Below are 57,671 nucleotides of genomic sequence, written 5' to 3' on the forward strand. Positions count from 1 at the left end.
CGCAAAGCGGCTTCTCAGGCAGTGATTCTTTTACGTATCAAGTGCAAGACAATGAAGGGAGTCTTTCCAATACTGCAACCGTCACCATTACGGTTGAACGGCTCAATCAGCCACCGGTTGCGGTGAATGACAGCGCCTCTGTCGAAGTCGCCCAGTCTGTCACTATCACAGTGTTGGACAATGACAGTGATGCCGACGGCACACTGCAAACCGGCACCGTCGAGATAGTACAAAGTGCGCAAATGGGCACCACAGAAGTAAGCAGCAGCGGGGCTATCACCTATACCCATACTGGCACCTCGGAGGGAGAGGACAGCTTCACCTATCGAGTGCAAGACAACCAGGGAGCAGTCTCCAACACTGCCACAGTGACCATTACTATCACAGCGCCGAATACAACCCCGGTGGCAGTCGATGACAGTGTACAAGTCGATAAAAATGAGGGTGTAGGCATCGCCATCCTGAACAATGATCAGGCCAAAGGGCGTGATCTACTGGTCAATAGCGTAATGGTTGTGATTGGACCCTCCCACGGCAGTGTCTCAATAGATTCAGCCAATGGCACAGCCCTTTACGTTCCCCAGTTTAACTTCGTCGGCAGTGATAGTTTTGGTTACGTGGTGAGCAACGACCTGGCCGAAATTTCCAACGTCGCGACGGTCACCATCACCGTGAACGACAAAAACTACGCACCCACTGTAGAGCCCGGTTCGGCAGAAATAGAGACGGATATCAGCAATGGAACGCAGGTGCTGCAGATCAGTGCCTCCGACCCAGATGGCGACTCCCTCACCTATCAGCTATCAGGCAACAACGCGACAATTTTCTCGGTCGATGCGGATGGTAAGGTCACCGTTGCAGACGCCGAACAGCTGGCCAGCAATGGAGAGCAAACCTATACCCTGACCGTCACAGTCTGTGACTCTGGTACACCTCAGCTATGTGCACAAAGCGAGATCACCATCTCCGTTACACAAGCTGCGCCGAGCTATGTTGCCACTAAGCGAAGTACATTTGGTAATGACGGCAACTTAACGGTGGCGCTCAATGCCAGCCTGGAATTCCACAACCCCGGCGAAACCATTCTGCTTAGCGATGGCAAACTGATCAGCGTTGGCGCTGTTGGTCATTTCAATGACGCCGCCAGCCGCAATATTCACCGTGCTTACGTCAGCAAGCAACTCAGTGATGGCCGCCCTGATAATAGCTTTGCGGAGGCAGGCAACTTCCAAAGTAGCTTCGGCATCGAGATTGAGAGCATTCCACAGGATGTCTGGGCAAAAGTAGCGGCTGTTGATGAACAGGGGCGTATTTATGTGGCAGGTTACGTCAATTTCTTAAGCTCACAACAACTACTCTTATTCCGTCTGCTCGGCGATGGATCATTGGATACCAGCTATGCCAACAACAATGGCTATATGATCTTACCTTTAGGCAGCAACGTGTTTGTTACCCCCGTTGCTATTGCGCTGGAAGACAATGAAACCCTCACCGTTGTGAGTAATATCAGAGCCACCAGCACCGCAACAACAGGTACAGTGACGCTGTCCAGGATCACAGCTCAGGGCGAGGTCACCACAACCCAATCGCTGGCAGAAACGCCCACCAAGAATGCACGAGGTATGGTCACTTTGCCTTCTGGAGACTATCTGGTGTACGGCGAAATTACGTCAACCGAAACGGGTGAGGATGTGATGTTAATGCGCCTCACACAAAGCACGCTGGCTCCGGATAGCAGCTTCCAGAACAACGGTCTGCTACAAATCAATATCACCACAGTGCCCGAAGGCGCAGACGGCACCAAGTTCAATGACACTGCCCGTCATGTGCAGATTAAAGACAGTAATACCCTATTGGTTACCGGGCTGACAACACTGGACGAATTTGGCGAAGAACGCTCTGCGTACTTACTGCAATTGAGCATGGATGGCGTGCTGGACACGGCCTTTGCTGGCACAGGTAAACGCGTCTATCTGCTCAGTGAACTCCCCACAGACTCAGACAATGATATCTCTGGTTATGCTGCAACCGGCATAGGGATCGCAGCGGATAGCGATACTTACTATCTGGCCATTCAGCGCAGTTTCTTTAGTAGTGATCAGGCAGTTCAGGTAATCAAGGTTGGCCTCAATGGTGATGTAGATACCAACTGGCTCCCTGGCAGCAATGGCTACAGCCTGTATCATGGTACCGGGCTCAAGATATTCGATTTCCTGGAAACCCAGGGTGGGTTGTTGTTCAGTGGTCAGAAATTCAATCATCTGGGTAACAACTACCTATCAGAGCTCTGGCTTGGTGAAATAACCACAGCAGCCGAATTGAACCCGAACTTTGGCTCTTTTGGTCAACGCACTGTCAGTGTCGGCCGTCGAGACGAGTCCTTTGTCGCCGGACAAGTATCGACCTTTAGCGCCTCCTTAGGACATCTATTACTCGGAGGCCAGGCAGCAACCTGGCAAACGACACCACAAACCGTGCCGTACGTACTAAAACTCGATAGTGTGGGCCAACGGACGAATACCTTTGCCAATCTGGGCTTGGTATCCACTGTGCCCGCTACAACTTTAGGACCGATGTCCAGCGCCACCGTGGGTGCCATTAAGGAAAACAGCACAGGCGACGTTTTACTTAGTGCCTCTGGCAACGTATCGGTATCAGCGGGGGATGAGCAAGCCATGGCAACACTGAATAAGTTCAGTAACTTAGGAGCTCTGGATAGCGGCTTTGCCAACAACGGTGTGCTGAGCTTGCTCGCCAGCGAGTATCAAGCAGAGTCTACCGCATTAGAGCTAACTCAGTTAACAACGCTGCCAAGTGGGAATATTCTGGCCCTGGGTCAGGCAACAGCCAGTTGTTATGTGCACAGTATAGCCTTTGTCATCCCCAGCTCTGGAAGCTTACCTGCTCACTTTGATTACCCCATTCCGAGTGGTTACAGTTGCAGCCCCAATGCACATAAAGTATCTATGATCCATACTGTAGGAAGTAGCCTGGTCGGCGTTGGCCAAAGTCAACCGGGGCCGACGGCACCTCAACTGCTGCTGGCCAAAGCCAATGAAGCAGGCGTCCCCGATACCAGCTTCGGCACAGACGGCCTGGCGTTACTCGATATCGGCCTGAGTGTGGGTGACGACATCACCATGAAGGGCTCAGTGGTGGATGCCAGCCAGGGCTTTATTGTCTTTGGCCATGCAGGCACTAAGAACTTTATCGTTCGGGTGACCAGTTCAGGCGCACTGGATACCAGCTTTGCGGATGGAGGGGTGCTGATGTTTGAACAAATATCCGGTGAAGCTGTGCTGATCAACCAGGCCTGGATCGAAAGCAACGGTAAATTATTGTTGTTCGCCCAGGCAAGCAGCTCTAAATCCCTGTATGTCGGTCAGCTATTACTGAGTGAATCACCGGGAAGTTGGGATACCAGTTTTGATGAAGATGGCACACAGCTATTCAGTAGCGCAGTCAGCGGTGAGCTGAAAACCGTCATACAGCATAACAGCAGTACGGAGTTTACCTTTGTCCTGCAACAGTCTTCTCCCGCGAGGGTGAGTTTACAAGCCGGCCAGGTCGTTCAACAGTGACGAATTAAGTAATCAGTCACCAAAGGGTTAGGTATGAAAATAAAGTTTTATGGTGTGCGGGGGTCCACCCCCACACCGGGGCCAACAACCGTCCACTACGGCGGTAACACAGTGTGTGTAACCCTTGAAAGCGATGCTGGTAAGCGTATGATCCTGGATGCGGGGACCGGGCTTAGAATACTAGGCCAGGAGGTGATGCATACCCGCCAACCTTTTTACATCTTACTGAGCCACAACCACTGGGACCATATTCAGGGTTTTCCGTTTTTCATTCCCGCGTACATTGCAAAACGCCAGATCACCATTGTACCGGGTGTCACAGAAGAGCATGCTCCTGACGCCATTTTAAAGCAAATGCAGGGGAGCTATTTTCCCGTGCCACATAACACCTTAGCTGCCGATATTCAGGTAACGCCACAAGTGAAGGACCACTGGCAGTATGAAGACTTTGACATTCGCCGCTGCGCAATGAACCACCCGGGTGGTGGCAGTGCCTACCGAATTGCCGCAGACGGTATCGAGGTGGTCTACGCCACTGACAATGAGCTGAACCCGCCTGGTCTGCCTGTCACCTCATTTCAACAGTGGGTTGATTTTGTTAAAGACGCAGACTACCTGATCCACGATGGCCAGTTTGTACCGGATGATTATCCACTCAAGCACGGCTGGGGCCACTCACTGATCAAAGATGCGCTGCTCCTGGCCGAACAAGGGGCTGTGAAGCACCTTGTGCTGATCAGCCATGATCCGGACCGCAGCGATGCAGCGCTGGATCAGATAGCCGCAGACATTCAGCGCCAGAACCGGCCTTTCAAAACCATTCTGGCTCGCGAGGGACTAACACTGCCATGAGCCTCCCGCGATTATGGCGTAAATACTATCAGCAATGGCTCTGTGGCCTCTGCCTTATCATCCTGTTTATCGCCTTACAATTGCTCACACTATCCCCGGCCTCGCCCTATGGCGACGCCTTAAAGCGCCTTGAAGGGCTAGGCTACGACCTGCGTTTGAAATCGACCCTGTCTTTGCACTCGCGCTCTTTCTTACCTATTGTGATTGTCGATATCGATGAACCAAGTCTCAAACAAGTCGGTCGCTTCCCGTGGAGCCGCCATGTGATGGCACGATTACAATCTCAGCTGGCTGATGCGGGCGTAGCCGTCATTGCCTACGACATCTTATTTTCAGAACCGGAACTGAACCCGGCACGGCAAGTGCTCAGCCACCTTGATACGCAAACCTCTGCCAATGTCTCTCATACGTTACACGCTCTGGCCCCAACCATAGATGCCGACAAAGCCTTTGCCAGCCGCTTACAGGAAACTGACACTGTACTTGGCCTGTTGTTCGAGCATCAGCCTGACATTCTCGTTGGCACGTTACCAGAGACCATTTTTTTCAGCGCCATTCCTGCTGCTGCGTTGCCCGTTCCCAATTTTGCCGGGCATGTTGCCAATGTCTCCGAATTACAACAAAACAGCCCGGGAAGTGGCTTTATTAACAGTGCCCCAGACAGCGATGGCTTTATTCGTAACTCGATGCTGCTGGCCAAGCATCAGGGTCAGCTCTATCCTGCATTAGCACTGGAAGCCGCGCGACTCTACACCATGGCCGAGCAAGTCGAGGTAGTCACTAAACCCTTTGGTACCGGGCACAGCGTTGAGGGAATACGCCTGGGTACAGCACTTATTCCAACAGACGACTATGGCCGGGTCAATGTCCCTTACCGAGGCCCCGCCTTCAGCTTTCCGTATGTCTCCGCCGCCGATGTCCTGAACGGCCAGATAGACCCCGGGCTGTTCGATCAGGCCATTATCTTTGTCGGTACGTCCGCGGTTGGTCATGCCGATCTAAGAACGACGCCTGTGGGTGTTCAGTATCCCGGAGTGGAAGTCCACGCTAACGTATTAGAGGGCTTGGTTTTTCCAGAGCTATTACCGAGCAGACCCAACTGGATGGATGGGGCGGTGATCATGCTATTGCTGTTACTGGGCCTCCTGTGCGTCTTTCTTTTACCCCGCCTCGAAGTATTGGGCATTGCAGTCTTTACCCTCTGTGTGAGCGGATTATTTATCACACTGAGTGCTTATTTATGGGTCAAGCTCCGACTGGATTTACCTCAAGTGGCAGTGCTGGCTATGTTGATTAGCCAGGCCATGATCCTGGGCAGCCTGGGGTTTGTCAGGGAGCACAAAGAGCGACTTCAGATAAAATCAATTTTCGATCAATATGTCCCGCCGGCCCATATTCAGGCGATGTTAGACAACCCAGACAGTGTGTCTATGGAAGGGGAAAAACGTGATATCACCGTGTTGTTTGCTGATATTCGCTCCTTTACCACTATCTCTGAATCCCTGGATGCAGGTCGGCTCAAGTCTTATCTCAATCAGTATTTCTCGCCCATTACACGGATCATCTTCGAGCACCAGGGCACCATAGACAAATATGTGGGCGACATGGTGATGGCGTTTTGGAATGCTCCCTTGCCTGTTGAGGCGCACCCTGAACTGGCGGTGCGCTGTGCCATGGCGATGCAAGATCAGGTTGATGCGCTGCAAGAACCTATGCGCCAACAATCGTTGCCCCCGTTTAAAATTGGTATTGGGCTCAATACCGGCGATATGAATGTGGGAGATATGGGGTCCGAATATCGTCGCGCCTACACGGTACTTGGCGATGCCGTGAATTTGGGCTCCCGGCTTGAAGGTCTGACGAAATACTATGGTGTGGGCATTCTCATCAATGAAACGACGTATGCACAATGCTCAGGCCTGGTATGCCGCCCAATTGACAAAGTGAAAGTCAAAGGCAAAAACCAGGCCGTCACGGTATATGAACCGATTTGCAGTCATGAGGCGTTAACCCCAGCCATACGCGAAGAGCTGGACGCCCATGAACAAGCCTGGTCACTTTATTTATCACAACAATGGCAGCAGGCTCAGGCAGCATTTACTAAACTTAAAGAACGCTCACCAGAGCGAAAAATCTATACGCTACTTAGTGAGCGGATCTTGGTCTTACAGGCTAACCCGCCCGGTGAGCAGTGGGATGGCAGCTACACCCATACATCGAAATAGCAGGTGAGTTATGGAACAGCATATTCGAAACATTGCAAATAAGTTTGAGCAGGCAGGCTCACAGGTCGCGCTGCAACATCTACTCAAATTGGCCATTGAGCTGGCATCGGAGCACGATACAAGTCGACTCCTGGAAAACATCCTGCTTTCGGCGATGGAACTCAGTGCAACTGATGGCGGTACCATATATTCCGTCACGGAAGACATGCAGCTGCAATTTGCCACACTGATCAATGGGCCTTTGGATCTGCACATGGGCGGTACCTCCAATCAGCCAATCCCCTTTCCTCCGATCCCTATCTATCTGGACAATGGACAATGTAACGAAAGTGCCTTAGTCGCGCTGGCTGCGGCAAAGCGGGAAATGATCAAAATAGACGACGTATACGAATGCCAGGAATACGATCTGTCCGCAGCACGAGCGATGGATGCTAAAACGGGTTATCACACGCAATCCGTGCTCACCATCCCATTACTTAATCATGAGCAAGAGCTTAACGGAGTGCTGCAACTGATCAACCCGCACAGCAAGGGTGAGATAGTCCCTTTTTCTAAACAGCAAACCGACATGATTTGTTCCATTGGGGCGCTAGCCGCTGTGGCATTGACCAACCGTCAGCTTATCGATGGCATGGAAACCTTGTTTCAGGCATTTACCCGCCTGATTGCAAAAGCCATAGACGAAAAATCGCCTTACACCGGCGGCCACTGTCGACGCGTGCCAGAACTCACCATGATGATTGCCGAAGCAGTACATGACGCCACATCAGGCCCCATGGCCGATTTCTCCATGACGGAAGCCGATCGGGCCGAGCTGTCATTAGCAGGCTGGCTGCATGATTGTGGGAAAATCGCCATTCCTGAATATGTCATGGATAAAGCCACCAAACTTGAATCGGTAAACGACAGAATCGCGCTGGTAGATACCAAAATTGAACTGGCAAAGCGCGATCTTGAACTCGACTATACAAAACGTATTTTCCGTTTTGAGCGGGATGGTGACCAAGCTCAGGTCAATCACCTTAGAGTGGAGTTAGAGGAAAAACTCACCCAATTGGAGCAAGATCGCCAATTTTTACGACATGCCAATATCGGTGGAGAATTCATGCGCGACGAAGATCAGCAACGCGTAAAAGACATCGCCGAACAAGCGTCAGTGCGGATAGGCTCAGAAATACAGCCCCTATTAACTGAGAACGAAGTCTATAATCTGAGCATTGCACGCGGCACGTTAACTGCCGAGGAACGTAGGATCATCAATCGCCATATGGACATCACACTGGAAATGCTTGAAGCGCTCCCCTTCCCAAAACACTTGCGCCGTGTGCCTGAATTTGCCGGCGGTCATCATGAAAAGATGGACGGCACTGGATACCCTAGAGGGTTAACACGTGAGCAAATGTCGATCCCCGCCAGGATCATGGCCATTGCCGATATTTTTGAAGCGCTCACGGCGGCAGATCGCCCCTATAAAGATGCGAAAAAGCTCAGTGAATGTTTGTTCATCATGGGGAAAATGAAACTAGGCGACCACATTGACCCAGACTTATTTGACGTCTTTGTTGATTCGAAAGTCTATTTGAAATATGCGCATCAGTTCCTAAAGCCTGACCAAATTGATGAAGTGACGCACGAGCAGATCCCCGGCTATGGGAAAAAACAGGGCTGAAAAACAAAAACCAATATTGGTGGGTATTGGCAACTAGCTGTGACGACATGTTGTTTAACAGCCCCATATTTAATGGTGACATTGTTATCGTTGTTATTATTTAATTTGGAATACGATCTTCCTTTTACAGCAAGCAACACCTGTTAATGCTATTGATGAATCTAACCAGCAATACAACGGCAGTAGGACCGCTGCATCACTGGCAATCACTCCTTGATCTTCATCAGTCAATCCTTGTAACAATCCAGAGCACTGACAATGCGAGTGGTAGGTAGTCACTCTGTGCTTCCAACACTATTCCTGTTGCTCTCCCTGTGTTGGTCCGGATTTCTATATTATTGTTATTATTTCACCTACATGTTGCATAAGGTGCAACATATGTACCCTAAAAGACAACAAGACAATTTAGCGATACATCCTAAGCTAACGCCAAACACTGCAGTTTAAATACAACAGAGTTTGATACTTACTTCTTCCAATCCTTGGAAAAAAGCATTGTCGGCATCTCACTTTCAATCCTTGATAGTGCTAACAAACTACACAGATTGCCGACTAAGTTACAACCTTTCATCAGTCCCTGTCCGGTTGTCGTTAACTCGGAACCAACTATAGAAATTTATCGCAATTTTCTAAACAACTGTTACATCTATTTTTTATAACTAAAAAAATAAGCCATTATATCAATGGCTTATTTTTAGAATTTTAAAGACGTTGCTGGACTAATTGAATATTGAGTTAGCGCAAAAATTTTTCATGTGGCTTATCACAGTCTAGAATTCCACAAACCCAGATAGGGTTTTGTGGACCTTTTTCGTCTGCATACGTAGAAAATGACCCAACAACGGAGAAAAGAGAGATAATGGCTATACAGATTGTTTTTTTCACACTAATGATCCTTTTGTTTTTTATTAAGTAGAGTGAACAAGGAGAATAGAGCGAGGGTGCGTAACCCAAACACTCGGCCCCTTTTCAGGTATCATCTTAGTGATCTATTTTAATTGTTGCAATAGAGGTATCATTTAATTGCACTGACAGTGACAGGACTTTATCTCCACTTATATCTGCCGCTATGGTGGGGTAAAGAGCGAAAAAGCGCTCTTCATAAACGAGATGCGAATCCGTCTGCCAGTTAAGTTTGTGCAGATAAGTATTACGTTCATCAAATGCCGTCCAGATAATATGCTCACCCCGGACGTACCAACGGCTAATATATCTAAAGTCAATTGGATGATTCAATGCCCTAGCCGGGCCAGTAAGGGTAGGTAGATAGAAAAGCTGTGCATCAATGGGCTCAGCGACGATATAGCCAGTCCCTGCAGGGCGGATAGAGCGATAACCGGATAACAGCAGGCTACTGATTTTAGAGCCTATATCATAGCTTTGTATTTCCCACTCACCCGCTACATTGACCCCGTAATAAATAGCACTGCCGTCTGCACTGAACGCAGCATCGCTGCTGGTCTCCATAGATGAGGTAATATAACTAACCTGACGGTGTTCAAACGAGTAAAATGCCAGCTTGGGACCTTCCTTAAACAAAATCCCACCAGCCTGATACGATACATCCAGTAATTCGACATTTTCATCAGAGCTGTAATAAGAATCCATCTCTCTGTTGCTCATTGTCATCCTGCCAATGGTTGTGATCCCGTCTTTTAAGTGCATCACCCATCGATGTTCATCTGACAGTTCATCATACAGCATAGCGACAACCTGAGGCGCGGTATTGATGATCTGCTGGACTTCTAATTGTGGAACCAATTGATGTTCTATATACAGGCGCTTCGCCCGGCTAAACTCTTTTTGTAGCAATACAACATCTGCCCCATCATGGGTATCAAAACTGCGCAACACAACATCGCCGTCTTCGATCAACCTGATTTGCTCTCCGGTCAGGGTGTCAACCTGGAAAAACGCACCTGCGGCCATAACCAGCAAAGACGTATTGTTTTTCCACTCAACGCCGTACAACTTATGCTTAGTGCTGTAGATCAGGGTTTCTTCTTTTGTTGCTAAATCAAATAACAAGATGTGGAACTGGCCTTTGATCTTTTTTATCAAAGCCAGCTTCTGTTTATCTGGTGACAAGCTTACATCATACAATATTTCACTTGCATCACTGGGGGCCAGCATACGCAAGTACTCTCGTGTATGCAGGTCAAGCGCGTATAGGGTCATTTCACTTTCCAGATCCACTAACATTGGCAATAGCAGCTCTGATGCATGACGGCCACGGGAAGGGTCCCCTACCGCAACCACCCCTTCTATCAGGGTGACCCTCCCTGACTCAGGTTCAGACAAGGTCAACGGTAACAACTGAACAGACGTTTTCCCACCACTTAGGTCACTGTATATTATAACTTTATCATTCTGAGCAAACTGCACGCGCGCAGCATTATTGGCATGATATGTGAGCTGTCTGATCTTGTTATTTTGTCGGTCAAGCAAATATACCTGCCGGTCTTCCTCGATAGAAGTGCGACCAGAAAAAGCAACATATCGACCATCTAGAGACACCGATAAGTCATGTTTTTCGCCATTAAACCCCGTTAGCGGATCAAGATCGCTGACGTTTGCCAACTGGCTGTCCAGCACATACTTAGTGATGACATCATATTTCGTCCACCCGATTATCGCAGACAGAAATATAACCAAAAACATCAACAGCTTATAAGCAAGACCTGATGATTTCTCTAATCTGGGTGGTTGCTTGTCTGTCGTATTGATAAGCGCTTCCGACACGTCGTTTGACGCACCAACTGTGCCACTATCAAGGCCCTCAGCAGGCAGTGTTGCAACGTTGGCTTCTTTTGTGGGGTGGGCTGCGGCCTCAAGCGCATCGACTGGCTCAATTTCGCAGATTAACTTGTAGCCGCGCTTTGATACTGACTTTACATAGCGGGCGTTCGCAATATCAGTATCACCCAGAATCAATCTGAGCTTTTTAACAGCACTACGTACTGCCGTATCCGATACCACGCGATCAGACCATACTTGCTGGTGCAACTCTTCAATGCTTACGTATCTGTCTTTGTTTTCATACAAATACAGCAAAAGCGCCATGACCTTAGGTTCAATAGCAACCTCGCTGGCATCGCGATATAAAACCTGATCGCTCAGATCCAGAACAAACGCTCCGAGTTTTGTCAGTTTAATATCCATTAACGAAGACATGGCATCCCATCAAAGTGGTCAAAATTTCCAGTTATTGATGGACGATTAGACGGCCAAACCCAGCGCACAGGAGAGACGCTCAGGCCCTACTAGGACACCTCAGGCAAGGCATTATTCCAATAAATAAGAGTATTCTAAAATTTCAAATCGTCACAACGTATTAGACTAACAGGGAAAAGAAATGAAGTTCAACTAAAACCTGACAAACTCATAGCAACTCAGGTAAAAACTCATTACAAATATGACTAATAATTTCTATTTTCGCAATTCAATACACGAAAGGCCAGTTACTCGCATAAATGATCCACATTTGTGCCTCTTCCATGATCTGACCATTTTGCTTTTAATAGCCCCGCGTGCATTAACTCAAATGTGCTTTTCGAACGCAGTTTATTAGCTCATTGGCCACAGACATTTGTATAAATTTGGATCGCGTCACTCTTGGCAAAACTGATAGCAACCTTATCCTGGGAGATAAACGCCGCAGAGGTGGGAGCCTGTCCACCGCCAATATCGAGTTGTGACACATGCAGCCAATGGGTATCACCGTGGCGTTTAAAAATATAAACCTGATCCGCAGACTCCGACATAGCCAACATACATTGCCCCGCAGGATCAAAAGCCAAACGTGATACAGCGCTCAGCTTTTGGTTATCTGACACCTTCAGCTCTGTAGAGGATGTATAATTGCCCTGTAGATCCGGATAATAGGCAAATACACTTTGCTTATCCGCCACTAACAAACGCTCGGTCCCTGGTACAAAAGTCACAAATACCGGCTCGATTAACGCTCTTTGGTGCCCGATAGATAAGGTTTGCTGCAACTTAAGCGGCTGTGAGTCTGATGCCTCAAACAGCGCAATTTGATTTGCCTGCATGCCCGCCACGGCGACTTTCTGGCCGCTATCAGATTGCGCGACCGACACTGCGCCACCCAGTGCATTGACGTCATTGGCCCGAATTGTCTGACGTGTGCTCAACTGTCCCTGTGCGGAACTCAGTTGCACCAATGCCTGCGACACATTAGCCGCCACATAACTGATACCAGCGGCATCACCAACAATGGCATATGGCCCTAACAGAGCCAGTCTATCCTCTTGTGTTGAAATGGGCTTACCCTGTCTGAACACGCGCTGGATATCAATTCGGTCAGATAAACCTGACTGCAAAGTCAATGTATCATTATGGCCCAACCGAAACTGTGCAACGGCACCACTGTAAAAGCTAACAACCTGAATATCCCTGTCAGCTCCCACAAACGTCATATCCGATGCACCGATGAGCATACCTCCTGCGCGTTCACCTGACATCATATCCAGCATAGTCAAAGAGTGATCATCGCCGACACGATATGCAGTCAATGCATCATCATCCGCGCTGACTGCATACAACACCTTGTCAGTGTCATCAAATAACAGCCGTCGAACATTATCCAGCCCATCGATGCCATTTTGGTTATCTACATAACGATGCAGCAAAGCAGAGCCTTCAACTGGCTCGTCAGACGTTGCACATCCCGCGCTCAAACCGCTCATAACAACTGCGACACACAGCCCTTTAAGACAGCGCTTTCGTTTTCTATTTGCCATAACATAGTACTCCTTTGGGATAGATATTTAAGTGGCTGTATTAAATTAAAAAACGTCAGGCTATGCGCTGGGCATGACCTGACGCATATACTAACACTCTTTAAACCGCTCCCTGTCTTTGACTATTTGCTTAACCATTTTGCCAAACGATTTTTCTTTGGCACGCCTTTGCGCCATGGTGGAAGTATTAAAGGCATTTTCTCGGTTCAACTTAAGGTAGTTATTCAACCGCCTTTGACTCAACTCGCCGGATTCAATCGCGCGATGCACTGCACACCCGGGCTCCTGATCGTGCTGACAATCATTAAACCGGCATTGCTCACTAAGCAGTTCTATATCAGCAAATGCCGAGCTGATCCCCGTATCGCAACCACCCAGTTGCAACTCCCGCATCCCCGGCGTATCGAGCAACAAAGCACCTGATGGCAAGGTAACCAACTCCCGGTGCGTCGTTGTATGCCGTCCTTTTCCGTCGTCCTCACGGATCCTGCCAGTTTGTTGATGGTGTACCTTCATCAGCGTATTTGTGAGCGTTGACTTGCCGACGCCCGATGACCCCAGCAATACGACCGTCTGGCCTTTGGTGAGCCAGGGAGACAAACGTTCAGCACAGTCGGACGCTTGCGTATTCAGTGCCAGCACATCCAGGCTGGCATCAAGCTCGCGCACCATAATGAGTGCCTTATCCGTATGGTCAACCTGATCGGCCTTAGTCAGCAGAATGACGGCTTGTACGTCCGAACTGTGCACCAGTGCCAGGTAGCGTTCCAGTCGGTTCAGATTAAAATCTTCATTCAGTGAGCACAAAATAAAGGCTGTATCGACATTTGCCGAGATTAACTGCCACTCTCTGTGTGCCCCTGGCGCCTTGCGTCTGAAACAACTTTGTCGCTCCAGCAAGCGGATATATCGCTGCTGATTATCCACCAGTATCCAGTCACCAACGGCAAGAGTATCCATGGCAGGTGTTACCGACAGAGAATAGCTCTCGGTGTCGCTTTGCACTGAAATACGGGTTCGGTGTACCGAGACTACCCGCACAGGACAGGCATTACTCCACTCTTCAAGTGTAAGTTGTTGTTGAAAAAAGGGTGTCCAGCCTAAGCTGGCGAGTATCTGAAAATTGGTCATGACGACCCCTTAACAATGATGTTAATAATTGACAAAGGGGCTGAGTGCCCCGGTAGATACCGGGCGAAAAGAAGTGCTGGCTAGACTAAATTAATTGAGGCCAGTCTGCCCGGTCGGTTTGGTTACTATCATCATTGTCCTCCTGGGTGTTTTTCCGTCAATTCCGACCACATCATATCGGATCGACGCACAGAGTCAATGTATCCTTAAGGGAAGGTGAAAGGGTATCACACCCCAACAATCAACATCTTACCTTGTGCCATGCCCTCTCGCTCACAGCTTAAATCAATTCGACTGTCGAGTGGATACTGATATAGGCGTTCCAGTTTAGGGTGAGTTTTAGTTAGGAAAGAGCAGCTTCTGACAAACAAACTCATTTTGCTTTGTTTGTCGACGAATGCATACGCCGTTTTAGCCAGCGCCTCTTTGCACGCCGCCATAATTTCCGGATTCACCTGATTTAAATGAATGGCTTTGTGCGCTTCTTCTTGTGGGATCACTTGCAGACTGCTGGCTAACACACACGCCGCATAAATATCTAACACTCCAATCACCCGGGGTTTCTGACTGCCCCGTTCAGCATACACCACCATCATACATGGTACTTTGCTTTCATCCAGTTGCTGCGCTTTGATGGGTTTCAACACCAGTGAGCCACTGATATTTTTCTGCATCAGCCGTTCAAGTAAATCAGTTTTCGGCAAAGCCAGCTCTTCTCTGAGCGGCACAGCTTCATCCTCAGCAATCACTTCGTTGGCTTCCTGCTCCAGCACCAGAGGCATAATGGCGCTACGCAGCGCATCATCACTGAAAGGTTTTGACAGGAAAAAAGCACAGCCCAAGGACGTTGCATAGTCAATTTGCGCCGTATCATCGACGGTGGAGATCATCGCCACAGGGAGATCAGGGTGGCTGACACGCACCAACTCCAGCAACTCTATGCCGGTTTTATCCGGCATGTGCCAGTCGGTCAAAATGATTTGGGGCTGCCAGCTAGTTATCTGTGCCAATGCATCATCGACGCGACTGGCACACTGCAAAAGCAGCTTGCGGTACTCAAACTGTTGCAAGGCCCGGCGGATGATCTCACAGGTCGCATGGCTGTCGTCAACGATCAGGACTTTCACTCTTTACCCTAACGCAATTATTCTTCTTCAGTATAGGCAGAATTTTGAACGAAAACTAAACTTATCTTATTGATAAACAAAAGCGGCGTATCTCAGCTCATGGTTCCTCTCGAAGTTTACCAGTACGTAGCACTGAATGTGGGGCTTTTGATCCTGGCGGCCTGGTTCTATATTTTGTTGTTGATTTTAAGAGAGTTTCGTCATTTTGCCGGGACTTTTTTGAGCCACAAACAGGGGGCACCCGCCAACGACGAACTACTTGCACAGTGCCGTGAGGCCGTGGCCCGTGCCAGCCAGTTTTCTCAGCAACATAGCCAGACCATTTCTGAACTTTTGCAGGTGCAAATGACGCTGGAAAATCAATTGTCACAGATCCGGGCCTCCACCGCTGATCACATCACCAAAGAAGAACAAGGCTCCATCAATGAGTTAAATAAAAAGCTGATCCGCTCTCATAAACTCATTAAACGCCTCAAAGGCGAGCTAGACAACAGTGACAAAAAGCTCCAGCACGTCAGCTCCAAACTGGAGCATCAGTTCCAGTCTACTGATACCTTGCGCCAGGCCAATACGCAATTACAAGAAGAGCTGGAGCAACTGAAGCAAACCAAAGCCAGTACCTCCGCCAATACCATGAGCGATCAGCAAACTCAGACATTGCTCAACCAATACAAACGTCAGATCGAGGAGCAGAATCAGTTGATAGATCAACTCTCCGTAGAACACGAAGGGGACGGCAGCAGTGCAGAAGTGGCCGCCCTGAAAACCGAGCTTGAACAAACCCGGCAAAAACTGAAGCACCTGAGTAAAGAGAAAAGTTTTGTGGAAAGTCGTTACCTTGAAGCCATTAAGCAGACTAAACCAGAATAACCACTCTCCAGTCATGGCAGGTCATCTATACTGGTTATGGATGTATTGGTATCACCTCAACGCACTGATACCGGAGGGTTGGCAGTGACAACATTAAGGCGTGTATGGCGTGCAATTCTGATTACTTTATTGTCATGTACTTACCTGATTTCCAGTCAGAGTTGGGCCGCCGCTCCAGTCTCTCAGACGAACATAGCCCAGACGCAAACAACCAGGGTAAACACACCGTTTTTCGACACCGGTGAACTGATTTTTCAGACCATAGGTGACAATGAGCAAATCCCCAATGGGGTGGTCACCGCGCTGGCTCAGGACCGGGATGGATTTATCTGGGTCGGGACTCAATTTGGCCTGATCCGTCACGATGGCTACCGGTTTGTGACTTTTAAACATGATCCGCAAAACCAGACGAGCCTGTCGGGCAATTTTGTACGTACGTTATGGACAGCGCGGGACGGTCGGATCTGGGTCGGTACCTTCTCTGATGGCGTGTCTGTCTACGACCCCAAACGTGGCCAATTCAGTCGCTTCGCACATCACCGCTCCGCGCCAGATAGCCTGCCTAACAACACAGTGCGCTCACTGACAGGTGATGATCAGGGTAATCTGTATGTTGCCACAGACAATGGGCTGGCGCATATCCAGACACAAACAGGCCAGGTAACACGGCTACGTGTTGAGGGCTGTGATATACCACTGCAACAACCCAGGCTCCGCTCAGTCTTGCTAACAGACACAGATACCTTGTGGCTGGGCAGCAAAAGCGGTTTATGCCGTATCACCTTGCCTGCTTTACGGGCAACTCAGAATGTGGACTGGCAGCAACCACTGGCTGGCACAACCCTGTCAGCCTTTAATCATCAAAATGTATTTCGGTTGTTTCAGGCGACTGATCGATCCATCTGGATTGGTACCACAGATCATGGCGCGGCGTTTTTCGTACCCGGCGCTGACGAGGTCAAGCGGATCACGCATCGCCCGGATGATCCTTCCAGCCTCAGTTATCACTGGGTCAACGGCATTGCACAGCCTAATGATCAGGAGATCTGGTTAAGCACGTCCGGCGGCGGTATCACCGTGGTGGATGCCACAACTGGCGCGGTAAAGCGCCATATTCGTCATGATCCCCTGAATCCCTACAGTATTAACCTTGACTCTATGGGTGCCCTGCTCGTTGACGCGTCCGGACTTATCTGGGCAGGCACCTGGGGCAATGGACTCAATCGCCACAACCCGCACAATGGCGCGTTCAGAACCTTTGTCCGACGGCTCACCTACCCTCATTCGCTAAGTCATGTCGATGTGCGCAGTTTTGCCGAACTCAGTAACGGCTTGATATGGGTTGGCAACGCTCAAACGGGGATCGACATCATAGATCCGCAGATCGGCGTGGTAGCCGGCCACCGTCCCGATCCATCGGATCCAACCAAACTGGACGATGGCTACGCCCGAACGATCCGCCAAACCTTTGATGGTCATATCTGGGTCGGCTCGGCAAACACCGGGTTGTACCATTTTGATCCTGATACTCAGCATTTCACACGCTTCAGTAAAGCTGATGGCCTGCCCGGCTATCAGGTTGTCACCTTGCAGGAAACCCCAGGTGGCCAACTCTGGGTCGGTACTGGCGAAGGGCTGGCTCTCATGGATATTAATACGCGCCAGATCCAAACCTTAAATCACTTCAGTGATTACACCATTTTGTCAGGAAAATCAGTGCTGAGCATGACCTACGCGGCCCCAAATTATCTGTGGGTAGGGACCCGCAATGGCCTGTTTGTACTCGATTTAGCCGCGCACAGTGTCACGGAGATCAGTGCCCAGACCGGTACTACAGAGACCTTGTCAGACAACTATATCAATAGTCTGCTGATTGATAGTCAAGGGCACCTGCTGGTTGCCACGCCCCACGGGCTCGACAAACTGGTCCACTTTGACGGTCAGCACGCCCAGTTCGAATCTTTGGATCAATTAGTTGGCAGACCAACCGGTACAGCGGGCAATCTGCTGGAAGATGATCAGGGGCGTCTGTGGAACGGTTATGGCTGGATAGATCCCGTAAATCGCAGTTATGCAGACTTAAGCGCCGCCGATGACTGGGATACCGGAACCATGTGGACCGGCTCTTATACTAAGCTGCGTAATGGTACTTTGCTGTTCGGCGGTACGAAAGGGATCCTCTTATTACGCCCTGAACTTTGGACTTCCTGGGAGTATCATCCCCCCCTGGTGATCAGTGAACTGGCGGTCAATAATCACCCCGTAACCAACACCAACCAACTGACCCTGCAACCCAATACCCGCAGCTTTTCCGTCGAGTTTGCGGCACTGGACTATACGGCACCACACAGCAATCGCTATGCCTATCAGCTCATAGGTTATGACGACAACTGGATCCAGGTGGACGCCAGCAAACGCCATATCACCTATTCACAGTTACCACCTGGCGACTACCAGCTCAGGATTAAGGGGAGCAACCGCAAAGGTCAATGGAGTCAGCATCAAATAAGCCTGGCCATTACTCAGTTACCGACCTGGTATGAGACCTGGTGGTTTCGCCTGGGGCTACTGCTGCTGATCACCTCTTTGTTATACCGGGCGTATTTATGGCGAATAAAAGAACTCAAACAGCAACAAGTTGTGTTGGATAATCTGGTTCAGTCCCGCACTGAAAATATCACCATGCTGGGCACCATAGGCAAAGACATCACCTCTACTTTAGATCTTTCCTCGGTACTAGAACGTGTCTATAAACACGTTAATGAGTTGATGGGCGCAGACGTCTTTGTGGTCGGGATCCTGGACACCGAGAATCAGCGCATATCCTGTCGACTGGCGATTGAAAAAGGGCAAAAGCTACCTGAATTTGAATATGCTTTGTCCGACACCCAGCGCCCTGCTGTGTGGTGCGTCACCCACCAAAAAGAGCTCAGGGTCAATCAGATCAGTGAGCTGACGCAGTTTGTTAACCACATTGCAGCGCCGGTTAGCGGCGCCGAAAGTGAGTCGCTGGTTTACCTGCCTCTGATTATTGATACCCGGACCATTGGCTGTCTGACCGTGCAGAGCTTTCAGCCATGTGCTTTTAGCGACAATGATGTGCAAATGCTGCGTACGATCGCCAATTACACCGCTATTGCCCTGGCAAACGCCGACGCAGTGGCCCAGCTTGAGAGTACCTTCAACCAGCTGCAAACGGCCCACGAAGAGCTCAAAGTCACGCAGCAACAACTGGTACAGCAGGAAAAAATGGCGGGACTGGGCCGTCTGGTTTCCGGCGTTGCCCATGAAATTAATACGCCGCTTGGGATTGGCATTACGGCTGGCTCTTATGCCAGCAAAGCGCTGGCAGAATGCGAGCAAAAACTGGCTGACGCACGACTCAGCAAAGACAACCTGGAGCAGTTTCTTGCCACACTAAAAGAAAGCCTGCAGTTGCTGGAATCAAACCTAAATCGTGCAGCACAGCTAGTGAAAAACTTTAAACAGGTGGCTGTTGACCAATCCATAGAAGAGCTCAGCATCATCAACCTACCGGATTATCTCAACGATGTGCTGACCAGTTTGCACCCAAAGTGGAAGCACACCCAGGTCACAGTGAAAACCGACTTTCCGGCAGAGGCCCGCTTGTCTACTTACCCGGGTGCCATTGCCCAGATCCTCACAAACCTGGTCGACAACGCCATTAAACATGGATTCGATGATGGAAAACAGCCTGGTACTATCTGTATTACAGTGAACGACCAACCGCAACAGCTCACCTGGACGGTATCTGATGATGGCGCAGGCATGAGCGAAGAAACGCGGGATAAAGTCTTTGAACCGTTTTACACCACCCGACGCAGCAGCGGCGGCACCGGGCTGGGTATGCACATCGTCTTTAATATCGTGACGCAAAAGCTCAAGGGCACCATAGAATGTAGCAGTGAGGCCGGACAAGGCTGTTGCTACACCCTAGTGCTTCCCAAATCAGTCGGTTGACACCCATTTGGATTAAAATCAGACACGCGTTTGCAATTAACACCGCTTTTCAGGTGTACTCTGTCAGCCCCTTTGCTCAAGTGATGTCGGCAAGTGCAATTCGATATTGGCAATCACCTGGTTACATATTGACGATTGAATGATTGCCCGAAGGTTCTGCTCAAGGTACATTCGTACGTTAAAAGAACAAATACTATCAGCCTTCGAAAGGTGTCAGGCCGTTCATTTGAGGCCGTCATCTACGTCGGTTGCCAACCCACTCACAGGTTAAATAAATACAATGAACACGGCGCAAACACCATCAGTCAGATCCATTAAACTGGCCGCATTTTTTGACATTCTTCCCCTATCTATTGCCGTGATCCCTTGGGGAGTTTTATGCGGCTCAATGGCCATTCAGGTTGGCCTGAGCCCGTTACAGTCCCAGTTGATGTCCTTGCTGGTCTTTGCTGGTGCAGCGCAACTTTCTGCCCTGACTCTGGTGGGTGTCGGTGGCGGGATCGCCGCCACTTTGGGGAGTACCGCGGTGATCAGCTCACGCCATTTGCTGTACTCGGCCACCTTTCGCCATGACGCGCTAGGTTTGCCGCTACATCATAAAATTCTGATGGCCTTTTTGCTCACTGATGAAATGTTCGCGGTCACTGAAAATAAGCATAACGAGCTAGGTCATTTCCCGTTGGATTATGCGCTGATCTCTGGTGCCACTTTCTATGTTATCTGGAACCTGTCCACACTGGCTGGCATTGTGGCTGGCACCAGTATTCCTGACCTCGACAGCCTAGGACTCGAATTTGCCATTGCAGCTACCTTTATTGCCATGGTAGTGCCTAACATTAAATCATCGCCGGTGCTCATCGCAGTACTGGTATCGGCCTGTAGCGCCGTGCTGCTTCACAAATTCGATGTGCCTAACGGCCTGCTGCTGTCTGCACTATTCGGCATGGTGGTGGGCTACCGTTTAGACAAAGAAACCAGCTAGGGGCAAACCATGAGCTACGATCTGATATTTTTAATGGCACTGATCACCTTCTTTATGCGTTATGCCTTTTTTATGGAAAAGCTACCCGTCAAACTCGATCTGAGAGTCCAACGGTTTTTAAGTTATACCGCCCCCTGTATTTTGACCGCGATGGCGGCACCCATTGTATTTGGCGAAGTGACATTCAATACGCATGATCTTGCTAATCCTTTTTTGCTGGGGGGAATGCTGACCATCATGTTAAGCCTGCTGGTGAAAAACACCCTGCTCGTTGTATTGGCGAGTATGGGCATCTTCTTCGCACTAAAAGCCCTGTTATGACTACATACAATGGCTGACCTAACTATAGAGAATAAGGAATTTGGCGATTATTGAAAATAATCGATAGAGCATCACCTAAAAACAAAGTAGCAACATATTTACATCAAGTGTTGAATTTAATTAGTGCATGCAGAATAATATTGTTTTTATAAAAGGACCAAATAAATCATGAAGCTCATTTCCATTCTCACATTATCTTTATTGCTACCGCTCGCGCCAGCAGCTTTCGCAGCAAAAGGCGTCGGTCAAGTTGAACGTATCTATCCAAGTGGCGGTAAAGTATTCTTCCGTCTCAAAGGCGATGAGTGTAAGCAAAGTGCCAATGCCGGTAATACCTACTGGTATTTTGAACTCGCAGATGCCACTGCAGGGGTGAACGTATCTATGCTACTGGCTGCCGCAAACACATCCAAAACGATAAAGATCGGCTACCCTTCCTGTGACCCGACAAAAAACCAGAAAATAAATTACCTCTATCAAGATTTTTGATTCACCAAGGCATAGCACCCTATAAAAAATAAGAAACAGATGGTTTATCCCATTGCCTTTTATTGTGCTATGCCTTTCATGCCAATTGATCCCCATCAAGAGCCTTTATTACAAGTAGTTGGCTCATCTCGGTCGATCGAACTATAAAAATAAGACACGCATATGAAAGTTTTAACACGCTTACTCTTGTGGCTTACACTCGCTACCAGTTTTCAATCGCTTGCTATCAGCAGCCCAAGCTTTAGCCTCAGTACATACAGTATGTACCGGGGGAACACAGTAACACTGTCCTGGAGTCGTCCCAGCGGCACACAGTATTTTAATCTATGGGTACTCAAGCCTGGCGATACCTGGCTGAAATTCAGGGGGGGTTACACCAGCACCTCCTTTAACCGTTATATCAATAAAAACGGCACCCATACTTTTTACGTCGAGGCGTGTGATGCCAGTGGATGCAGCGCATCAGGGTCGGCATCCGTCACGGTCAGTGAACCGCCTCCGCCTGGGCCGAGTGCAGTGCGGGGGTTCTCTTTATCCACCTCACAAATATACACTGGCGGCAGTGTGATGCTGCAATGGCAACCGCCGAGCAGCTATTCAGGTTCACTTTATTATCGCTTACGCACTAAAAAGCCAGGCGGAAACTGGTTTGTATTTCGAGACGTTTCGACCCCCAATTTCCTCCGCTCAGGGATCAATCTGGCAGGGACTCATTATTTCCAGATCCAAGCCTGTGATTCTTGGAACCAGTGCAGCTACTCCTCTGTACACAGCCTCTCAGTGCTATCACCGCCCCCGGTACCAGATGCGGTTACCGGGCTGTCTGCCAGCAAGACGCAACTAAATTATGGTGATTCCGTTAAGGTCAGTTGGCGTAAACCCGGCAACATCAGTGATACGACTTACTACGATGTCTATATCACTAAGCCAGGCGCACAACCCGGGCTGCCAGATGAGCATTTTCTTTGGCATGATAATTTCAGAGCGACTGAATTGACACGTAATGAGATTTACCGTCGGGGTGCAACCAAAGTGGGTATAGTGCCGTGCAACGTGCTCAATCAATGTGGCCCATTACGTGAAGTCAGTTTCACGGTAGGCGGCACGCTACCACAACCCACATTTACCCGAAATAAGTCTGTCATTCGTCAGGGAGAACAAGTCACTTTCAACTGGTCGCTCCACCCCTATTACAAAGACACGGTCAGTTATACGCTCTACCAACATTCGCAAGGAACGACGCGTAAAATAGCAGGCCCACTGGCGGCGACCGTACAAAGCTTTACTCATACACTCAATGAAGTGGGAAGCAGTACTTTTTACCTTGAAATGTGTAACACCTATGGTGAATGTAACAATAAATCACTCACTGCGTTGACTGTGCGGGCGACGCCTGTGATCACCCAAGCCGCGGTCGCGCAGTTGGCCGTCAATAAATCTGATATCACTTACGGTGAGCATGTCGCACTATCGTGGCAACGCCCGGCAGGCTACGATGAAAACAGTGGGCTGGTATTTGATGTCTATGTGACTAAGCCCAGTCCGAACCCAGGTGAAGCAGATATCCGCTTCCTATGGCGTGATAACCACCCGTCTCTTACATTAACAAGGGGCCCCAATTATCGTCGTGGCACCATTAAAGTAGAAGTCGTGCCATGCCTGGCAGAACAATGCGGTTTGAGCCGTTCCGTGTCTTATACCCTCAGCGGTAACACGCTGCCTGCAGCGACACAGTTTACCGTTAAACAAAATACCGTGTTTGCCGGAAAGGGGTTTGACTTTAACTGGCAGTTCCCTGAGTTTTTTCAAGAAGCCGTGACCACTCAATTATGGGTCAGAGCACCAGAACACACTGCGCTGCAAGAATACCAAGCCAATGCACCTTTGCATGCCCCGGGCCAGTATACTTTTTATCTTCAGTACTGTGATCAGAAGGCACCCACAATATGTAATGACTATCTCAGTCACCCTGTCACAGCAACGGTCAAACCGATCAAAGTTGCGAACCTCAGGGTTGATAAAGCCAACATCAACTACGGTGATTCTGTCACTATCTCCTGGGACAAGCCCAATGGCTATACAGAAGCCCTTACCTATGATGTATATATTACCAAGCCCAGCTCGGAGCCTGGCCAACCAGATCAGCGGTTTTTGTGGCAGCGTGCCCTCACTGATACTCAGGTAGTACGAGGTCCGAATTACCGCCGTGGTCAGATTGGTGTGGAAGTACATCCTTGCCTGCCAGATGGCAACTGTGGTGAAGTCACGACAACACAGTACACACTTGATGGCACCACCCTGCCTGACGCAATACAATTTACCAGTGAAAAGCCCGAGTATTATCTGAACGAGTCGGTGTCTTTCAACTGGCAAATGCCAGAGTTTTTTAAAGAGCCCATCACTGCCAAACTGTGGATGACTTCTCCCGGCAGCCAATCCATCAGTCTGTACACCCCGGGCACCGGTCTGACGCAAAAAGGCACCTATACCTTTTATCTGCAAACCTGCCTGACCAACTACAGCACCGTGTGCAGTAAACAGCGCAGCACTGCCACCTCAGTCGTGGTCAGTGACAATGCCGCCTTGCTCACAGTAGAGGATCTAACGGTGTCCGCCAGCGACATCGTTTATGGAGAATCGGTCACCCTATCGTGGAAAAAGCCATCCGTTTACCAGCAAGATATGGTCTATGATGTTTACATTACCAAACCCAGTCAGTATGCCGGGGAGCCCGAACAGCGTTTCCTGTGGCAGGATAATTATACCGGCACGTCACTCGAACGGGGACCTAACTTTCGACGCGGTACCATCAAAGTCGAAGTGCAGCCTTGTACCTTATCAGGGCAATGTGGCCAATTGTCTGAAGTCGCTTTTCAGCTCACAGACAGCCACCTGCCCATGGTCACCTTTGAACCACTGCCGGAACGCGTCTTTACACACCAAACGGTCACACTGCAATGGCAGATCCATGAGTTTTTCCAGGAACATGTCAGTTACACGCTGTATGTCAAACCACCAGGTCAGCAACAGCTAACCATGCTGGGGGAATTCGACTCACGCACCCAACAATCGCGTTTCCAGTATCAGTTCACCGACGCTGGCGAGTACATTTTCTCTGTTCAGGCCTGCGATAAGAAAACCAATGGGGCTATCTGTAGCATCCTGGAAAGTTCAGAACTGGTGGCAAACGCGGAGCCTCTGAGGCTCACATTGAGTGTGGAAAATGGCAATCTGCAATGGACAGACGTTGCACAGATCAGCCACTACTTGCTGGAAGTCGCTGACTGCACGCAAGGCTGCACCAATGGCGAGGTACTGAACTGGCAAAATATTCCTCTGTCAGGCGCACAGACTCACTATGACGCAAGCAAGATGACCGGGCTGAGCGCATACAGGGTTAAAGCATGTTTTAGCGATACCATTTGTAGTGGCTGGAGCAATCAAGTACTGCACGACCCGGATGCAAGACTCCTGACGGGCAAAATCGCAGAGCTCAATACCATCTCTTCCCTGGTTCGGATACGCATTAAAGGCGATACCTGTAAACGCACAGAAAACGGTCAGTTCTGGACACTGGACCTCCTGACACCGGCTGGGAGCGTGACGTACAACCTACTCAGAACCGCTCATCTCCAAGACCGCGCTTTGGTCTTCTCTCTGCCAACCTGCCAGGCAGATAGAGATCAGCCAATTATCGAGCTATATCAGGATTACTGATAGGCCGATGCAAAACGACCCATAGTTAAAAAACGGGCCCATCAAAAGGGCCCGTTTTTTTCAAGGCTAACCAGCCCTAGCTAGTTTGCCTGTAGTTGGGCAAGTTCCTCACGTGCACGGCGAGTGTCCTTGTGACAGCGGTTGATGTGGGCTTGTACTATATCTCGTTTACCTTCAAGGCCCGGAATATCAAGCCAGCTGGTAAAGGTACGTGTCACCAGCGCACTGTCTTGCTCTGAGCACCCGGTGATAAAATTGTAAGGAAACCACTGTAACTGATCATCCACAATACGCGCCTGAATGCGTGCTTTGTGTCGCTGTATATAGTCAGCAGCTACCGCTCTAAGTGCTGGCTGAAAGAGCGGAAACTGAAAGCGATAGTCAATCACAAAACTGCGCGTTTTATCACTGAGTAGAAAATCATAAAACAGAGTAACCTGATTTGCACCTGCCACATATCCGAGTGCATTAAGCAAGTCTTCCTGCACTGCCCGGGATTCAGTGTCAAACAACCTCAACAAGCCCCGGTACTCCTTATCTGTGCTGTTTGCAGCCACAACACGCAATACACTCACACGGTGCTTAAGTTCAGCAAGTGGTGTGCGCTGCATGTATTGCCGGGCAAAATGAATCGCTTCGGGCGATTTAAGATACACCCCATAGAGCAACAGCCAGTCACCCCCGCTGTCCTGCTCAAGTCGTGCCTGCCATGTGGTGTGCGAAGGCAAATGCTGCTGTAAAAAGTCCGTAAACTGCGACTGTAAACTGGCTGGGATCTGCGCCACAAAAGCATCACTGATTACCTCCAGCGCTTTGCTGGCCTCCAGGCTATCAGCAGGTTGTGTGCGCAGCAACTGAGTCAGCCCGTGGATGTACTGGACATAGCTCAGCAAGCCCGCTTTGGTCAACGCCTCGCGGTTATCCATATCCGCCAGCCGGTTGGCCATGGTGCGCTGAATCAGCGGGAACAGCGCATTACCAGACTGATCATGACTACGAAAATACCCAACGCCCGCAGGGTCAACCAGGATCGCCGCAGCCGGATTAATCCCCTTTAAAGACATAGATGGCTCAGACAGGACCAACTTGTGCTGCGAGACTTTATCGCCGTCCCAGCTGTGTACTTCGATTGGAATAGTCCAGTGTTTTCCCGCCTCTCCCTGAAAACTCCGCTGCGACAGGACTAACTGTTCCGCATGTTTATTGACGCTCAACAATGGGTAACCTGACTGAGTCAGATAGCTCTGAACAATCTCGTCTACGCGCAATGAATTAGGAAACAGACGCGTGAAATCTTCGGTTGTTGCATGCCCGCCCTGATACGTACGCACATACTTACGCATTGCCTGTTTCATTCGTGCCTCACCGGCATGATTTTGTACCATGTTCAGCAGCGCACGCCCCTTGGTATAATAAAGCGCGCCTGTTCCTTCGTTGTCAGCGCGGGTTTGTACCAGACGCTTCAGCGCCGGGGCACTTTGATTGTCATCACCAAACGCCCTGACCTGAGGCGTATACGTACAGGCTGAATTATCGGGGTAATGATGATTCACGACTTTGGCAGCAAAAAACTCACTGAACGACTCATTAAGCCAATAATCGTCGTACCACTGCATCGTCACAGTGTGACCGAACCAGGTATGGGCTACCTCATGGGCGATCAACTTGCGAAAGCGACATAAGTCTCCCTGGCTGGCATCCGGCGCAGGCAGCTGATTGCTATTCAGCGCGATCAGACTGACATTTTCCATCCCGGCCAGTGTGCCAATCGGCGCGATAAAGAAATCGAGCCTGTCATAGGGAAACGGAGAATCCAGATAGTCGGACAAATATCGAATGGTCTGATTGATCAGTGTGCCCAGCTCTGCCGGAACATGCTGGCGTTCACTTTGTGGCATATACACCGTCGTTTCAACCCCGGCATCGCGCAGGGGGATTGCCTCAAATACGCCGACCGCCAGGGCCAATACATCGGTATTTATTTTCGGCGTCGGTGCAAACCGGATCAGCTGCCTGTCGCCGTGGCGCTGTGTATTAACCGGGCGTGTATTGTGTAAGGCCTGCATATCGGCCGGGATATCTAAGCTCAGAGTGAACACGGTTTTGATACCCGGATCATCTACCCCCGGAAACACCCGACGTGCTTCCATCTCCTGAAACTGCGTAAACAAGATTGGTTGTCCATCATCGCCACCCACCTGATACAGTCCCTGCACACTATCTACACCGCCAACCAAACCGGAGAATCGTATCGTCAGCTCTGCGTTGCTTTCTAGCTTAAAAGGCAATGTATGACGCACGATATCAAAGCGATCCGGTGCCACCACAGGTAACGCAATCCGTTTGTCGCGATACCGCAGCTCAATCTGACTCAGTGTCAAGCCAAGAGAATGATAAGCAATATAATCAGTAGGTTGAGAGAAGTTATAAACAAGTGTGGTTTCACCGCTAAAGGTGCGTTCACCCGGCGAGATCGTCAGCTTGATGTGCTGCTGCCCAACCGATATCCCTTTTGCAATTCGGTAATCCGTTGCCAGCACTGGCTGTGAAAAAAAGGTCATTAGAAATAAAAGAGCGACCGCGCCTAATCTATAAGTCATTGTTATTATTACTTCCTGTAGATCCGATCCCTTCATACTACGCCAAACCAGGTGCCCAGAAAAGCACCACAGCATGAGTGAGTTTTCGAATTATTCATCATTTTTACGTATTTGTGTAATTTGCATTAACAATGGGTTGCAAATTGAAACATCAAGGGGTAGTTTGATCCTCAATGAGGTACAAAATAGACAATAATCCAGACCTCATTGCATTAGATGCAGCAAACATAACAAGCAACAACAACAAAAATCAGTAGGAAGCAACATGAACAAGACATTTAGACTTACCTCGTTAGCCATTGCCTTATCTGCACTATCATCAACCGCCGTCAACGCACAGGAAACCAAGCAATATATTCTTAAGCAAAGTGACTTAGCGATTTTTGCACCGCAAACCAGTCGCTTTGCCCGTGCCGCCATTGCCCACGACTTCGCAGCTGAGCCAGCTGCAGAAGTACTGTCAGATGATGAGCAAGGCACAGTCGTTACCATGGAGCTGACTGCAGAGCAGGTCGCACAACTTAAAGCGTCTGGCCAGTACGCCTATATTGAAGAAGATTATGAATATGTGCCTTTCTCATCGACCACCAGCGCAGAAGTCTCACCGTATGGCCTGGCCGAAGTACAGGCACCTTTGTTACAAGACACCAACGCCGACTTGTTTAAAGTCTGTGTGATTGACTCTGGTTACGATCTGGGCCACCCGGATCTGCCCCAAAACGCCACAGGTTTTACCGACTTGCCTGGCGGCCTGACCTGGGATCAGGATGGCTCAGGTCACGGTACACACGTTGCCGGTACCATAGTCGCACTGAAAAATGGTCAGGGCGTCGTCGGCGTGCTACCGAATGATAAAATTGGCGTACACAACGTGCGCGTTTTCGATAACGATGGTAAGCAAGGTTTAACCTCTCGGATTGCCCGAGCAGTTGATAACTGTGTCGAAAATGGCGCAAAAGTCATCAATATGAGTTTAGGTGGTGGCAGCCCCAGCCAGTACTTCCAGGACCGTTTGCAAGCTGCGTATGACAAAGGCGTGCTTATCATTGCCGCAGCCGGTAACAAGGGGGACAGCACAGTCAGTTACCCTGCCAGTTACGAAACCGTGATGTCAGTGGCGAATATTGACGAAAACCGCGTGAAAAACGCTACATCACAGTATAACGCTTATGTAGAAATTGCAGCGCCAGGTACCAACATCCTGTCAACGGTGCCACGTGGTACCGGTGTGGCGGCTGGTGTAACAGCCAACGGAGTATTTGTTAAAGCCGGCGGCATGACCAACTCTGCAGAAGGTAACGTCAGTGCTGAACTCGTCGACTGTGGCCAGGGCCTGAATGCCTGTGCCGCGACGCGCAGCATCTGTTTAATTGAACGTGGCGGTGCCTCTTTCAAAGACAAAGCGGCCAACTGTGAAGCCGGCGGCGGTGTTGCAGCCATCATCTACAACAATGCAGCAGGCTCGTTCAGCGGAACATTGGGAGACGGCGTGCATGGGGTAACCATTCCGGTCATTTCTTTGTCTCAGGAAGACGGTACGGCACTGAAATCCTCTGTGGGTGCCACAGTGCAAGTTCAGCTCGAAGCCATTCTGGATTACGATGAAAAATCGGGTACCTCTATGGCAAGCCCACACGTGGCCGGTGTTGCTGCCCTGGTCTGGAGCCAGCACCCAAGCTGTACCAACGTAGATATCCGTAACGCCCTGAATGCCACGGCAATCGATTTAGGCTCGGTGGGTCGTGACAATGAATATGGTCACGGTTTAGTACAGGCCAAAGCCGCGTCTGACTATATTGCTACTAACGGTTGTAGCGGCACACAAGAAAACCAACTGCCAGTTGCCAGCTTCACAGCAAGCTGTACCGACCTGGGTTGTAGCTTTGATGCCAGCGCCAGCCGCGACCCGGATGGTCAAGTCCTGGCCTATGACTGGAATATCGACGGATTTGCTACAAGTGGTGTCAACGTCACGTACGCATTTGCCAATGCCGGCAGCTATCAGGTATCACTGACAGTGACAGATGATGCGGGTGCTACGCACACTGTCTCTCAGTCAGTCGCAGTCACTGATGGCAACAACAATACTGGCTGTAGCGGCCTGGAAACCTGGTCTGCCAGCAAGATTTACCGTTCAGGTAATGAAGTTGCCTACAACGGTCGCAAATACCACAGCAACTGGTGGCACCGTGGCAAAAACCCAGCGCAAAACTCTAACGTGGGTAATGCCTGGAAAGTCTGGACTGATTTAGGCGTCTGTAACTAAGCGCCCACGATTTATTTTTGAGAGCTAGCAGTCAGGCGACACTTAGGTGTCGCCTTTTTTATGGACCACATGCTGTTGTCGCTGACCCCATTCACACAGCATATCCAGGATCGGTCTGAGCTCATCCGACAATCCGGTACTGGTGTATTCCACCCTGGGCGGCACTTCTGCATACACCTCGCGAGAGACCAGCCCGTCGGCTTCAAGCTCCCGTAATTGCTGAGTCAGCATCTTTTGCGTGATTTTAGGAATGCGCTTTTTCAGCTCACCAAAACGCAGCGTGTTGTCACGCAGGTGAAACAGAATGATCACCTTCCACTTATCCGATCACAAACACCAATTTACTGATGCAAAATAAACTGATGCGCACACAGAAATAGTACATTGAGTAAAAAAAGACTCACACAAAGCTATTCAAAACACTCGATGAATGTTTAAATTAAACAAGCAGTTAACATTTTTATTGGATTTAAAGGAACTATCATGAAGAACTATCTTAGCCGTACGCTATCACTTTGCCTGCTCTGTACCACCTCACTGTCCCTCGCACAAACTCAGTCTATCGAATACTACATGGCTGGCCTACATAACCAGCAGAATACACACAACAACGACCCGCTCGCCAGCACAACTGTCCCAGACTTTGGCATTCAGGCCATTGGCCCGGAGCTGGATGAGACAGATGTCAGGTATGGTTATGCAGTAGGGTTAACGTTTAAGGTGGGAACGCGTTTTTTGAGCCGCTGCTCTGGTACTTTACTCACTCAGGACTGGGTATTAACAGCCGGGCACTGCGTGGATCAGCACACGCTGCATACTCTTTTTAAGCTGAAAGACGACGACGTGCTAACACACAAAATTATGTTGATCGGGAATACAGATATCCGCGATGATGAAGGTAATCAGACGCATTTTATTGATATTAAAGGTCAGGCCGATGCGCAGCCACAGCTGCATGTTCACGCCGAATATGCTTTTCCGTCGTTACAAAATGCCGAAAAGCGCATCGCTTTTGCCCAGGATGATTTTGCCGTGTTCCAGCTCAACTCGGCGGCGCCTGCGGATTATGTCCCTGCGTTCCTGCCATCCAGATATAGCTTTACCAGACATCAGGTAGAGGGCAAAAAACTCACCGTGGTAGGTGCCAGCCCTGTGTATGGCGATTCCGATCAGACAGATGGTACGCTGGACATCACCTTCAGAAAAGCACGTCCAACCGTTGGCGCGGGTGATGGTGCTGAACGCGATGCGTTTCGCGAAGACGAATACAGACACAATATCCTCTATACAAATCGCCTGTTATGCGGCGGAGATAGCGGCTCCTCAATCACCACTCGGCAGCGTCCAGCCACTGTGTTAGGCGTCACCTCGCAGGGCAGCAATGCGCAAAAAGGGCAATGTGGTGGCGGTGATAACTCGCAAGAAAACTTTAATCTGTTTGGCGCAGTTAACCTGGAGAACAACCCGGCCCTGGTCGATATTCTGGCCCACGCCGGCATCGATTATTTACAAAACACCGTGTATATCTCGGACACACATTATACCGGTGTATTTATTGATAACCCGATTGAGGCCCAGGGCAGAGACGCTCGGGCGGTGATTGACCTGAAAGCCATCAGCGCCCTGTCACGCTCAGTGAAAGCAACCGTGATTGGGATCAGAGCTGACGGCTCCTTTACCAAGCTAGGCAATCGACGTTTAAAGTCCCACCGCTATCAGGGTACTGCTGAGCTCAGACTCAACCAGTTAGATCAGTTTGCAAGCTTGCTTGTCGCCTTTAAACCGTCCAGAGTCGATCACGGTGCTGAAGTGTCCGTCAATGTGATCCGACAGCCATAAGTCAGTCTTTAAACACCCACGTAGCAGCCGGGGCAGATAAACCTGAACCGGCTTCTGCCGATCACACAGTGAAGTGCGGTTAAAGGCCATTGAGGATGTGAAGCCCACTTTTTGCACCTCATCAGGGTCATTTTACCTATGCAGGGCCTTAATCCAGATTTAAAAAAGGTCTGGGTTGCCAGCCTAACTCGCGCATAGCCTTATCACTTGAGAACACCTGTTGCAGTGCATAGCCTTCTGTCCAGCTACCATACTGCTTTGCCCACTGCGCCGCCTGCCCACATTCAATCGGTTGCTCAGACAGTTGCCGTAATAAACGCGCCAGCGGGGCACGATGTTCCGCAGAGCCAATGTATTCTTCTCCCGATCTTCCTCGTTCGAGTACCAGCCGATATAACTCTGCCAAATTCTGACGCTCAACCAGCGACCAGGTTTGTGCTTCGTCCACCGGTAACACAGGGTGGCCACAGCGCTCTATTTCCCAGCTCAGGATGGGCGGTAAATAGTGCTCTTCCTCGCACACCACATTGACCGGGCTGACAACGCGTAAGTCGATGTTTTCTTTGTCCGATAACCAGGCGATGTTATCCAGCATCCACTGAAAATCGGCCACTGAGTGCTTTGGCGTGGTTTCGGTGATCACCGTATCATGGCTACCATAGGCCCAACACCCCGCGGTATAGACCAGTATGAGTGGCGTAGTGCGTGTTAAGGCATACTCAGCCACAGCCTGCATAAGCGTCGCATCGACCTCACCCATCTTGTCATCAAAGGTACAGGCGGTATGGATAAACGCATCACAGTTGGTAAGCTCACTGAGCCAGGGTTGCGGCCCAGTCAGTGACCCCGTCACTGCGATTGCCCCAAGTTGCTCGGCTTTATCGGCGCTTGTTGCATTTCTGCATAACACCTTGACCTGATAACCGTGCGCTATCAACTCCTGCACTATGGCACTGCCGATATTACCTGTTCCGCCAGTCACAAATACCGATTTGTGTATGCTCATCTGTTTCTCCTTTCAGATTTAAAAACATACAACCACAGTAGCGCAATATGTACCCAAATATCTACACTGTCGTATTGGTTAAAGCACCCGCGGCGTCTATTCACGCCACCTGAGATCCGGCCACCGTATCAGAGCGGATCACCCGGCTGGCCCACACAAACGCCAGCGCAAGTAACCCATTGGTGTAAAAGTCCAGCGCTAACCCCACTTCAGCCCCATACAACATGCCCACCAGTAACATCAGGCTCCAGCATACAACGGGGACTGACAAAGCCATGCCCAGCGTGCGCGATGCAGGGTCCCGCAGGCAGACAAGCGCATTGCAAATAAAGGCACCCACCATCGCAACCATAAACAAACCTATCAGCGCCTGCATGCCAACACCTCTGGTGGCATCGCCCAGCACTGCACTGGCAATGACCCAGCAGGCCCCAATACTCAGTGCCAGCAAAGCCGCCAGTGCAAACCCCGCACCCCACTTTGTCAGTTTCGGCGCTCGCGACACAATTCGAGGGTGCAGTTTATACAACCCCAGGACACTGGATGCGAGCCCGATAATCGCCGGGATCGCGGGCCACAAAATGGACAGCTGATATCCGGAAAAATGACGCGCCCATAAACACAGGGTGTTGATTAACATGAAACCACCGGCAATCAGAAAAAATCGGGCATCCCAGGATGTAGGTGTGTGCTGAACGTTTTGCATTGTCTTCCTCGCATTGAATGTTGTTAACCGTGAACAGGTGAGGTCATACAATGCAAAGAAACGGTCGGAAAGTCGTTTGAATGGGCCCGTTCGAACTTTTTCTTTCAAATAATTTCAGTAAGTTAGAAAACAGTCTTGGCGACATAAGCGCTTAAAACCTGGATACCCCTACTACTTTTTCAGTTTATCGAGGGGCTATCCTCCCCCAAATAATTCACGCGCAATCCGAACAAACACGCAAAACATCAGTAACGTGGCTCTCTGTTGCTATGTCTGTGAAGGTGCCGGCACCTAAATTGTGAGGGTGCAGTGTCTAAACATACGAACCTGATATCCGTAACAAGCAAAGCTTTACCAGAAAAGAGCGAATATCATTGGCCCACACTTTAAGCAAAATCACTAAACACTCACACAAGCAGCCCAACTGTGACACCCCGTATGACGATGCCATCTAATGAACACGTTGTGCGCTAGCCCAAAGCCACTCCGCCCGCCAAGTTTCAGGACACGGGTTACCAAAAAGTGCCCTGGTAAGCAATTTGTGCCTTCTTGCAAAGGCGGTTACTATTAATTACCATAGTTACCAGATGAGACTTAAACCCTGAATTACAACTGAGGAGCACCCCATGTTGAAAACCCTGAGCGCAGCATTACTTTTACTGGTCAGCACCGTCACTTTGGCCGCTGGCAAAGACGCCCCTACAATCCAGTTTGATCAGTTAAAAAAACCAAACTGGAGCGAGCAGGAATTAAGCAATGCCCGCCTGGTCGCCGACTTTGTACAAAACCTGATGAACGACCACAATTTTGACTATGTACTGGCACACTACAACGACAGTGCCTACGTGCAACACAACCGCAACTTGCCGGATAAAATCCCCGGTCTGGTCGGCTTCTTACAGGAGTTTGTTGAGAGCTACCCGGATTACAGCTACGACGTAAAACACATCTACACAGACGGCGACTTCGTAATTTTTCACTCTCACGCCACACTGGATAAAGATCACCGTGGCAATGACCAGAAAGGCATGAACATCATCGACACCTGGCGCATCGAAGACGGCCGCATTGTGGAACACTGGGACTCAATCCAGGCCCTGGATCTGTCAATGCGTATATACTCACTTTTCAGCGGTGGCGACATTCAAAATGACAATGGCGTGTTTTGATAGAGAGTGTTGATGGGGTGAGTGTGGAAAACACCTGCATTGGCTGAAACGACGTGACGAGCTTTGATTGCAAACAAACCTAGGCAGCTAAAACTAAAAAACCGCTCTAGTGGCTACAACAGTCCGAGCGGTTTTTTGCTATTTAATTATACACAAAACAACGACTAAAATTAATTACTGTCGCTGACCGTCTTCCACCTTGTCTTTAGAATAAAACCCACGCACCGTATCTATCGTCAAAGACATAATAGCCAGAACTGACAATAGCGTAAGTACCAGCTTGATGGGTTCGTAAGCATTATAGATAAACATGGGGTTAAACTCGGTGAATTGTCTGATTTCCCGCTCGATCAATGCCGCAATATTAACCACAACAGATGCAGATAAAACCAGCACGTACATCAGCTCGTTCGACGTCATCTTAAAGTTAGACAGGCAATCTTTGGCAAACTGGCTCAGCGTGCCCAGCCTGAGCCCAGCCACAACCGAAGCCACAGCGTGACGTTTTACAATTAACAGGATTAGCGCCGCATCCTGCACACTCATAATCAGGTAGAACCAACCCTCAGTTGTCAGTGCCCAACCATACAGCAGTATGTCTGCCGTTCTGGCAATGAGTATACTGCACGCCACCCATCTGACATTAGGGCTGTTGCGGCTGGCAAACACGGCTAAGACAAGTGCAAACCATATGAAAATATTCATCAAATGGTTATGATCTACTGATAATTGAGATAAAACGTCCATATAAATCCAGGAAATTAGTTAGACTTTTTGTACCCTTTCAGAAAAGCAGGGTCAATAGGTGCAGCTTTCGGGTCTACCTGACCGCCTCCACCAGAAACACCACTAGCCCCAGCCACGGCAGTTAAACTATGCGCATTCAATGTTTTTAAGTGCTTTTTTTTAATCGTACTTTTCATATTAATCCCTAATTGTTGAGTTACATAACGTTTTGAGTGTAACAAGTGAACTGCTTCGAAAGAAGTGCCTCATTCAGAAATTCTCGGGTCTTCTTTAATCTCCCCTTGCTGTTTCTTCTGAGGTAAAAGCGACCTAGGATTTAGCCCACAAACTACGTACATCCTGATAAGCTGTGGTAAATCTGGTGCTGTTTTTCCACTCTCCCAGTTATACACCGTTTGTTTTGACACACCCAATTTCTTTGCAAACTGTATCACACTGTAAGGCCCAGAAAGCCTTAGCTGCTGAACCAGATGTTTTGAATCGAGAGTCAATTTTCTATCCTTGGTTTTCTACCTCACGTACGCGCAGCACAAAGGTGCCCAATCTAAACAACCACAAATGTTAATGATAAGAAAAATAAAAGTATATTGTCAAACCTATTGGACTCACATTCCGGTAGCATAACCTTGAATCATAAATAACCAGCTACGTTTATTAAACCGGTTGATCTAAAAGGGAAAGGAATGAAAAACAACGCACACATCAGGAATCAAAAGGTCAACCGCATGCTACGAGCGTTACAGGCAAACCTACGCAACCTCAGACGAGATCATAAACTCTCACAAGCCCAGCTGGCCGCCAAGCTCAATGTGGACCAATCCACCATCAGCAACTTCGAGTCCGGCAGAACCGTGATGACCATAGAACAGATTTATCATCTTCACCTCATGTTCGGCGACGACTTTACCTGCCCAGGCATTGATTTTATTTTGGGGCGGGAGGAGTGAAAAATTGAAATGTCAATCACTTAAAAGCACTTCTGTCACCAATGCAATTTCTATAGGTTGATAGTTCTACTCATTGCGTCTAGCACAAATCAGCATAGGTGATAGATCATTCATAAATATTATTACATAAATGTGTGACGAAGTTTTTCACGTATAACTTACTATCAAAAAAGGCTGCCACACTGCACACCCTTTATCTGGTTTGAATGCTAGATGTAGCTAATGACGCTAATTTGGAATATTGCCGACAAGAGACTCAGTGTATAGTATATGTTCAGCATAGTGCCAATGTAAGGATAAAGATTTTGCCGATGCGATTATATAATGTGGTACTTTCTTGCTTTCTCTGCATGTCATTCCTTGGTAATGCTTGCGATTTAGTTACTGAAAGTGAAATGCAGAGTCAACCCTGTAGCAGTCCAACTAGTGTTGAAATTTCGCACTTAAGCAGCCAAGTTAGCGTGATGAATGAAACCATCAAAGCACTACAATCAGAAAATGCTGAGTTGCATGCCAAGTTGCTCAAAATAGATGCGAAAAACTCAACTTATGCAGCTGATATATCAAGACTAAATGGCCATCCTCAAAATGCTTGGTACAGTGTATTACTAACTGCTGTGGCGGTGATTGTTACTGTATTAGGTGCGATAATTGCTGTTGTTGCTGTATTTGGTGCCAGAGAAGTCAAAAAAGCTGCAATGAACGCAGCTATAAGTTCCGCGAAAGAAGTTGCGGAAGACAGCTCTATTAAGCACACCAAGCAGGAACTACCAACAATAGCTAAAGATTATTTCAATGGTTCAGAGTTTTATAGCCTAGTTAAGCACACAGTAGAAGTCGTGGCTTATAGAGGTATTTCTGACAATTTTCAGGAAGATGATGAACAAAGAAGAAATGAAGGCAACACAGGTGGTGAGAATGTATAGCAACGAATGGTCACGACTAACACCAGACCAAGTAAGTATTATTTTAAATAACCATAACGAGCTCCCAATTAAAATCGGAAAAATTGCTAAGGAGTTAGGGATAACAGTCAAAAGAGCTACCCTCCAGGCTGGTATCTCAGGGGAAATAAAAGAACTCGATGGGCAAGTAACAACAAGAATTAATAGGCATGATGTTAAAGAGCGACAACGGTTTACACTTGCACATGAGATAGCCCACTTTTTGATTCATCGCGATCTTATCGGTGATGGTATTGTAGATGACATTTTATATCGTTCTGTTTTGTCTGATGAGTTGGAGCAACAAGCAAACAGACTAGGGGCTGATATTTTAATGCCTTGGAATCTGGTTAAAGAGAGACTAAAACTTCTAGAAGGGAAACGAATAGAAACTAAGATCGAAACTTTAGCTAAAGAATTTGAAGTTTCGATAACTGCAATGCAAATCAGATTGGGGAAGGCGTAAAATGTCTAGAAATAACCTTTCTGAAATCCAATACCTTCCTATTTTATATATAAGTCCTTCGGAGATGAATGCACTTCAAGAGCTTCCAGAAAAAGATAAAGACCTGATGCTGCCTCTTTTTCAATTGAGAGGTTGGGTAGGCTCACATAAACTCGAAAAGACGATTGAGAGAATAGAGAAGTCGATCGGTGACCGATACTGGATTGCTGATATAGACAAAGACTTTCTTAATCATCCAGAATTCCTAAGGACTGGTGAATTCCCCCGAGAGGTATTCAGGGAAATACAAACTCTTTTGAACGAGGAAAACGGTTACGATAATTGGTACAAGTATTTAATAAACAAAAAGAATGCCATACCAACTTTACAATTACACTCACCAGAACACTTAGACAGTCAACTCACTAAACTAGCATCTTTAGAGAGAGGTATAGTCGCCAAATTTAGTCAACCTGAGATAGAGTCATATAGATGCTACGAAGTGATCGAAATTTTAAAACAAAGAGATATACATGAGCTGACAATAATCTTTGATTACGGGCAAATTCAGCATGGAATAATGAAGTTTATTGATAAAATAAGGGCTCTAGTCAAGTACACTTCCGAACAATTACCAACAGCTAAAATAGCTATTAGTGGATCTTCTTTTCCGTTCGAGTTCGCAGGTTTCGAAGATGGGGAAAAACCAATATATGAACGCTTGCTGTTCAACAAAATTAAAGATTCACTTGATAGAGTGTCTCTTATCTACTCAGACCGAGGTAGTGCTAGAGCGGAAAAAATTACAGGTGGCGGCGGCTTACCAGCTCCAAGGATAGACTATCCTCTAGAACATGATTGGAGATTCGTCAGACAAAATTACTTAGATCCTTCCAACGTACAAGAGGGTGAGAAAAACGAAATTTATAGAACGATAGCTAAACGTATCAAAAACTCAAATTATTGGGAGCCAAATCTACTCTTGTGGGGTACACAGCTGATATCAAGAACTGAAAAAGGCGAACGCTATGGTATTGATAGTCCAGCGAAAGCTACCGCTGTGAGGATTAATATCCATTTACATAGGCAGCTACACTACGGGGAAAACCTTGAGATAGTTGATACAGATGACGATTGGGAAGACTAAGCCTCAAGGAGTGCTAAGATTTCTTCCGGAACCTGACCAAAGTTACTAGGTACTTGATATGTCCTAGATTGATACATTTGTAAATCATCTTCAAAGGTAGATTTGGACCACTTTTCCCAAAATAATTCCCTACTTTGGCGATTAGACTTCAATATGCCTCTTTCAATTAGAAAGCGGCTCAATAAAGGTAAGTCCTCTGGGTTAATGATTCTCCGGTTAGTAACTTCCCAAAAATGAGAGGAGCTATTAGAGAAGCGAGACCGTATGGAGTTCCTTACCATTACTCTGAGCTCCTTGATTGATAAAGAGTCAGGAAGTAATACTTCCCCTTCTGCACGTTGATTCATTGCTCTGGCGAGCTTGTCCCAATCATTTTTAAGAAGTAACTTGGAAAGACTTTCCTTATTTGTTACAAATGAAATTTTGCCTCTACGCTTTATTGTTATTTTTGAAGCGCTAACTTCCCACACAGCAATCCTAGTAGGGAGCGTCTCCAATATCGTTTGTGTATGCTTCGGAGCCGATACAACAATCACTTTGTCAAATAGCTCATCATACCTATCAATTTGACCCTTTAAACGAGACAAAGAGTCTGCTTCACTTTTAATCTCGATAGCAAAGAACCGGTCTTTCTCGTACACAGCAAGATCTACCCTTCTGTCATCATTGTGAAGAGTAAACTCATTTATAATTGTGGAGTTAGCACTAATAACACCTTTGTTTCTCAGGTGATTTAATACAATAGCTTTAATATCTGGCTCGAGCAGCATACGCGTAAAGTGACCTAGTTACACTGTACTAATAAACAGTATAGCTAATAAATTTATCTTTCAACAAGGGCGAGGGATTATACCGTAAACGTAACAAAAGGAAGTACTAAATGTGACGCTATTAATCCGAACTTTTTGCTTATTCAACACAAAAAAGGCGCTTTCGCGCCTTTTCTAGTATGGATCAATCTTTATTGTTCAATCAACCCAACTTACTCTACCGTCACTGACTTGGCCAGGTTGCGTGGCTGGTCGACGTCGGTGCCTTTGATCACGGCAACGTAGTACGACAGCAGCTGTAGCGGGATTGTATAGACAACGGGTGCGATGATGTCTTCTACGTGATTCACGTTCATTACGCGCATAGTGTCGTCTGATGCGAACTTCGAGTCTTTGTCGGCGAAGACATAGATGATGCCGCCGCGGGCGCGGACTTCTTCAACGTTCGACTTCAGCTTTTCAAGCAGCTCGTTGTTCGGCGCGACGACGATGATTGGCATGTCGGCGTCGATCAGGGCCAGTGGGCCGTGCTTCAGCTCGCCTGCGGCGTAGGCTTCGGCGTGAATGTACGAGATTTCTTTAAGCTTAAGTGCGCCTTCCATTGCAATTGGGTACTGTGAACCACGACCCAGGAACAGTGAATGGTGCTTGTCGGCGAATTCTTCTGCCAGCGCTTCGATGCCTTCGGCCATGTTCAGTGACTCTTCCAGCTTGTTTGGCAGGGTCTTGATGGCGTTCACGATCACGCTCTGGTCGCGGCCTTTTTCCTGTGCAATTGACGCAGTTAGCATCAATAAGCCCACTAATTGCGTGGTGAAAGCTTTAGTTGACGCAACCCCAATCTCGGCACCGGCTTTGGTCATAAAGGCCAGATCAGATTCGCGTACCAGTGATGAGCCCGGCACGTTACAGATGGTCATAGAGGCCATGTAACCCTGCTCTTTCGCCAGGCGCAGTGCCGCCAGTGTATCGGCAGTTTCACCAGACTGAGAAATGGTCACAAGTAGGCTGTTTTCGTGTACGAACGACTCACGATAGCGGAATTCAGAGGCGATCTCGACATTACAGCTTACGCCTGCGTATTGCTCAAGCCAGTAACGCGCCACCATGCCTGAGTGGTAAGAGGTACCACAGGCAATGATCTGAACGTGCTTAACGTCTTTGAAGATCTGATTAGCCTGATCGCCAAATGCATCTACTGAGACTTTGTCGCCGTCTAAACGCCCTTCCAGCGTATTGCGTACGGCCATTGGCTGCTCGTAGATTTCTTTGAGCATGTAGTGGCGGTATTCGCCTTTGCCCGACACGTCCTGAGAAATGTTGGATTCAACCACTTCACGCTCAACCGGCTCGCCGTTGATGTCGTAAATTTCCACTGTTTCGCGGGTGATGCGCGCCACATCGCCTTCTTCTAAGAAGATAAAGTTACGTGTCACAGCAAGCAGGGCCAGCTGATCAGACGCGATGAAGTTTTCACCCAGACCCAGGCCGATCACCAGTGGGCTGCCAGAACGGGCAACGATGATTTCGTCGTCGTTGGCTTTGTCGAATACCACAGTACCGTAGGCACCTTCCAGCTGCTTCACTGCCGCTTTGACTGAGTCCAATAAAGTGGTGTGCTGCTGACGCAGTTGGTGGATCAGGTGGACCATGACTTCGGTATCTGTGTCAGACACGAACGTATAGCCGTCGTCTTTTAATACTGAGCGCAGTGACTCGTGGTTTTCGATGATGCCGTTGTGGACCAGCGCGATCTCTTCATTAGAGATATGTGGGTGAGCGTTTACTTTTGTTACACCACCATGTGTTGCCCAGCGTGTATGCGCAATACCCGTATGACCGCTAACGCCTGCCTCGGCCACAGCCGCTTCCAGGTTCGCCACTTTACCGACTGCCTTAACCGTATTCAGGGTGCCTGCATTGCTTAATGCCACACCCGCTGAATCGTACCCACGGTATTCAAGACGCTTTAAACCTTCGATCAAAATACGGTTAACAGGACGTTCTGCTACCGCACCAACTATTCCACACATAAATTCTCCATTATTTGCACTTTGTGTGTTGTCACTCTACCTCTGCACAGATCAGCTGCACGCCACGGGCCTCGATCGCCTGGCGCAAGTCAGCAGCCAGGTTGTTGTCGGTGATCAAGGTCGTGACCTGATCCCAGGGCAATTCTAAATTCGGAATTCTGCGGCCGATCTTTTCAGATTCGACCAGTACAACCACGTCACGGGCTGCTTCGGCCATGACCTGGCTGAGTCCCACCAGCTCGTTGAACGTGGTGGTGCCCCTTGCCACATCAATGCCATCGGCACCGATGAACAAGGTATCAAAATCATAGGAGCGCAAAACTTGCTCGGCAACCTGCCCCTGAAAAGACTCCGAATGCGGGTCCCAGGTGCCACCGGTCATCAATAAGGTTGGCTCGTTTTCCAGTGCCAACAAGCGGTTGGCAATATTAATGGCATTGGTCATCACCACCAGCCCGCGCTTTTGCGCCAGCTCCGGGATCATCGCCGCCGTTGTGCGGCCGCTATCGATGATGATGCGGTGATGGTCTTTAATCAATGTAGCTGCCGCTCTGGCGATTGCCACTTTACGTAGCGTATCGCGCTCATCATCGCCTTTGGCGACTATCTCTTGTGGCAGCGCCACCGCACCACCGTAGCGACGCAGTAACAGGCCGCTTTTTTCCAATGCGGTTAAATCCTTTCGAATCGTAACTTCTGATGTGGCAAATTCACTGGCTAATGCCTCTACACTGACTTCGCCCTGAGAATTCACCATGGCAAGAATTGTATGTCTGCGTTGTTGTGTATTGCGTTTGGTCATCGTGGTTTTATATTAGTTATAAGTTTCGTTTCGAACGTTGCGAAATTATAGTCGAAACTTACGATTCGAAACAAGTTAAATTTTAATCATGGTTTTTAGGTTTGGGATTGAGTATGAATTGGGCATAAAAAACCGACCTGCTGTGCAGGCTGTGAGGGGTTCCCGGCTCTTTGGCCGGGATAACGTTAGAGGCTCGCAGGCCGCAATGACTGCTGCTGTGGTCAATAAAGCGCTCTGTGACTTTATTAAGCTTGAATGATAGCCGGTTTGTTTAACTTCACATCCGTTAGCAGGATGCTAAAATACGCGGGTGTATCAAATATGGGAAAATGTGGTGTCGGCTCGGATCAGACAAGAATGGCTACTTTCGCTGTGCGGCTGGACGCTGGTGATTGGCTTTCTGACCTTTATAGACTTGCTACACGACTGGTCGGTCCCAGAAGACGAGCGCCTCAATAACCCGCTGTGGTGGGCTGTGCAGGAATGGGGGCTGTGGTATCTGTTGTCTCCGTTGGTTTTCCGCGCACTGGCGCAGCTTGAACCCGCTCCCCGGGTAAACACCCATTTATTTTTAAAAATCATGGCAGGCGCCTACCTCATAGCCATGCTGTTACAGGCCCTGTTTGATCTGGTGGCGCTGGACGACCCCATCGCCTATACCCTCTACTACTTTGCGCCGGCACATCTGCTGGTTCTGTTTGTCCTCACCATTTTATGGCACACCCAATTTCGCACCATTGCGGAGCAAAACCAGGCACATCCTGTGCTGTGGGCAGATCAGGGCAAAGACAAAGCGCCTGTCGCGTTTGATGACATTACCCATGTCACGGCGGCCAGTAACTATATGGAGATCCATACGCGCACACAGCAATACCTAAAACGTGGCACACTCAAAGAGCTGATGGCGCAGCTGCCGCCTCAGTTTATCCGCACCCACCGCTCTCATGTAGTCAACCTGTACGCCATAGACAGGATCCAGAACAAACCGTCTGGTAGTGCCATTATTCAGCTCAGCGGTGGTGCTCAGGTTGCGCTAAGTAAAGGCTATAAACAGGATGTAAAAGCACGGTTTGCACAAAAAGTCTGAAATGCACCCTGTCCATTCGTCCCACATCCGTCGGGATTAGCAAACGCCTCACATCCATTCATCCCTGCCAGCCACAACTGGCCCCTAAGCTTTTGTTTCTCTTGGTTTGAATCCCTTAAAATAGGACAAACTTTCAAGGAGCGTTATATGTATCCAATTAAATCAGCTCTGCTGCACTCGCTGCTGGTGTGCACCCTGTTTACACCGGTTTATGCTCAGCAGCAGGCCGACAAAGTGTTTGATCAGGCTGCGCTGGCCCAGTTTAATGCCCAGCATGCCCTGGATCTGCTCAACCAGCTACCCACTTTCGTGCTGAGCGAAGGCAACAATGAGCGTGGCCTCAGCGGTGCCAGCAGCAATGTGCTGATCGATGGCACCGTGCCCTTGTCCAAATCCGATTCCATTGAAACCCTGCTGCGTCAGCTGCCAATCAGTCAGATAGCCAGCCTGGCACTCTATACCGGCCAACATCCGTTCAGCCAGCTCAGTGAATACACTCAGGTGGTGAACATCACAACCAAAGCTCAGGGTGCCACCCTTGACTGGCGCGCCAAATTGCAGTCACAGCACAGCTACCATGAGCTGAGCGAAGCCATGCTGAGTATGCAAACCCGACTTGCTCAGTGGCAGCACACGATGAGCGTGAAATGGGTGAACAACCATGCCTATTCGTCTGGTGAACTGGCCCTGTTTTCTGATCCACAGCAGGCCCCTGAGGTGCAGCAGGAGCATTTTTCTGAACGGCAACAGGGGGCTCAGCTCGCTCTGATCAGTCGTAAACAGCTCAAACACGGCACATTGCAACTGAATGCTTCGGCACAACACATCGACTGGCTGACCCGCTATCGCTGGACACCCGCGCTGCCAGCCCCCATGAATGGCACAACCGACGACGAAGCGGAGAAGGAATACGAGCTGGGTTTTGACTGGCTAAGAGAGACAGCCTCAGAGTGGCAGCTTCAGCTCACAGGCCTTGCCAGACGTGAGCAATCGGACTTGTCTATACAGGAATGGCAACACCTGGAACCAGCATTAACCACCTTTGAGCAACGTGAGCGTGCGCGTGAACAGGTACTCAGACTGGCTTATGGCAACCCGACCCATGCGCTGCAACCCAGTATCGGTATCGAAGGCAGCTACAACTCAGTCACCGCCGACACACAGGACGATGGCGACGTGCTCAGCAGCAAGGTCACCGAAACCCGGTTTGAGCCGTTTCTGGCCGCCAGCTGGCAAATTGCACCGCAATGGCAAGTATCGGGCAAACTCGCGCTGGAGCAGGCAACCCTGAAATCCGGTATTCACGCTGAGCAGACGTTAAAACATCGCCTGTTAAAGCCTCAGCTTAAACTTGGCTACGACCTCAGTGAAGCCTCACAACTGACTTTCAGCGCCCAGCACCAGGTTGAGCAGCTGGACTTTGGACTGTTTCAGACTTCCCAGAGCAGTGGTTTTGTACGTACGCAAAATGGCAGCGAGCAGCTCAAACCCATGCAGTACACCGAGCTGATGCTCACCTGGCAATATGCCCGGGCCGATCTGTTTGAGTTTACGCTCAGCCCGCTTTATCAGTGGCAACAGGATATCCACGAATATCAGCTTCAAGCCAATGGCAATGGTGCCATCGCTAACGCCGGGCGCGCCCGCTACTTTGGTCTGGACAGCGAGTGGAGCTTTAATACCAGCCGCCTGCTCAGCGCCAGCCGCATTGAACTGAGCTACACCTGGCGCGATGCGCGTTATGAAGACCCATTGACAGGCACGCGACCCATTACAGATCTGACCCCGCACGAGTTGATCATTGGGTTCCGTCGCGATCAAACTCGGTTATCCTGGGGCGTTGAGGCCTTTTTGCCTACCCGTCTGCGAGAATACTTTCATGATGAAGTTTTTACAGAGCGCGCCAGTACTGAGCTCAGTGCATTTGTACAGACCCAGATTGGACAGGGGTTGTCACTCAGGGCCGAGATGAACACCTTGAATAAGGCAAAGTATCAATATGTCAGAGCACTTTACGCGCCGGACCGCAGCCAGCCACTGGCAAGTAAAGAAGTGCTGGATGAAAATATTCAACCGCAATTCAGCCTGACACTCAGTGGCCGCCTCTAGCCGGGGACGGCCACTGGCCGTTGCAGAAAAATTCAGCCATAATGAGTTTGATAAATATAGTTAAATACAAGGAAGAACACCTATATGACAAGACTCATCGGCTTTTTTCTCATCATTTTGGTATCGGCATGCACGCAGGCCAGTATCACCCCCTGGATCCCATTTGAGCTGGACAATGGCCACATAAAAGTCCCGGTGACGGTGGCTGGAAAACAGAGCATGGCTATCCTGGACACCGGTGCCCAGCTCAACGCCATCAACCAGAATTTTATCGACTTCCACCAACTGAACCTGGCGCACCATGGCCATGTCCAGATCCAGGGAGTGCATGATACTGAACGCAGAAAGCAATATGCCAATGTCGACGTGGAGATATTTGGGATCAAAACCAAACTGAGCCAGCTGGCAGGAATAAACATGGGCAATGCGCAGAATAGCCTGCTGATTGGCTCGGGGTTTTTCAGCCAGTTTGTGGTTCAGATTGACTACCCCAACAGCCGCATACGTATGGTGACCCGAGATGTGATAAACGTCGCCAAGCACGAAAACATCAAAACCCAGCCACACAAAGGCTCGGGTTTACCGATTGTTCAGGTTGAGATGGCTGGCAAAAAAGTCTGGCTGTTACTGGATACCGGCAGCAACAGCGGCGTGTTGATTAGTCGCCGCCTTGCCGAGGGGTTGGACTTGATCGGGCCGGAAGACCGCCAAATGGTGTCGCAGGGTGTCAATGCGCAAAGTGCGCTGCGAGCCACCCAACTGGAAGAACTCACATTCGGTCCATTTGTGTTGTCAAACGTACAACTTGCCTACCCGGAAAAAGGCCATAAACTCACTTCCCTTAAGCAATATGCACACACTTCAAGCATGATCAAAGGCAAAAGAGTCAAAGGCATACTTGGCTACGATGTGCTTAAGCATTTTCTGGTTACACTGGACTATGCACGTGGCAACATGCATTTGAGCGTACCAGAAAAGCTCTGAGCGGATATTTTCTGCTTAACCGGGCCTGCTCGTCTATACTTAATGACCACAGTAAGTAAACACGAGGAGGTCCCATGACTCATCGTATCAGTGCCTACTTAGACACACACCTCATCCCTTATCGCGTCATCGAACACGTCGAAAGTCAGTCGTCATTTGGTTCAGCTTATCTTAGCCAGATCCCCTTACCCCAACTGGCCAAAGCGGTGATGCTGGAAGACCACGAAAGTAAACGTCTGATGGCTGTGCTGCCAGCCAATTACAAAATCAGCCTGAGCAGCCTCAGTGACGCCCTGAAACGGCGCTTTCACCTGATGAAAGAACGCCAGGTATATCGGTTGTTTTCTGACTGCAGCCCAGGGGCAGTACCGCCCATTGCCGATGCGTATCACCTGGATACGGTCTACGACGACCTGCTGCTAAACCAGCCCCATGTATACATAGAATCAGGCGACCACCGTCACCTGTTAAAGCTCGCACAGGCCGATTTTCGCCAGTTGATGGAAAACGCCAAACATCTGCGATTCAGTCACGAAACGATGCATTGACGTACCCCTGCGCTTTGCAACGCAGGCGCACCGCTAAAGTGTTTCTTTGTTCAGGGGCATCACAAATCGGCAATGGCCGTCGCTGACATTGCCGATCATTTCATCGTAGGCCGTTTCCATATCAAACGTTGCCTGCGTAGCACCCAATTCAGCCAGCACCAGTTCGGCTTCGCGCAGGGAGTTGTAGGTCATGGTCTTGCCCTGACGATCAGTCAGTAAATGATAGTTGCCCAGCGCATCCAGTCCACCGGCAAGATAATGGTTAGAGTCGGCATAGCTGAGGATCACGGCATCCATATGGTTCTGATCAAGCTCGTTTTTTAGTTCGGAACGTAACATAAAAGCCCCCTGACGGTACGGAATTAAGATGCAGGGCTGAGCCCTGATCACAAAGGTAAGTTTAGCTCAATTTACGTACAGTTCTGGCAGAGCGATCAACCTGGCCCAACAAGAGTGGCAAAAATTCCCAACTTATATACAATCAAAACAAACAATAATAACGCCGAATAGCCGATGTCAGTCAGAATTTTTCTCCTGCTGTTAACCCTGATATTACTCAGCGGTTGTCAATCTACCCGCTCAGAGCATGCCCCGGAAGAACACCTGACCGGTCACACTACACCCGCGGCCCACATTGAACCTGACCGGCCTTTGCCTGCACTGCCAACGCCCCATACCAGTGATGACGTCTGGCAGCGTATTCGCATGCAACTCAGCTTTGCCAGCTCGACCCACCCCAGAGTGCTGAAGCGGGTTAACTGGTATCTGCAACACCCCAAGTATATGCATACCATCAGCGATCGCGCCCGGCCGTACTTGTATTATCTGGTGAATGAAGTTGAACGTCGCGGCCTGCCCATTGAACTGGCCCTGATGCCGCTGATAGAAAGCGACTTCAACGCCCAGGCCTACTCAGAAAAACATGCCTCCGGGCTATGGCAATTGACACCTTTGATTGCAAAACACTATGGCGTGACCATAAACCCCTGGTTTGACGGACGACAAGATCTGCTCCAGTCGACCCAGGCGGCGCTCGATTTTCTGGTGTACCTGCACAAACGCTTTGACGGAAACTGGTATCATGCCATTGCAGCCTACAATACCGGTGAAGGACGGGTCGCCACCGCCATCGCCCGCAACCGCAAGGCAGGTAAACCCACAGATTTTTTCTCGCTGAGCCTGCCAAAGCAAACCCGACATTATGTGCCTAAACTACTGGCCGCGGCCGCCTTGCTAAAACAACAGCGTATGCACTTTCCGGCCATCGACAATCAACCCGCCTTTACCCAACTGGCTCTGGAAAAAGCCGTGATCTTGCCCGACCAACATGACTGGGCAGAATTAGAAGTCCTCAACCCCGGTTTTCGACGCTTTCCGGTACTGCTTAACGGACCAGGTCATGTGCTGGTGCCCACGGCTCGGGCGCAAGAGTGGCAACTGGCCGCCACTGAGTTTCAGGCACTGCCAGATTCACGCTGGCGGCAAGTGGTGGTTCGCCGGGGCGACAGCCTGAGCCGGATTGCCGGGCAACATAATGTGTCAGTCAGTGAGCTGCGCCAGTTTAATCAGCTCGATAGCGATATGATCCGCATTGGTCAGACGTTACTGTTACCGTCACGCGAAGAAAAACTGGACTATGTAGTCAAACGCGGCGACAGTTTGTGGCGCATCGCAAAGCAGTTTGGCGTATCGGTCAAGGACCTGAAGCGCTGGAACCAGCGTGACAATAACCGCCTGCGGCTGGGAGAAACACTGGCCATTCATCTCTCAGCGCCCTAACCAACTGTGAAAAGGACACGCCGCATGACACAACAGGAAACCACATCAAGCACTCAGCATGACGACCAAAACGTGACGGTTTTACCAGATCCTGACCAGCCGGACGAGATTCATCACCCCAAATCCAAGCGGTTTTTTCAGGGTAAGCAACTGCGGCTGTCTCGCTCCAAAATGAATACGGTGCTGGCCTTGTGTGCCATGTTGATCTCAGCGGCCTCTTTTTACGCCACCTATATGCAGGCGAAAGCTGCACAGGAGCAGGTGGCCGCGGCAGAGCGGCAATTGGAAGCCGAAACCTGGCCCTGGCTGCAATTCAACTACAGCAACTTTGATCTCGAGTCAGAACGACCCAGGATCACCGTAGGCATCCTCAACTCGGGCACCGGCCCGGCCCTGATAAAGTGGGTGCAATACCATTACCGGGGCCAGACCTACGACTCCATCATCGCCCTGTTTGATGCCTGCTGTAATATCAGTGCGTATCGTGAAGCACTCGACAGCGCGCAGCAGGATGACAATGACATTAACATGCTGGCCAAATTTGGCTGGTACGTTACCAGTCGGGCCGAGCACTCGCTGCTTGCAGATGGCGCCTCTCTGCCTCTGTTCACCATGCAAAAAAGTAATTTTAACAACCACTTATGGGATAAAATCGACAGCATGTCTGAACAAGTCGAGGTCTATACCTGTTATTGCTCACTGCTTGAGCAGTGCTATATTTCTACAGTCGACTCGCATGTATCCCCGGTTTCCGATTGCACCGCGGGTAAGCTGACACTCGCGCAACGTGATAATTCATCCACAGTGGAGCATTAACGGGTTTGTTAAAACGTCTTTTATCTAAACATCGCACGTCATCACCTGCCGTGAGGCACATTTGCCACTTTGAAGGTGTGATCGACCACTTATATTTAGATACCCGGGGTAATCCCACCATAGGTGTAGGCTTTCATGTGACCTGCCAGGATGCCTTTACCCGGCTAAGCTTACGGGACAAACGCACCAACAAACCCGCCAGCCGAACGCAAAAACAGCAAGAATACAACACATTAAAACGCCTGCCCGCAGGGAAAACAGCCCGATGGTATGCGCAACACTGTACTTTGCACCTGCCACACAGTGAGAGTATGCGCCTGCTTGAGCAACAGATCGCTGCTTTTGAGCACGAACTGGCGCGCCTGATTAGTCCCAAAAATGGCTATATCCGTGCCTATCAGCAACTCCCGGACAGTGTTCAGCTTGCTTTACTGGACCTGGCATATAACCTGGGTACACCCAACCTCAGCAGCCGCTGGCCCAAACTCTTGGCTGCCTTGAAACGAGAAGACTGGCGACAGGCGGCGGATGAATGCGCACGTAAACACGTGAGTAAAGCACGTAATCAGGCCACCCGGCAGTTGTTTATACAAGCTGCCAGCAGCGATAACCTGATAGCCAGGCTGTTCCGCCGGTTGTGGAGCAAGCTGTGCCGCTCGTGACGCTGGCCGATCTGTTTTTCCGTTTTAATGCCATCGGATTGCTGCTTGCCCTGATGCTGTTTAACTGGCCAAGGTTGAACCAGGCTGAGCGCTGCCTCAGCACGGCACTGGCACTCTGCCTGAGCCTGTTTTTACTCCTCACTCAGCCACTGCCCGAATGGCGCTTTAATCCACTGCGTAACCTGTTTCTCGCGGGGACCGAACTATTGCCACTGATGCTCTGTGCATCGGCCTGGTACCTGATCAACCAACGCGTTCCATGTTGGCTGAACAAATCCTGGGGGCGCTGGTTGCTTGGCGGATCCCTGCTGGCCAGTAGCAGCGTCTTCCTGCTCTACGGCAGCGATACCCATTGGCATACGGTGATGCATTTGCTCAGTGCGCTGGCGATGTGTGCCACTTTGTATTATTGCCTGGCTAATTTTAATGATGATCTGGTCAATCACCGCCGTCACCTGAGGTTAATTTTAGCGACCTTTGCCCTGCTACACTGCTTGTTGCTGGTCGGGTTTGAGCTCAGCGCCAGCCTGATCCGGCGCGACCCGCTCTTCTTGCTGGCGAATGCTATCCTGGTGTTTTGTTTATTGCTGTTGGTGACCTGTCTGTCACGTCCGTCACGCACCTCTCGCCAGGTACATGCACAGGCTGACACCCAGCCAGTCCCGGTAAAATGGCAAAGTACCTATCAGGCGCTGAATACCTTGCTTGAACAGGGCATCTATCGTGAGCCAGAACTGACCATAGGGACCCTTGCCGAGCGCCTGGCGATCCCGCCTCACCAGTTGCGTGTGCTTATCAATCAACAGCTTGGCTTCAACAACTTCTCACAGTTTGTTAATCAGCATCGCCTGGCGTATGCCGCTAAACAACTGCGAGATGTGACACAGGCCCGCACAGCCATTCTGAGCATCGCCTACGAGGCTGGGTTCAATTCGATCGGCCCGTTTAATCGCGCTTTCAAGCAGTTTTATCAGCTCACCCCGGGGGAATACCGCAAGCAAGCCCTTAATCAGCCGCAGATAAGCGAAAAGACTCTATAGGCTGATAGAGCAGCCCCCGGGTATCACAACGATATGAATGATAAAGATGAAACTGCGTAACCGACAATATCAACGGGGTCATTGGCGCATGCACCACAGGCTCAGTTTTGTGACCGCGAAATAAGGTAATGTGCGGCGAGAAAGGCAAGCGATCGCGATGCAGCCCTAGCTCAGTACCTAAAGCCCGTAGCGGCTCAGCCAGCGCACGCAGCTGTGATGGCACCGGCTCGGGGCGTAAATAGAAAATCCCATTGCCCGACCAGTAGCCCGTATGGGCAAAGGTGAGCGTAAATTCAGGAACCTGCAATTGGCGGGCAAACGCCACCAACTCTGCGTCGTGCTGCGCCTCAACCTGGCCTAAGAAAGCCAAGGTCAGGTGCCAGTTTTCCTGCTTAGTTGGGGCTTTGCTGGCACTCACTTGTGTCCGCAGCCAGGCAGCAATCTGCGCCTGACCGGGCTCATCTACTTCAATGCCAAAAAACAGGCGTTTTGTCATACGTTACTCCCGGTTGTTAACCTGAGTATCGCTCAATACCGGTTTTTTCCCAACCTCATGCGTCCATCGGACAGTTACTGTGCGCGGGCATAGCGTCGCTCAATAAACAGGCCAAGCAGGCCGGCAACGAACAACACCATGCCGATAAACTGCATCCAGGCATTGCCTGCACGCGGCACACTGCGCTCTTGATCTGCCTTTAGTTCAAAGTAGCGGCGTCCATTTTCTACCGGTTGTACAAAGGCACTGCCGCGATACTCAAAACTGAAAAACAATTCTGGTGCCTGACGTTTTTGGTACATTAACCGCATTGCGTCAAAGTCTTCCCGACTTGCTATTTCAGTTTCACTGACATAGCGCGACCAGCGGGTATAAAGATCCAGCGGCTCTCCCTCGCGCAGTTCACCATGAGAAAAGTACTCGTACTGATGCTCCGGCAGAAAAATAGTCCGATAGCCACTGTAAAACAGCGCACAGCCCAGTGAAATACACACCAGTGCCGTTATCAGCCAACTGCGTCTGCGCGCCAGCCGGTGCTTATCCAGATTCTGATACCAGGCCTCAATATCCGGGATCTGCGTGAGATTCTGTCTGTCTCCTTGCTCAGTTAGCCCTGCCATAAAGCTGTCCAGATCCAGTTGAAGTGCTGCCAGCAGTTTTCTGAACACGTCATTAGACGGTATGGAGTGGTCGTTCTCCAGTTTCGATAAATAACTCTGCTCGACCGCCATTTGCGTTGCCAGTTGTGGCTGACTCAATGCTTGCTGTTGTCTTAATTGTTTGATGTATTGTCCGAGTGTCATGACCAGGTCCTTATGTTGTTAGAATTATGGCCAGTCTTGGTAAGTCATGGATTAATGACAAGATGAATATCCAAGCATACGCAGGAATACAGCACCATACCAGCCTCAAACCACTTAGGATCCAGGAAAAACCGGTGAAAACTATCGAAAAAATCGCGTGACATTGCACACAACATCGCACCATTTACCTGTCATTTTTAATTTCGGCTAGCATTTTTCATTTTAAGTAAGATTTAAAAGCATATTTATCAGATAGTTAAATAAACTTATTGCGTTAAGGAAAGAAAATGAAATCCCTAATTAGTGTGCTGATCTTACTGCTGACTACGCTACTACTCTATTTCGGCTGGCCCGTTTACCAGTTTTTTGCTTTTAATCTGCAAAAAGTACCGGTACTGGCCTCAGCCACACCGCTGCCCGCAGGGCCGCTGCCCTATCAGGCAAATCATGCGTCCGAGCATGCGATTTTCGCCAACAAAGCCGAAGCAATACTCAACACAGTCCGGGCCGCCAGTAATGCGCCTGGGATCTCGGCGGCCGTGGCCTATCAGGGGCAGCTGATCTGGCAAGGCGCTTTGGGCTATGCCGATATTGCGACACGCACACCGCTGACGCCAGAGCATCAGTTTCGCATTGGCAGCACCTCCAAAGCGGTAACCGCCACATTGATGGCAAAACTCATGCAAACTCAGGGCTTTCAATTGGATACTCCCCTAAGCGACAGCCTGACGCCGCTCCCGAATCCGGCATGGCGAGATATTACGGCGCGCCACCTGGCATCGCACAGCGCCGGATTGCCTCATTACAAAGGCAACGAAGACTTACTGGGGTTTTATCATTCGCTCAGCCTGACTCATCAATTTGATCGTGTACAGGATGCCGTGGCCTTATTTGATGAAGGCCCGCTGCGCTCAGTACCGGGCGACGCCTTTTATTACTCCAGTTACGGCACAGTGCTGCTGAGCGCGGTGCTGGCGCAGCATGCTCAACGGCCGTACCTGGATTTATTGCAACATCATATATTCAGGCCACTGGGTATGACACGCAGTGGCGCTGAGTCGACCGCTGACAAGCTGGCCACCTTTTACTTTAATCGTCGTGGGCAAGATACGCAGTATATTCCGTGGCGCACAGTGAATCTCAGCCATCGCCTGGCCGGTGGCGGTTTGATCAGCACACCGAGCGATCTGGTGCGGCTGGGCAGTGGTTATCTGGACCCCAGCTACTTACACACCGATGTACGTGCTCAGCTCTGGACACCACAGCGCCTTAATCACGGCAAGGTGAATCCGCAAAACTATGCACTGGGGTGGCGCCGTCATGAGTACCAGCCTGGCGATACGCCATTATTTACCTACTACCACCACGGCGGCGTATCACGCGGATCACAAAGTATGTTGATTGTGGTGCCTGAGCATCAGCTCAGCGTGGCGGTCAATATCAACAGCAAAACCAAACCGTTCAGAACTTTTGGCCAGGCGTCATTGTTACTGGCTGACGCTTATGTGCAGCTAACAGCGCAAACTCAGCGTGATGTACCCGATAAGCTTGTCAGCGCAGCCTCCAGTACTGCGTCTTTACCGGCAAAATAGTCCTTTGCCATCAGAGCAACTGGCAGGTCAGGCGCCACCCATACCCGGCTGTCCTCTGCTGCTCCCTGTTGATGAAATTGCGACGAGATCACCCCTATTTGGCCACTGTAGGGTAAAGTAAACCAGCCTGCTTCGCCGATGGCATTAGGCCGAGTACCTGAGGGTTCGCCAACCACAATAGCGCTGGTCAGCTTATCGATCCCCATTAGCAGATCATGGCCAGCCGAAAAAGTATTACGCCCTGCCAGGATCATCAACTTGCCACCTGGTTTGAGCGCCTCAAACAGCACCGCTGTGGCGATGGTACTGGGCAACAAAAAGCCATTTCCCCCGCTGTTATCGCGCAGATCCAATATAAAGTGTTCGGCTTGCCCGGCCAGCAAGCGCTCACGCAGTTGCTGATTAAAGACATCCAGCGACATATCCTGGCGTTCATGCACCGCATTAAAGTTCACATACAGCGCCTTGTGAGCAGGCAATAGTTTTGACCAGTAAGGGCCTGAGTGCGGATGCTGGCGTGGTAATTTAGGAAAGCCATTGAACTGCATAGCTCGCGGGGTCAGTATCTGTTGCTGTGCTTGCTGATCCTGGCCTCTGACTGTCAGTGCGATTTCATTGGTCTGTTCAATGATCCCCAGCCCTTGTAATACCGGGGCAAGACTCAAATAGTAGGGCCCCAGCCAGGCTTGCTGCATATTGTTGTCTCGCGGATTGACCTCTCCCGTTTTCGCCAACGCCTGTAACGCAGGTGTGTTGCCTATGGTCAAAACCTGCATGCCGACAAGATGCTGATACTCTGCGTCGGCCGCCACAATAAACAGCCCTTCCTCAAACAGATAAAACTGCACGGGCAACTGCTGATAATTACCCACTTTGCCCCATGCCGGAATGATAAAGTTGTGGCCATTTTCCAGCATGCCGAGCAGCTGCATCAGCTCAAACACAATTTGCTGATCGCGCAAAGCGGGAATGCGCTTATCAATTTGCGCCACTTTGTGCGCAAAGGCCTGCTCACTCATGCGATGGAAGGCCGATACATGTAAACGCCGGATCTCTGCGGCCAGATAATGCAGATCATAGCGCCAGCGTGCATCTCTGTCCGACTCCGCTGTGGGCTCTGCTCCCACTAACCGGCGAAAGTCGGCGTCCTGTGCAAATGCAGCAAAATGAGGATTCGGCTTGCGACTAAACACACCGCGGCCCGTTAGCGAAGGTTTATCATCCCAGCGCGCCTGGAGCGCTCGCTCCAGCCACATCATGGCATTGTGCTTGTCTTTGAGCGCACCATAGAGTTCCGCCAGGGTCATCATCATATCATTGGGGTTATCATGCCATTTAGGCAAACGTTGCAGCCGCACGCCCAACTGCAATGCCTTTTTGAGGGGCGCAATGGCGTCCTGCCAGCGTTGTTGCTGCCGATAACCCAGGCTCAGTAAATACCAGGTGACCCCATCGTTTTGGTAGTCTTCGGTCAGCGTGGTGGCCAATTTAACGACCGCAGGCCAGTTTTCCTGCTCAACCAGCGTGAACAGCTGCTCTTTACTATGGTAATAGCCAACCGGATCGCGCACCTGATTGGGCAAAACCGGGATCTGATACGCATCGTTATGATACCCGGGTGTGCCTCGCGATGGCGTTGCCTGTGATTGCTGACCACTCAATACGATGAGTCCAAGTAGTCCAAAAATGACTTTATACATTTGGTTCTCCTTCTAATCTGAGAACCAATGTATTGAAAAAATTACTTTTATTCGTTCAGGATCCGGATTCTGTACGTGTCAGGTTAATCAGACCGTTGACTGTACACGACAATGCGTACGATACCGGGTGGGCGTCATGCCCGTGCGTGCTTTGAAGGCCTGATTGAAGGTCGACTTGGCATTAAACCCATTGTCCATCGCAATGCTGAGTATCGAGACCTCAGCGTACGCCGGATCGGCCAACTGTTCCTCTATCTGCTCAAGCCTGATTTCATTGATATAATTAGAAAAGTTATTATTCGAGACCGAATTAATCGCCCACGAAACCTGCTTAACACCCAGTGATAGCTGATCCGCAATGTGCTGAATACTCAGTCTTGGCTGACAAAATAATGCCTGCTCCCTTATTTGTGCATCCACTGCTTCAAATATCGACTGGGCTAACTGCTTGTCCTGGGCCGCTTCTTCGGGCTGACTCAGTGCCTGATACTGTGCCAGACGATTAAAAAAGTGCGGCTGCTTTATCACCCCCACCAGCAACAGGGACAAAATGCCAAAGAAGCCCACCTCATGCGCAAAATACCAGTAGGCTTTCCATGGCATAGGCGTTATGGGCTGAACATTCATGCGCACAAAATCAGTCAGACTCAGTACAACATAACCGCCGAGCAACCAGGTCAGCCAGCTCAGGCCAACCGTAGGTGCGTCAGCATGTACCTGATACACCGTGTCACGATAGTCACGCAGCAGCTTCAAAGACGCCACCAGATAGCACAGTAGCATTACGCTCCCCAGTGCAATAAGCGGCTGAACAAAGTCGGTCAGGCCCAGCGAAGCTAACGGAAGCAGTAAATGACGGCCAGACTGCAGGCCACTTCCAGATGCCCCCACCAATGTTCGGACACTGAGATACCAGACTGGCCCCA

Annotated in this window: 45 protein-coding genes (1 of these 45 running past the window's edge); 26 read left to right on the forward strand and 19 right to left on the reverse strand. The window is 49.6% G+C overall.

Annotation, left to right across the window (positions count from 1 at the left end):
* From MHN31_RS18625 to MHN31_RS18640, 4 genes are all read left to right on the forward strand, one after another.
* Positions 1 to 3,581: Ig-like domain-containing protein (locus tag MHN31_RS18625; protein WP_239445020.1), on the forward strand; the 3,581-nt coding region annotated here is incomplete at its 5' end.
* 33 nt (positions 3,582 to 3,614) lie between these two features.
* Positions 3,615 to 4,433: an MBL fold metallo-hydrolase gene (locus MHN31_RS18630; RefSeq protein ID WP_125561031.1), complete on the forward strand. Its 819-nt coding sequence runs from the start codon at positions 3,615 to 3,617 to the stop codon at positions 4,431 to 4,433.
* The gene (locus MHN31_RS18635; protein WP_239445021.1) at positions 4,430 to 6,658 is read left to right on the forward strand and encodes an adenylate/guanylate cyclase domain-containing protein; all 2,229 of its coding nucleotides are present in this window, start codon (positions 4,430 to 4,432) and stop codon (positions 6,656 to 6,658) included. Before MHN31_RS18630 ends, MHN31_RS18635 begins: the two co-directional genes overlap by 4 nt.
* Before the next feature lie 10 nt (positions 6,659 to 6,668).
* On the forward strand, positions 6,669 to 8,327 hold the full coding sequence (locus tag MHN31_RS18640) for an HD domain-containing phosphohydrolase (RefSeq protein WP_125561034.1): 1,659 nt from the start codon (positions 6,669 to 6,671) through the stop codon (positions 8,325 to 8,327).
* A gap of 981 nt (positions 8,328 to 9,308) precedes the next feature.
* Here MHN31_RS18640 and MHN31_RS18645 read toward each other — a convergent pair.
* From MHN31_RS18645 to MHN31_RS18660, 4 genes are all read right to left on the reverse strand, one after another.
* A complete protein-coding gene (locus tag MHN31_RS18645) occupies positions 9,309 to 11,501 on the reverse strand; it encodes a winged helix-turn-helix domain-containing protein (protein ID WP_239445022.1) in 2,193 nt (730 codons plus the stop codon).
* A gap of 398 nt (positions 11,502 to 11,899) precedes the next feature.
* Positions 11,900 to 13,090: a hypothetical protein gene (locus tag MHN31_RS18650; protein WP_239445023.1), complete on the reverse strand. Its 1,191-nt coding sequence runs from the start codon at positions 13,088 to 13,090 to the stop codon at positions 11,900 to 11,902.
* Between the two features lie 90 nt (positions 13,091 to 13,180).
* The gene (rsgA, locus tag MHN31_RS18655) at positions 13,181 to 14,221 is read right to left on the reverse strand and encodes a ribosome small subunit-dependent GTPase A (RefSeq protein WP_239445024.1); all 1,041 of its coding nucleotides are present in this window, start codon (positions 14,219 to 14,221) and stop codon (positions 13,181 to 13,183) included.
* Between the two features lie 227 nt (positions 14,222 to 14,448).
* The gene (locus MHN31_RS18660) at positions 14,449 to 15,348 is read right to left on the reverse strand and encodes a response regulator (protein ID WP_125561042.1); all 900 of its coding nucleotides are present in this window, start codon (positions 15,346 to 15,348) and stop codon (positions 14,449 to 14,451) included.
* A gap of 99 nt (positions 15,349 to 15,447) precedes the next feature.
* On the opposite strand from MHN31_RS18660, the gene MHN31_RS18665 reads away from it, so the two are divergent.
* The 6 genes from MHN31_RS18665 to MHN31_RS18690 all read left to right on the forward strand — a co-directional run bounded on the left by MHN31_RS18665 (position 15,448) and on the right by MHN31_RS18690 (position 25,708).
* The gene (locus MHN31_RS18665; RefSeq protein ID WP_239445025.1) at positions 15,448 to 16,218 is read left to right on the forward strand and encodes a chromosome partitioning protein ParA; all 771 of its coding nucleotides are present in this window, start codon (positions 15,448 to 15,450) and stop codon (positions 16,216 to 16,218) included.
* An 84-nt stretch (positions 16,219 to 16,302) separates the two neighbouring features.
* Entirely contained in the window at positions 16,303 to 20,199 is a 3,897-nt protein-coding gene (locus MHN31_RS18670) for a two-component regulator propeller domain-containing protein (protein WP_239445026.1), read from the forward strand.
* Positions 20,200 to 20,479: 280 nt separating this feature from the next.
* Positions 20,480 to 21,181 (forward strand): AzlC family ABC transporter permease, encoded by a 702-nt coding sequence (locus tag MHN31_RS18675; RefSeq protein ID WP_239445027.1) that lies wholly within the window; start codon positions 20,480 to 20,482, stop codon positions 21,179 to 21,181.
* A gap of 9 nt (positions 21,182 to 21,190) precedes the next feature.
* The gene (locus MHN31_RS18680; RefSeq protein ID WP_239445028.1) at positions 21,191 to 21,502 is read left to right on the forward strand and encodes an AzlD domain-containing protein; all 312 of its coding nucleotides are present in this window, start codon (positions 21,191 to 21,193) and stop codon (positions 21,500 to 21,502) included.
* A gap of 168 nt (positions 21,503 to 21,670) precedes the next feature.
* On the forward strand, positions 21,671 to 21,991 hold the full coding sequence (locus MHN31_RS18685; protein WP_049863877.1) for a hypothetical protein: 321 nt from the start codon (positions 21,671 to 21,673) through the stop codon (positions 21,989 to 21,991).
* A 162-nt stretch (positions 21,992 to 22,153) separates the two neighbouring features.
* A complete protein-coding gene (locus MHN31_RS18690; RefSeq protein ID WP_239445029.1) occupies positions 22,154 to 25,708 on the forward strand; it encodes a chitinase N-terminal domain-containing protein in 3,555 nt (1,184 codons plus the stop codon).
* Between the two features lie 80 nt (positions 25,709 to 25,788).
* On the opposite strand, the gene MHN31_RS18695 is transcribed toward MHN31_RS18690, so the two are convergent.
* Positions 25,789 to 28,308 carry a M1 family aminopeptidase gene (locus MHN31_RS18695; RefSeq protein ID WP_239445030.1) on the reverse strand — a complete coding sequence of 840 codons (2,520 nt, stop codon included), beginning with the start codon at positions 28,306 to 28,308 and terminating at the stop codon, positions 25,789 to 25,791.
* Positions 28,309 to 28,573: 265 nt separating this feature from the next.
* Between MHN31_RS18695 and MHN31_RS18700 the strand changes: the two genes are divergently transcribed.
* Positions 28,574 to 30,574 (forward strand): S8 family serine peptidase, encoded by a 2,001-nt coding sequence (locus MHN31_RS18700; protein WP_239445031.1) that lies wholly within the window; start codon positions 28,574 to 28,576, stop codon positions 30,572 to 30,574.
* A 42-nt stretch (positions 30,575 to 30,616) separates the two neighbouring features.
* Here the strand turns inward: MHN31_RS18700 and MHN31_RS18705 are convergent, their stop codons facing one another.
* A complete protein-coding gene (locus MHN31_RS18705) occupies positions 30,617 to 30,886 on the reverse strand; it encodes a winged helix-turn-helix transcriptional regulator (protein ID WP_239445032.1) in 270 nt (89 codons plus the stop codon).
* A gap of 171 nt (positions 30,887 to 31,057) precedes the next feature.
* On the opposite strand from MHN31_RS18705, the gene MHN31_RS18710 reads away from it, so the two are divergent.
* The gene (locus MHN31_RS18710; RefSeq protein WP_239445033.1) at positions 31,058 to 32,413 is read left to right on the forward strand and encodes a trypsin-like serine protease; all 1,356 of its coding nucleotides are present in this window, start codon (positions 31,058 to 31,060) and stop codon (positions 32,411 to 32,413) included.
* A gap of 148 nt (positions 32,414 to 32,561) precedes the next feature.
* Here MHN31_RS18710 and MHN31_RS18715 read toward each other — a convergent pair whose 3' ends face one another.
* Together MHN31_RS18715 and MHN31_RS18720 are read right to left on the reverse strand one after the other, a co-directional pair.
* The gene (locus MHN31_RS18715; RefSeq protein ID WP_239445034.1) at positions 32,562 to 33,419 is read right to left on the reverse strand and encodes an NAD-dependent epimerase/dehydratase family protein; all 858 of its coding nucleotides are present in this window, start codon (positions 33,417 to 33,419) and stop codon (positions 32,562 to 32,564) included.
* A 100-nt stretch (positions 33,420 to 33,519) separates the two neighbouring features.
* The gene (locus MHN31_RS18720) at positions 33,520 to 34,125 is read right to left on the reverse strand and encodes a hypothetical protein (protein ID WP_239445035.1); all 606 of its coding nucleotides are present in this window, start codon (positions 34,123 to 34,125) and stop codon (positions 33,520 to 33,522) included.
* 626 nt (positions 34,126 to 34,751) lie between these two features.
* Here MHN31_RS18720 and MHN31_RS18725 point away from each other — a divergent pair.
* Positions 34,752 to 35,294 carry a nuclear transport factor 2 family protein gene (locus MHN31_RS18725; RefSeq protein ID WP_239445036.1) on the forward strand — a complete coding sequence of 181 codons (543 nt, stop codon included), beginning with the start codon at positions 34,752 to 34,754 and terminating at the stop codon, positions 35,292 to 35,294.
* 174 nt (positions 35,295 to 35,468) lie between these two features.
* Here MHN31_RS18725 and MHN31_RS18730 read toward each other — a convergent pair whose 3' ends face one another.
* The 3 genes from MHN31_RS18730 to MHN31_RS18740 form a co-directional block, all read right to left on the reverse strand.
* Positions 35,469 to 35,999: a hypothetical protein gene (locus MHN31_RS18730; RefSeq protein WP_239445037.1), complete on the reverse strand. Its 531-nt coding sequence runs from the start codon at positions 35,997 to 35,999 to the stop codon at positions 35,469 to 35,471.
* A gap of 56 nt (positions 36,000 to 36,055) precedes the next feature.
* Entirely contained in the window at positions 36,056 to 36,217 is a 162-nt protein-coding gene (locus MHN31_RS18735) for a hypothetical protein (protein WP_164517560.1), read from the reverse strand.
* Positions 36,218 to 36,286: 69 nt separating this feature from the next.
* Complete coding sequence (locus tag MHN31_RS18740; protein ID WP_275446854.1) at positions 36,287 to 36,532, reverse strand: helix-turn-helix transcriptional regulator; 246 nt, start codon at positions 36,530 to 36,532, stop codon at positions 36,287 to 36,289.
* A 234-nt stretch (positions 36,533 to 36,766) separates the two neighbouring features.
* On the opposite strand from MHN31_RS18740, the gene MHN31_RS18745 reads away from it, so the two are divergent.
* The 4 genes from MHN31_RS18745 to MHN31_RS18760 all read left to right on the forward strand — a co-directional run bounded on the left by MHN31_RS18745 (position 36,767) and on the right by MHN31_RS18760 (position 39,524).
* Positions 36,767 to 36,988: a helix-turn-helix transcriptional regulator gene (locus MHN31_RS18745; protein ID WP_239445038.1), complete on the forward strand. Its 222-nt coding sequence runs from the start codon at positions 36,767 to 36,769 to the stop codon at positions 36,986 to 36,988.
* A gap of 464 nt (positions 36,989 to 37,452) precedes the next feature.
* Complete coding sequence (locus tag MHN31_RS18750; protein ID WP_239445039.1) at positions 37,453 to 37,914, forward strand: hypothetical protein; 462 nt, start codon at positions 37,453 to 37,455, stop codon at positions 37,912 to 37,914.
* Entirely contained in the window at positions 37,868 to 38,398 is a 531-nt protein-coding gene (locus tag MHN31_RS18755) for an ImmA/IrrE family metallo-endopeptidase (RefSeq protein ID WP_239445040.1), read from the forward strand. The genes MHN31_RS18750 and MHN31_RS18755 overlap by 47 nt, the downstream gene beginning before the upstream one ends.
* A gap of 1 nt (position 38,399) precedes the next feature.
* Positions 38,400 to 39,524 carry a beta family protein gene (locus MHN31_RS18760; protein ID WP_239445041.1) on the forward strand — a complete coding sequence of 375 codons (1,125 nt, stop codon included), beginning with the start codon at positions 38,400 to 38,402 and terminating at the stop codon, positions 39,522 to 39,524.
* Here the strand turns inward: MHN31_RS18760 and MHN31_RS18765 are convergent.
* The 3 genes from MHN31_RS18765 to MHN31_RS18775 all read right to left on the reverse strand — a co-directional run bounded on the left by MHN31_RS18765 (position 39,521) and on the right by MHN31_RS18775 (position 43,129).
* Positions 39,521 to 40,294 carry a sce7726 family protein gene (locus MHN31_RS18765; RefSeq protein ID WP_239445042.1) on the reverse strand — a complete coding sequence of 258 codons (774 nt, stop codon included), beginning with the start codon at positions 40,292 to 40,294 and terminating at the stop codon, positions 39,521 to 39,523. The genes MHN31_RS18760 and MHN31_RS18765 overlap by 4 nt on opposite strands.
* Before the next feature lie 212 nt (positions 40,295 to 40,506).
* Entirely contained in the window at positions 40,507 to 42,327 is a 1,821-nt protein-coding gene (gene glmS / locus MHN31_RS18770) for a glutamine--fructose-6-phosphate transaminase (isomerizing) (RefSeq protein ID WP_239445043.1), read from the reverse strand.
* Positions 42,328 to 42,358: 31 nt separating this feature from the next.
* Positions 42,359 to 43,129, reverse strand: coding sequence for a DeoR family transcriptional regulator (locus MHN31_RS18775; protein ID WP_010384921.1), 771 nt, complete (start codon positions 43,127 to 43,129; stop codon positions 42,359 to 42,361).
* Positions 43,130 to 43,463: 334 nt separating this feature from the next.
* On the opposite strand from MHN31_RS18775, the gene MHN31_RS24410 reads away from it, so the two are divergent.
* The 4 genes from MHN31_RS24410 to MHN31_RS18795 all read left to right on the forward strand — a co-directional run bounded on the left by MHN31_RS24410 (position 43,464) and on the right by MHN31_RS18795 (position 47,857).
* On the forward strand, positions 43,464 to 44,216 hold the full coding sequence (locus MHN31_RS24410) for a LytTR family DNA-binding domain-containing protein (RefSeq protein ID WP_125561091.1): 753 nt from the start codon (positions 43,464 to 43,466) through the stop codon (positions 44,214 to 44,216).
* Between the two features lie 147 nt (positions 44,217 to 44,363).
* The gene (locus tag MHN31_RS18785) at positions 44,364 to 46,325 is read left to right on the forward strand and encodes a TonB-dependent receptor (protein WP_239445044.1); all 1,962 of its coding nucleotides are present in this window, start codon (positions 44,364 to 44,366) and stop codon (positions 46,323 to 46,325) included.
* Between the two features lie 84 nt (positions 46,326 to 46,409).
* Positions 46,410 to 47,309, forward strand: a complete 900-nt coding sequence (locus MHN31_RS18790; protein ID WP_239445045.1) for a pepsin/retropepsin-like aspartic protease family protein — start codon at positions 46,410 to 46,412, stop codon at positions 47,307 to 47,309.
* A gap of 74 nt (positions 47,310 to 47,383) precedes the next feature.
* The gene (locus MHN31_RS18795) at positions 47,384 to 47,857 is read left to right on the forward strand and encodes a YbaK/EbsC family protein (RefSeq protein ID WP_010384914.1); all 474 of its coding nucleotides are present in this window, start codon (positions 47,384 to 47,386) and stop codon (positions 47,855 to 47,857) included.
* 33 nt (positions 47,858 to 47,890) lie between these two features.
* Here MHN31_RS18795 and MHN31_RS18800 read toward each other — a convergent pair whose 3' ends face one another.
* A complete protein-coding gene (locus tag MHN31_RS18800; RefSeq protein WP_010384913.1) occupies positions 47,891 to 48,196 on the reverse strand; it encodes a DUF6482 family protein in 306 nt (101 codons plus the stop codon).
* A gap of 174 nt (positions 48,197 to 48,370) precedes the next feature.
* Here MHN31_RS18800 and MHN31_RS18805 point away from each other — a divergent pair, with 174 nt between their 5' ends.
* Genes MHN31_RS18805 through MHN31_RS24415 form a run of 4 tightly spaced genes read left to right on the forward strand, consistent with a single transcriptional unit; the run spans position 48,371 to position 52,154 of the window.
* Entirely contained in the window at positions 48,371 to 49,636 is a 1,266-nt protein-coding gene (locus MHN31_RS18805) for a LysM peptidoglycan-binding domain-containing protein (RefSeq protein ID WP_239445046.1), read from the forward strand.
* Positions 49,637 to 49,660: 24 nt separating this feature from the next.
* The gene (locus MHN31_RS18810; protein ID WP_239445047.1) at positions 49,661 to 50,452 is read left to right on the forward strand and encodes a hypothetical protein; all 792 of its coding nucleotides are present in this window, start codon (positions 49,661 to 49,663) and stop codon (positions 50,450 to 50,452) included.
* A 5-nt stretch (positions 50,453 to 50,457) separates the two neighbouring features.
* On the forward strand, positions 50,458 to 51,114 hold the full coding sequence (locus MHN31_RS18815; RefSeq protein WP_239445048.1) for a hypothetical protein: 657 nt from the start codon (positions 50,458 to 50,460) through the stop codon (positions 51,112 to 51,114).
* Complete coding sequence (locus MHN31_RS24415) at positions 51,102 to 52,154, forward strand: helix-turn-helix domain-containing protein (RefSeq protein WP_239445049.1); 1,053 nt, start codon at positions 51,102 to 51,104, stop codon at positions 52,152 to 52,154. Before MHN31_RS18815 ends, MHN31_RS24415 begins: the two co-directional genes overlap by 13 nt.
* Here the strand turns inward: MHN31_RS24415 and thpR are convergent.
* The gene (gene thpR / locus MHN31_RS18825; RefSeq protein WP_239445050.1) at positions 52,120 to 52,650 is read right to left on the reverse strand and encodes an RNA 2',3'-cyclic phosphodiesterase; all 531 of its coding nucleotides are present in this window, start codon (positions 52,648 to 52,650) and stop codon (positions 52,120 to 52,122) included. The genes MHN31_RS24415 and thpR overlap by 35 nt on opposite strands.
* 74 nt (positions 52,651 to 52,724) lie before the next feature.
* Entirely contained in the window at positions 52,725 to 53,453 is a 729-nt protein-coding gene (locus MHN31_RS18830) for a helix-turn-helix transcriptional regulator (RefSeq protein WP_239445051.1), read from the reverse strand.
* A 287-nt stretch (positions 53,454 to 53,740) separates the two neighbouring features.
* On the opposite strand from MHN31_RS18830, the gene MHN31_RS18835 reads away from it, so the two are divergent.
* Entirely contained in the window at positions 53,741 to 55,045 is a 1,305-nt protein-coding gene (locus tag MHN31_RS18835; RefSeq protein WP_239445052.1) for a serine hydrolase domain-containing protein, read from the forward strand.
* Here the strand turns inward: MHN31_RS18835 and MHN31_RS18840 are convergent.
* Together MHN31_RS18840 and MHN31_RS18845 are read right to left on the reverse strand one after the other, a co-directional pair.
* A complete protein-coding gene (locus tag MHN31_RS18840) occupies positions 54,979 to 56,745 on the reverse strand; it encodes a hypothetical protein (RefSeq protein WP_239445053.1) in 1,767 nt (588 codons plus the stop codon). The genes MHN31_RS18835 and MHN31_RS18840 overlap by 67 nt on opposite strands.
* Positions 56,746 to 56,832: 87 nt before the next feature.
* Positions 56,833 to 57,671: the 3' portion of an AraC family transcriptional regulator gene (locus MHN31_RS18845; RefSeq protein WP_239445054.1), read on the reverse strand. The gene runs 217 nt beyond the window's last position; 839 of the gene's 1,056 nt are visible here — the last part of the coding sequence; its start codon lies off the right edge, out of view — the gene reads right to left on this strand; its stop codon occupies positions 56,833 to 56,835.

This window comes from Pseudoalteromonas sp. McH1-42, assembly GCF_022347845.1.
Taxonomy (GTDB): domain Bacteria; phylum Pseudomonadota; class Gammaproteobacteria; order Enterobacterales; family Alteromonadaceae; genus Pseudoalteromonas; species Pseudoalteromonas rubra_D.

What these genes read in the sequence shown, in the direction of transcription:
- MHN31_RS18735 (WP_164517560.1), bottom strand. Translation starts at nt 36,217, where the DNA reads ATGAAAAGTACGATTAAAAAAAAGCACTTAAAAACATTGAATGCGCAT.
- MHN31_RS18680 (WP_239445028.1), top strand. Translation starts at nt 21,191, where the DNA reads ATGAGCTACGATCTGATATTTTTAATGGCACTGATCACCTTCTTTATG.
- MHN31_RS18810 (WP_239445047.1), top strand. Translation starts at nt 49,661, where the DNA reads ATGACACAACAGGAAACCACATCAAGCACTCAGCATGACGACCAAAAC.
- MHN31_RS18685 (WP_049863877.1), top strand. Translation starts at nt 21,671, where the DNA reads ATGAAGCTCATTTCCATTCTCACATTATCTTTATTGCTACCGCTCGCG.
- MHN31_RS18650 (WP_239445023.1), bottom strand. Translation starts at nt 13,090, where the DNA reads ATGGCAAATAGAAAACGAAAGCGCTGTCTTAAAGGGCTGTGTGTCGCA.
- MHN31_RS18725 (WP_239445036.1), top strand. Translation starts at nt 34,752, where the DNA reads ATGTTGAAAACCCTGAGCGCAGCATTACTTTTACTGGTCAGCACCGTC.
- MHN31_RS18690 (WP_239445029.1), top strand. Translation starts at nt 22,154, where the DNA reads ATGAAAGTTTTAACACGCTTACTCTTGTGGCTTACACTCGCTACCAGT.
- MHN31_RS18675 (WP_239445027.1), top strand. Translation starts at nt 20,480, where the DNA reads ATGAACACGGCGCAAACACCATCAGTCAGATCCATTAAACTGGCCGCA.
- MHN31_RS18695 (WP_239445030.1), bottom strand. Translation starts at nt 28,308, where the DNA reads ATGACTTATAGATTAGGCGCGGTCGCTCTTTTATTTCTAATGACCTTT.
- rsgA (WP_239445024.1), bottom strand. Translation starts at nt 14,221, where the DNA reads ATGACCAATTTTCAGATACTCGCCAGCTTAGGCTGGACACCCTTTTTT.
- MHN31_RS18800 (WP_010384913.1), bottom strand. Translation starts at nt 48,196, where the DNA reads ATGTTACGTTCCGAACTAAAAAACGAGCTTGATCAGAACCATATGGAT.
- MHN31_RS18720 (WP_239445035.1), bottom strand. Translation starts at nt 34,125, where the DNA reads ATGCAAAACGTTCAGCACACACCTACATCCTGGGATGCCCGATTTTTT.
- MHN31_RS18840 (WP_239445053.1), bottom strand. Translation starts at nt 56,745, where the DNA reads ATGTATAAAGTCATTTTTGGACTACTTGGACTCATCGTATTGAGTGGT.
- MHN31_RS18760 (WP_239445041.1), top strand. Translation starts at nt 38,400, where the DNA reads ATGTCTAGAAATAACCTTTCTGAAATCCAATACCTTCCTATTTTATAT.
- MHN31_RS18635 (WP_239445021.1), top strand. Translation starts at nt 4,430, where the DNA reads ATGAGCCTCCCGCGATTATGGCGTAAATACTATCAGCAATGGCTCTGT.
- MHN31_RS18640 (WP_125561034.1), top strand. Translation starts at nt 6,669, where the DNA reads ATGGAACAGCATATTCGAAACATTGCAAATAAGTTTGAGCAGGCAGGC.
- MHN31_RS18745 (WP_239445038.1), top strand. Translation starts at nt 36,767, where the DNA reads ATGCTACGAGCGTTACAGGCAAACCTACGCAACCTCAGACGAGATCAT.
- MHN31_RS18805 (WP_239445046.1), top strand. Translation starts at nt 48,371, where the DNA reads ATGTCAGTCAGAATTTTTCTCCTGCTGTTAACCCTGATATTACTCAGC.
- MHN31_RS18755 (WP_239445040.1), top strand. Translation starts at nt 37,868, where the DNA reads ATGAACAAAGAAGAAATGAAGGCAACACAGGTGGTGAGAATGTATAGC.
- MHN31_RS18795 (WP_010384914.1), top strand. Translation starts at nt 47,384, where the DNA reads ATGACTCATCGTATCAGTGCCTACTTAGACACACACCTCATCCCTTAT.
- MHN31_RS18700 (WP_239445031.1), top strand. Translation starts at nt 28,574, where the DNA reads ATGAACAAGACATTTAGACTTACCTCGTTAGCCATTGCCTTATCTGCA.
- MHN31_RS18645 (WP_239445022.1), bottom strand. Translation starts at nt 11,501, where the DNA reads ATGTCTTCGTTAATGGATATTAAACTGACAAAACTCGGAGCGTTTGTT.
- MHN31_RS18765 (WP_239445042.1), bottom strand. Translation starts at nt 40,294, where the DNA reads ATGCTGCTCGAGCCAGATATTAAAGCTATTGTATTAAATCACCTGAGA.
- MHN31_RS18790 (WP_239445045.1), top strand. Translation starts at nt 46,410, where the DNA reads ATGACAAGACTCATCGGCTTTTTTCTCATCATTTTGGTATCGGCATGC.
- MHN31_RS18630 (WP_125561031.1), top strand. Translation starts at nt 3,615, where the DNA reads ATGAAAATAAAGTTTTATGGTGTGCGGGGGTCCACCCCCACACCGGGG.
- thpR (WP_239445050.1), bottom strand. Translation starts at nt 52,650, where the DNA reads ATGACAAAACGCCTGTTTTTTGGCATTGAAGTAGATGAGCCCGGTCAG.
- MHN31_RS18715 (WP_239445034.1), bottom strand. Translation starts at nt 33,419, where the DNA reads ATGAGCATACACAAATCGGTATTTGTGACTGGCGGAACAGGTAATATC.
- MHN31_RS18835 (WP_239445052.1), top strand. Translation starts at nt 53,741, where the DNA reads ATGAAATCCCTAATTAGTGTGCTGATCTTACTGCTGACTACGCTACTA.
- MHN31_RS18665 (WP_239445025.1), top strand. Translation starts at nt 15,448, where the DNA reads ATGGTTCCTCTCGAAGTTTACCAGTACGTAGCACTGAATGTGGGGCTT.
- MHN31_RS18775 (WP_010384921.1), bottom strand. Translation starts at nt 43,129, where the DNA reads ATGACCAAACGCAATACACAACAACGCAGACATACAATTCTTGCCATG.
- MHN31_RS18830 (WP_239445051.1), bottom strand. Translation starts at nt 53,453, where the DNA reads ATGACACTCGGACAATACATCAAACAATTAAGACAACAGCAAGCATTG.
- MHN31_RS18785 (WP_239445044.1), top strand. Translation starts at nt 44,364, where the DNA reads ATGTATCCAATTAAATCAGCTCTGCTGCACTCGCTGCTGGTGTGCACC.
- glmS (WP_239445043.1), bottom strand. Translation starts at nt 42,327, where the DNA reads ATGTGTGGAATAGTTGGTGCGGTAGCAGAACGTCCTGTTAACCGTATT.
- MHN31_RS18750 (WP_239445039.1), top strand. Translation starts at nt 37,453, where the DNA reads ATGAATGAAACCATCAAAGCACTACAATCAGAAAATGCTGAGTTGCAT.
- MHN31_RS18710 (WP_239445033.1), top strand. Translation starts at nt 31,058, where the DNA reads ATGAAGAACTATCTTAGCCGTACGCTATCACTTTGCCTGCTCTGTACC.
- MHN31_RS18730 (WP_239445037.1), bottom strand. Translation starts at nt 35,999, where the DNA reads ATGAATATTTTCATATGGTTTGCACTTGTCTTAGCCGTGTTTGCCAGC.